Origin of the sequence: Saccharomonospora piscinae (genome assembly GCF_005862235.1) — a bacterium.
GTDB lineage: Bacteria > Actinomycetota > Actinomycetes > Mycobacteriales > Pseudonocardiaceae > Saccharomonospora > Saccharomonospora piscinae.
This window is the reverse complement of the sequence record NZ_VCEK01000001.1, coordinates 225,588-282,314: the sequence shown is the minus strand read 5'-3', so window position 1 is coordinate 282,314 and position 56,727 is coordinate 225,588. Positions and strand designations below refer to the sequence as shown.

The following is a 56,727-nucleotide window of genomic DNA, read 5'->3' as shown; positions in this document are numbered from 1 at the left end:
AGCGGCACGAGGCCACACACGTGCCGCCCTACACGGCCGAGGAGTACGCGGCCGACCTCCGGCGCGTCACCGACGGCCGCAACGATCCGGGCCTGACCGAGGTTCTCGTCACCGAGTCGGCGTCGACGGTGCGCTGGCTCAACCAGCTTGGTGTGCGCTACCGCCTGATGTACGAGCGGCAGGCGTACGAACGCGAGGACGGGACGTGGCACTTCTGGGGTGGACTGCACGTCGGTAACGAGGACGGGGGAGTGGGACTGATCCACGACCACACCCGGATCGCCCGGCGGCTCGGAGTGGACCTGCACTACGCGACGGTCGTCACCGAACTGCTCGTCGAGCGGGGGCGTGTCGTGGGAGTCCGAGGCACCCGTGGCGGAGCGCCGTTCACGATGCGCGCGGATTCCGTCGTGCTCGCCGCGGGTGGGTTCGAGGCCAACGCGGGACTGCGGCGGCAGTACCTCGGCGAGCAGTGGGAACACGCCATCGTGCGCGGCACTCCGAACAACACCGGCGAGTTGCTGGTCGAGGCGCTGCGCATCGGCGCGGCGCGTGGCGGCGACTGGGCCTCGGCACACAGCGTGCAGTGGGACGGACGCTTTCCCGGCAACGAGAGCAACCGGGAGCTGACCAACCGGCTGACCCGCCAGTCCTACCCGCTCGGAATCATCGTCAACGCCGACGGGCGGCGTTTCCTCGACGAGGGCGCGGACTTCCGCAACTACACCTATGCCAAGTACGGCAAGCGGATTCTCGAACAGCCGGGCGGTATCGCGTTCCAGATCTTCGACGCGTCGCTGCGGCCGTTGCTGCGGCCCGAGGAGTACGAGATGCCGGGCATCTCGGTGGAGCGGGCCGACACCGTGGAGGAGCTGGCGGCCAGGCTCGGGGTGGACGTCGACGGGGTGGTGGCGACGGTGAAGACGTTCAACGATTCGATCGACACCTCGCGCCGGTTCCAGCCCACGGTCAAGGACGGCAGGAAGGCCGCCACGACACCCCCGAAGTCGAACTGGGCAGCGGCTATCGACACCCCACCCTTCTACGGCTATCCCGTCCGCTGCGGCATCACGTTCACCTTCGGCGGTCTTCGCTCGGACACCCACGGCAGGGTTCTCGACGAGCAGGGCACGACCATCCCGGGACTGTTCGTGTGCGGGGAAATGCTCGGCGGCCTGTTCAGCGAGAACTACCCGGGCGGCACGGGGCTGGCGGCGGGCATGGTGTTCGGCCGCCGCGCGGGCGCACTGGCGTGACCGAATGCGGTATGCTAATGCATACATTCGTATACGTAGGGGGTGGCCACCGTGACGACGTCGGTGTACGAACAGATCCGCCGCGACATTGTCTCCCGCCGGTTCTCCGACGGTGAGCAACTGGTCGAGATCGTGCTGGCCAACCGGTACGGCACCAGCCGCACACCGGTGCGTGAAGCGCTGTACCGCCTGCATGCCGAGCAGCTCGTCGCACGCCACGGCCGTGGTTACGTGGTGCGCGAGAGCTCCCCCGAGGAGATCCTCGACATCTACGAGGTGCGCACGACCCTGGAGGGGGCGGCGGCGAAGGCCGCGGCGGTCCGCCGCACCGACCTCGACCTGTCCCGGCTGCGGGCGGCGCACGAGGCCATGCTGCAGCTCGGCACCGGCGACGGGGACGCCAGAGCCGAAGCCAACCGGCTGTTCCACGAAGCGCTGTGGCGCGCCAGCCACAACGCGACCGTGGTGGACCTGCTGATCCGCCTCAACACCCACCTCATCCGCTACCCCACCAGCACGCTGACCTTCGACGACCGCTGGGAGGTGGTACTCGCCGAACACGCGCGGCTCGTGGAACTGATCGAGCAGCGGGACGCGGAGGGCGCCCGCCACCTGGCCGAACACCACATGGAGGGTGCTCGCGACGTGCGGCTGCGCATGTACGCCGATCAGCCGACCAGCCCGGCGCGCGACTGACGAGGGCCGTCATCGCGTTGCCCGACCCGCGTGGCGATCCGGTCCACGTCGCCACGCTCACCGGCCGGGAGCGGCGCGCCCACCCGCTCGCGCAGGCGGGCGGCGACCGCGAGCAGTCGACGCGCCCTGCGGCTGTTCCCGTCGAGCGACTCGGCCCCGGCCAGCCCCTCCACGGCGAGGGCGACGGCGCGGGGATCACCGCTGCGACGGGCGGCGGCCAGCCCCTCGTGCTGGGTGCGCAGTGCCGTGGCCGCGTCGCCGCGAAGTTCGGCGACGAACCCGAGTTCCGCCAGCACCAGTGCCTCACCCGACGGCGCGTCGTGCTCGACGTGCCAGTCGAGCAGTGTCCGCAGGTGCCGTTGGGCCTCGTCGAGGCGGCCCTCGCGGCGTAGCCCGAGCGCCAGCCCGGTGCGGGCGTACATCTCCCCGGGCGGAAAACCCTGCTCCACGGCCACCCGCAGCGCCTCGTCGTGCAGCTCACGGGCCCGAACCAGCTCGCCGCGCAGCAACGCGACCCTACCCAGCCAGGACGTCTGGTACGACACCTCCGGCCACAGCCCGAGTTCGGTGGCCATGCCCAGCGCGGCGCGATACCTACGCTCGGCGGTGTCGTAGTCACCGTCGACGGTGGCCAGCGCCCCGACCGCGAACGTGGCCTGAAGCCCGCCCCAGCGGTCCCCGAGATCGGCGAACAGCGCCGCGCTCTCGGCCGCGGCGGCCCGGGCACCGCGCAGATCCCCGGTGGCCATGTCCTGACTGGCGAGATCCCCGAGCGCGGCGGCGACGCCCCAGCGGTCTCCGAGCTCGCGCGACTGCGCCAGTGCCGCGTTGATCGCCGCACCCGCACCGCGCTGGTCACCGACCGTGCCGAGACTGTGTCCCAGCCACCACAGCGCACGCGCGCGCATCGCGGGATCGGCGATGAGCCGGGCCTCGTCCAGCGCGGCCACCGCCGTGCGCGCCGAGCGCCGCCCGGTCAGCACATCCAGGCCCGCCAGCCAGGCGGCGGCAGGCCGGGATTCGTCGTCGTCACCCGCGGCGCTGACCACCGCCCGTAACGCCCGGCGGGCGGTGGTCAGCCTGCCGCGCAGGAACCAGTACCAGGTCAGCGTGATCACCAGCCTGGTCGCGGCGGGGATCGCACGTGAGCCGACCAGACTGCTCAGTGCCGCGTCGAGGTTGGCGGCCTCGCGGTCGAGTTCGTCGAGGTGGCAGCACTGGTCGCCGCCACGCAGCCCGTCCTCGGCGGCCACCGCGAGCCCCGCGTACACCTCCGCGTGCCGGCCGCGGATGCTGTCGACTTCACCGGCACGGTGCAGCTGATCGAGACCGTAGGCGGCGACCGACTCCAGCAGCCGGTAACGCAGGCCCCCGCCCCGGGGCTCGGGCACCACCAGCGAACGGTCCACCAGCCTCGCCAGCAGGTCGGCGACGTCCTCGGCGGCCACCCCACCACCGGCGCACACCGCCTCGGCCTCGGCGAGTCCGGCCCCGCCGGGGTGTGCGGCCAGCCGCCGCAGCACCGCCCGCTCAGGAGCGCTGAGCAGCCACCAGCTCCAGTCCAGGACCGCGCGCAGGGTCTGCTGCCGTGGCGGCGCGTCGCGGAAACCCCGGGTGAGCAAGCGGAACCGGTCGTCCATCCTGGACAGCAGTGCCTTCGGGCCGAGGCCACGCAGCCGGGTGGCCGCCAGTTCCAGCGCCAGCGGGAGTCCGTCGAGTCTGCGGCACAACTCGCTGATCGCGCCCACGTTTTCGGAGGTGAGCGTGAAGCCGGGGGCGACCTCCCGGGCTCGGGCGACGAACAACCGCACCGCCCCGAAGGTCAGTGCCCGCTCCACCGTCAGCGGCTCACGCCGCACACCGGGCGAGCGCGGGGCGTCGGGGATGCCGAGCGCGGGCACGGCCCACAACCGTTCGCCGGACACCCCGAGCGGTTCGCGGCTGGTGGCCAGCACCCGCAGTCCGGAAACGCCGCGCAGCAGGTGCCCGGTGACGGTGGCCACCGCGTCGGTGATCGCCTCGGCGTTGTCGAGCACCAGCAGCGTGCGGCGCCCGCGCAGCGCGGCACCCAGCTGGCCGAGCACGGCGGGCGAAGCCGGGGTGAGGTTCTCCCGCAGTCCCAGCACACCGGCGATGGTCTCCGCGACCCGCTCGGCGGACACCGCCGAGCCGTCGGCGCCCCGGCGAAGCCCGGCCAGCTCCACCAGCCACACCCCCTCGCGGAACTCGCCCCGCATCCGGTCTCCGACCTCAACGGCCAGCCGGGTCTTGCCGACCCCGCCGGTACCGGTGAGCGTGACGAGCCGGGATCGGCGCAACTCCGCCCGCACCTCGGCGACGGCGGCGTCGCGGCCCACGAGTTCGGTCGGCGGGATCGGCAGGTTCGCGGGAACCCCGGCCGCCGGCTCACCACCGTCCGGCTCGGCGGACAGTGCGGCGTCCTGCCGCAGGATCGCCTGGTGCAGCCGCGCCACCGCAGGACCGGGCTCGGCGCCGAGCTCCGCCACGAGCAGGGAACGCAGCCGCGCGAACGAGGCCAGCGCCTCGGCGTGGCGGCCCGCGCGATAGAGCGCGAGCATGTGCAGGCCACGCAGCCGTTCCCGCAGCGGGTGCCGGGCCACGAGCTCGGCCAGTTCCTCCGCCACGGCGTCGCCGTCGGCACCCGCGTCCAGCCGCGCCTGCGCCAGGTCCTCCCGCACGGCGAGCTCCCGCCGTCCCAGCCGCGCGGCCTCGGCGGCGAGCGCGGGCAGATCGAACTCGGTGAACGGTTCACCACGCCACAGCGCGAGCGCCTCACCCAACAGGCACGCACGCCGCGCCGGGTCGGTGGTGGCGGCGGCGCGCGTGGTCAGGCGGTCGAACCGGCGGACGTCGACGGCGTCGGGGTCCACGTCGAGCGTGTAACCACCGCCACCACGCGCCACGAGCGCGCGAGCACCGGGCTCGGCCCGGTCGAGCACACGCCGCAGCTGGGAGATCTTGGTCTGCACGGTGTTCGCCGGATCGGCAGGCGCGGCACCGTCCCACAGCGTGTCGACGAGCCGCCCCAGCGGCACCGGGCCGCCCGCGTGCAGCACCAACACCGCCAGCAGCGCCCGCACCTTGGGCTCCCGCACCAGCACCGGTTCGCCCGCCTCGGTCCGCACGGCCAACGGGCCCAGCACCCCGAATCGCACTCCGCCACCGTAGCCGCGAGCCCCGACACTCCCGGCCCGTGCGCCTTTCGTGCGCCGTTCGTGCGCAGCCACGGGCACCGTGGCAGCCATGAGCGAACAACACCCTCACCCACCGGTCAGCGTGCTCGGCCTCGGCACCATGGGCACCGCGCTGGCCACCGCCCTGCTCGGCGCGGGACACCCGGTCACGGTGTGGAACCGCACGCAGACCAAGGCCGACCCCGTGGTCGCCGGGGGAGCGGCGCGCGCCGCCGACGCCGCCGAAGCCGTGCGCGCAGGCGAGATCGTGCTCACCTGCCTGCTCGACCACACCTCCGTCCACGACGTCCTCGACGCCCACACCGGCGCGCTCGCGGGGCGGGTTCTGGTCAACGTCACCAACACCACGCCCGAGGAATCCGCCGAACTCGCCGCGTGGACGGCCGGGCACGGCATCGACTTCCTCGACGGCGGGATCATGGCCGTACCACCCCAGATCGGCACGCACGAGGCGTTCGTGCTCTACAGCGGCTCACGACGGGCACTGGACACCGCTCGGACCGCCCTGGCCGCCCTCGGCGACGTCCGGTACCTCGGTACCGATCCGGGCATGGCCGCGCTGCAGGACATGGCGCTGCTCAGCGCGATGTACGGCATGTACGGCGGCATCCTGCACGCCTTCGCGCTCGTGCGCACCGGCGGGGTCAGCGCCCGCGAGTTCGCCCCGGTGCTGGCGCGGTGGCTGGGCGGGGCCGGCGGCCTGGCCGTGCCGACGGCGGAACAGATCGACGCCGCCGACTACGCCCGCGACGTGACCTCCAACGTGACCATGCAGGCCGCCGCCTACGACGGCCTCTGTGACCTCGCCCGCGCCCGCGGCGTGGACCCGCTGCTGCTGGAGCCCTTCGGCGGCCTGCTGCGCCGCCGCGTCACCGAGGGCCACGGCCACGAGGACGCCACCGGCGTCATCGACTACCTCACCACCACAACCTCCCCGGGAGAGCACGCATGAGCACCACCCCCGAACCCGTCACCGTGATCGGCCTCGGCCCGATGGGGCAGGCCATGACCCGCGCGCTGCTGGCGGCGGGCCACCCCGTCACCGTCTGGAACCGCACCGCTTCCCGCGCAGACGCCGTCGTGGCCGAGGGAGCCACCCGCGCGGACACCGTCGCCGAGGCCCTCGCCGCCACCCACGTCGCGGTGCTGAGCCTCACCGACTACCAGGCCATGTACGACATCCTCGGCGCCGCGCCAGATGCCCTCGCCGGCCGCCTGGTCGTCAACCTCAGCTCCGACACTCCGCACCGCAGCACCGAGGCGGCCCAGTGGCTGGCCACCCTGGGCGCCCGCCTGCTCGTCGGGGGCATCATGGTTCCCGCCGAACTGGTCGGCACCGAGCAGTCCTACGTCTTCTACAGCGGGTCACGCGACGACTTCCGCACCCACGAGACGACGCTGTCGGTGCTCGGCAGGGCCGACTACCGCGGTGCGGACCACGCCCTGGCGCAGCTGTACTACCAGGCGCAGCTCGACATCTTCCTCACGTCGCTGGCGGCCTACCTGCACGCGACGGCGATGCTGCGCGCGGCGGGTGTGCCCGCGCCGGTGTTCGCGCCGTACGCACGCGAGATGTTCGACATGACGTCGTATTTCCTCGACGGAGTGCCCGAGGAGATCGAACGGGGTGAGTATCCCGGCGATGCCGCCACGGCCACGATGATGGGCGCCACGGCCGAACACATCGTCGGCGCCAGCGAGGACGCGGGCGTGGACACGACCCTGCCGCGCGCGGTCCTGTCGTACTACCGGCGCGCCATCGAGGCGGGCCACGGCGCGCACGGCTGGCCGAGCCTGTACGAGGTGATCTCCCGGCCCGCGTGAAGGGTGTCAGGGGCCTTTCGGCCCTCCCGGGCGCCGCCACACCTTCCGACGCTGGACGGGCAGCCCGCGAGGGAAGGACACGTCATGAGCACGGCCATCGCCTTGTTGAAGTGGACCGACGAGGGTGCGCGCACGTACCGCGACACGGTGCAGCGGTACGAGGCCACCACGACACTCGCCGAACGCCTCGACGTCAAGATCGCCGAGATCTTCTGGACGCCGGGAGGGCCCTACGACATCGTCTGCGTCATCGAGGCGCCGGACGAGGAGAGACTGGCGGCGTTCGCCCTGGAGACCGAGACACGGGGAACGCTACGGGTGCAGTGGACCACCGCCTACGGGCCCGAGCAGATGCGGCACCTGCTCTCCCAGGTGTGAGCGAAACCCGCGCACGCCGTCGCCGGGGGAGGGGAGTAGCGGTCAGCCGCCGTATCGCGCCACCAGCTCACCGCCGATGCGCGCCAGCTCCACGCGCACCGACTCCGGCTCCACCACCGCCACCATCGCGCCCCACCCCGCGAGCTGCTCGGCCACCGATCTCGGCGTGTGCGCCGCCACCCGCACCCGCGCCTCGGCCTCGTCGACCACCGTGCAGTGCCTGCCGAACTGCCTGCGCAACACCCACGCGAACCTCGGCTCCACCACCACCGTCGCCTCGGCCCCCGAACGCCGTCCCTCCACCTCCGTGACGATCTCATCCCACACCCGCGACAGGTCCAGATCCTCCGGCCGCTCGGCCGCCTCGCCCGTCACCTCCATCTCCCGGACCCGATCCAGCCGAAACGTCCGCCGCCCCGCGTCCGTGCCGGCCACCAGATACCAGAAGTCCCCCTTCTCCACCAGCCCCCACGGATGCACCACCCGCGGCTCCCGCTGCCCGCCGTAGGTCAGCCGCAGCACCCGCCGCGACACCACCGCACGCCGCGCCAACTCCAGCACCTCCGGCCGACCGCCCTCCGAACGCCCCCACCCCGCCGGATCGACCACCACAGAACTCGTCGCCGCCCACGCCCGTTCCCGCATCGGCTCCGGCAACGCCCGCACCAACTTCCGCAACGCGGCCCGCAGCTCCGGCGACACCGCCCCCGTCGACGTCGCCCGCGCCACCGACCACACCACCTCCCGTGCCTCACCCTCCGTCAACCCGGTCAGATCCGTCCGCGCCCCACCGACCAGCGACCAACCCCCACCACGGCCAGCCTGCGCATAGACCGGAACGCCCGCCGACGACAACGCCTCCAGATCTCGGCGCGCCGTCGCCACCGAGACCTCCAGCTCCGCAGCCAGCTCCGCCGCCGTCACCCGGCCCCGTGCCTGCAACACCAGCACGGCAGCCACCAACCGATCCGCACGCATTTCGCCATTATCGACCGAAAAGTGCTCACAGGATGAGCACTTCAGCCCCGCACCATGAGCACGTCAAAGACCAGCGGAATTAAGGAGACTCTCATGCTGCGAGGACTGTCCACCGTCGTCTTCCAGGCCGACGACCTCGACACCGCACGCGAGTGGTACACTGACGTGCTCGGCACCAAGCCCTATTTCGCCAAACCCGACGACGGCCCCGCCGCCTACATCGAGTACCGGCTCGGCGACCTCCAGCACGAACTCGGCATCCTCAACCGCGCCTACGCACCCCACCCCGCACCGCCGCACCCGGCAGGCGCCGTCACCTACTGGCACGTCGACGACGTGCAGCACACCTACGACACCCTGCTCGCCAAGGGAGCCACCGAACACGAACCCCCCACCACGCGCAGCGAGGGCTGGATCACCGCTTCCGTCACCGACCCCTTCGGCAACATCCTCGGCCTCATCCACAGCCCCCACTACCTGAGCATGCTGCCCTGACCGCGACGCCCCGCGCGCAGTGGTGGAATACGACGATGACGATCGTGACACTGGCGCAGCGACCCGATCTGGCCGTCGCGACCTTCGCGATTCCCTACCCGCCAGGCTCGCCCCGGTTCATGGAAGGCAACCTGGCCGGCTCGCTGGCCCGAGGCCCACGAGTGGCCCGACGTTGGCCCCACCTTGTCGTGGCGCTACTCGACGGCGACCGCCCCATCGCGCGCGGGGTCATGGTCGCGTACCGCTCCGACAGAGACGACAGAGCGGCCCTGCCCGACCTCGGCTGGGACCAGACAGCAACCTGGGCCGCGGAGGACGCCCTCGACGACATCGCACCCGACACCGCCTGCGCCCTGGAGATCGCCGTCCACCCCGAACGGCACGGCCACGGCGACTCCACCGTGGTGCTCAACGCCATGCGCGAGGCAGTCGGGGCGGCAGGTCTGGAAACGCTGGTGATCCCGGTGCGGCCACCCGACAAAGCAACGAAGCCCATGCAACCCATGCACGAGTACGCGGGACAGACGAGAGCCGACGGACTCCCCGCCGACCGCTGGCTGCGCACCCACGTCCGCGCGGGAGGCCGGATCGAGACCATCGCCTCCTGCTCGATGACCGTTCAGGCACCCCTCGCTCAATGGCGCCACTGGACCGGGCTGCCTTTCGACTCAGACGGCCCCGTCGCCGTGGAAGGCGCGCTCGCGCCCGTCCTCACCTCCACAGCACACAACATCGGGGTCTACGTCGAGGCAAACGTCTGGATCACCCACACCCCGGCCTGACCGGGTCAGCCGCCACTCACCGCACACTGACCCCGGTCCACCCGCTCCGGCCCCTCCGCCGACGGACGCGGATCGAAATCGAAGATCGCAGTCGGGACGTACAGCGTCGCGCACGCGTTCGGAATGTCCACCACACCCGACAACCGGCCCTCCACCGGAGCCGCCCCCAGGATCAGATACGCCTGCTCCCGCGTGTACCCGAACGTCGACAGGTAGTCGATCGCGTGCAGACACGCCCGCCGATACGCCAACGTCGCATCCAGATACCGCTGCTCACCGGCCTCCGTCACCGACAAACCCGCGAACGTCAGATACTCCGAGTACTGCGGCTCCACCCGACCCGGCACGAACACCGGCGCCTCAACGCCGTACGTCTCCATCCCACCCTTGATCACATCCACGTGCAGATCGATGTAGCCGCCCATCTCGATCGCCCCGCAGAACGTGATCTCACCATCACCCTGGCTGAAGTGCAGATCACCCAGCGACAACTTCGCGCCCGGCACGAACACCGGATAGAACACCCGCGACCCCCGCGACAGGTTCTTGATGTCCTGGTTCCCGCCGTTCTCCCTCGGCGGAGCCGTCCGCGACCCCTCCGCCGCCACCCGATCGAACTCCGCACCCGACAACGACCCCAGCAACGCGTTGTGCGGCTCCGGCGGCAACGCCAGCGGCGGCACCGCCGACGGGTTCGTCGCGATCAGATCACCCTCCCGCCCGTTCCACCGCGACAACAACTCCGCCGACGGCGCCGTCCCCATCAATCCGGGATGCGCGATCCCCACGAACGACACCCCCGGCAGGTGCCGCGACGTCGCCGTCTGACCGTGGAAATCCCACACCGCCTTGTAGGCGTCGGGGAAGTGGTCCGTCAGGAACCCGCCACCGTTGTCCCGCGCGAAGATCCCCGTGTAACCCCAGCCCTGACCCGCCACCGGACCGTGCTCCTGCGGCACCGGCCCCAGGTCGAGAATGTCCACCAGCAACAGATCACCCGGCTCCGCCCCCTCCACCGCGATCGGACCGGACAACTGATGCACGATCGACAGATCCGCGTCCCGCACATCGTCGGCCGAGTCATCGTTGTGGATCGTGCCGTCGAACCACTCCCGGCACTCCACCCGGAACTCCTCACCCGGACGCACCGTCACCGCCGCCGGCACGTCCGGATGCCACCGGTTGTGCCCGCGCACCTCCTGCTCCGCGAACCGACGCGACTGATCGACACTGAACTTGACCTCGGGCATACCGACCTCCTGCTGTGCTGGAACGGACGACACGCAAACGGGCACCACACGCCCGGATCAGGGCCGGGGCAGCCGCGCGTGCCGCGGGTCCCGGCTCACCCGGGGCCCCCGCGACCTTGGCGAGGGCCCCGACACGACACCGGGCCGCTCCGCAGTGCCTTCGGCAGCCTCGACCGCCCGCGTCAACGCCGCGGAACCCCGCAGCACCCCGCGCGTGCCGAACCGCCGCGCCGCGGCCGCCCCGCAAACCGGGCACGGCAGCTCCTGCCCAGCCCGCCCCATCGGCAGCCGCACGTCGAACTCACCACAGCCCGCGCACCGATAGGAGTAGATGACCATGCCTGCCGCCCCGAAACCTTGTGCCGTCGTGGTCGAGGCGGACATTCCCAGCCACACGACCACCAAACGGCCACCCGCCCCAGCCACCCACGGCATCACCCCTCCGTGCGAGCCGCACTACGACACCGAGCCATTGAACCCGATCAATCCTTCCGTTCCTGACCGGGTTCGAGAGCGGGCTACGGGGATCAGTCGGTCGTCGTCCCGACCACCACGGTCGCCTCCCGCTCGTCGCAGTGCCGCACCTGAGGCACCAGCCCCGCACACCGCACCGCCTCGGCCGCGCTCGCAGCCTGATCGGCACCGGTCTCGAACAGGACCGACCCACCCGACGCCAGCCACCGCGGCGCGGCACCCACCAACCTGCGCACCATGTCGAGCCCGTCCTCACCGCCGTCGAGCGTCCCGCGCGGCTCGTGCTCGCGCGCCTCCGGCGGCATCGACGCCACGGCACCGGAAGGCACGTACGGCACGTTCGCCACCAGCACATCCACCCGCCTCCGCAACGACCGCGGCAGCGGCGCGTCGAGGTCGCCCTCGGCCACCACCGCACCCGTGCCCGCGAGGTTGCGCCGCGCGCAGGCCACCGCGACCGGATCGATGTCCGCCGCGTACAGCCGCACCCGCGCCGCATCCGCGGCCGCCGCTGCGACCGCCCCGCTCCCGCAGCACAGGTCCACCACGACCGCGCCGTCCCGCACCAGCGCACGCGCCTGATCGGCCAGAAACTCGGTGCGGCGCCGGGGCACGAACACCCCGGGCTCCACCACCAACCGTCGCCCGCCGAACGCGACCCAACCCAGCACGTGCTCCAGCGGCTCCCCGGCCAGCCGCCGCGCCACCAGCACGGCGCGCAGCGCCGAATCCGACGTCGCCTGCCCCAGCAACCGGGCCTCATCTTCGGCGAACACACACCCCGCCGCGCGGAGCCGGGCCACCAGGTCCCCGTCCAGCTCCGGCCGGGCGCGGCTCATCGCCATCGCTCCCGCGCCGCCGACCACCAGCCCTCGGCCACACCTGTGCCCACCCCGGCACAGTAGCTCACCGAGGCGCTCGGTCGTGGTTCGAGCTCCGGCTCCCTCGCGCCGACCGAAAGCGTCGCACCATCACGCTACGGTCACAGCGTTCACGACTCGGCACATCTTGAGCAGGAGGTCAGAAATGGCGAAGTTCATCGCGATCGGATACGGCGACCGGGCCGGTTACGAGCAGACAGACGCCACCATCCGGAACGCGGCTCACGACCACGACGCGCGCCTGCGAGAAGCTGGTGCAGTGATGGGCACAACTGGTCAGCCTGTGCAGGTGCGCAACCACAACGGTGCGGGGACCAGAACGGACCAGGGCCCGTTCATGCACTCCGAGCTGCCGGTTGCCGGATTCACCATGATCGAGGCAGCTGACATCGAGGAGGCCACGCGACTGATCTCCGAAACCCCGTGTGCGGTGGCTCAAGGCGTGGTCGAGATCTGGCCGCTGGCCACGTCGTGACATCCCGCCCCGCCAACACCCGCTGATCATGTCGTGACCGGAGGAACCGGTTGTGTGCTGGCCATGGGGCCCGGCGTCTGCGGGCCGCCGTTCCCGAGCCGTGGCGGAACCCGGGTCACTGCTCGGACAGGGGAGAGGTGGCCACCGCCTCCACGGCCGCGCTCATCGAGTCGTCCATGTACACCGAGGTGGTGGCCAGGCTGGCGTGCCCGGCGATCTGGGCGACCGTGGCGATGTCCACACCCGCCCGAGCCAGAATCGTCAACGCCGTGTGCCGCAGCGAATGCGGCGTCGCGCGACGCCCGAGGAACTCCGCCGTGTAGCGCTGCACCATGCGCTGTACGTCCCTGGCCGCCAGCCGCCAGCCTCGCACCGACACGAACAACGCCCCGGCCGCGTCGGCGATCCGGCGGCGCTCCACGCCGTCACCCACCCGCTGCGGCGCGGGGGGAGCGGGCCGCTCCTCGGCGAGATAGCGCTCGATCAGCTCGGCCGTCGGCTTCGACAGCGGTAGGTCGCGATCTTTGCGTCCCTTGCCCCGAACATGCAGCACCGGTGTCCCGGTCTCCTCGTGCAACCGGAGGTCACTGCGGTTGGCGCCGCACAGCTCCGACACGCGTGGGCCCGACTCGACGAACAGCCGCAGGATCGCCTCGTCACGCAAGCTCAACTGCTGATTGGCCCGGCGTTGCCCGGACGACCGGGCCGCCGGTGCGGCCCGCAGGGCCAGGGCCTCGTCCAGCCGGAGCCCGATCCTGGCACCGGCGGCCCGGGTCGGCGCGCGCGGGGCCGTGACCTTCACCGTGGGGTCCACCTGCACGTAGGTCTTGTCGGCCGCCCACCGGAAGAGCCCGCGCACGGCGGCGAACCAGCGGGACAGCGAGTACGGCCCCCGGCCGGGGGGAGTGGAGCCGTCCTCGGCGATCTTCAACCCGACGCGGTAGCGCCGGTCCGGTGCCTTCGCCAGCCGCGTCAGGGCGACCTCGAGGTCGTCGGCTTCCACGGAGTCCAGGGGAGTGTCACCACCCAGGAGAGTGACGAACTCGTCGAGGTCGCGGCGGTAGGCGGTGAGGGTGGCGGCGCTGAGCTGGGAGCGCAACACCCGCCGTTCCAGGATCTCCAGGTACTCCAGGGTCGCGTCGCGTACCGTGATGTCGCTCGGTTCTGCCGCTTTCGCCACAGCATGATCATACCGGGGCAACGTCGTGGAATGCACAATACACGACATGAATTCACATTCCGTGCCGCCACCACCGGGGAAGGGGTACAACCTCCGCCTCGCCGTCGCTGTGCGGTGGGGCCACCTTGACTGTGTCTGACGCCGCGAAGGCCACCCTCGCTGCGTCTCGTGCGGTGAAGGTGGCCTTCACTGCACACAGAACCCGGGTGCGGGCGAGCGGGCAGTGGACCACTGGAGCCGGAGGGGCGCGCCGGGAGCGGGGCGGACTCGGGCGTCCCCATGCGGCGGGGGCCGGCGTCAGCCGAGTTACTTTACATAATGTGCCTTATCGGCGTTTATGGAAAGGCTGGTCACGGCGCTCAGCGCAGGCGTTCCAGCTCCCGCACCGCGTGCGCGAGCTCGTCGGCCATCACGCGCAGCTCCCGTGCGCCGGCGCCCTCGCGAGCCGCCGTGGCGACGTCCTCGGCCGCGCAGCGCAGCTGGAACAGCCGGTCCTGCAGTGCCGCGATCTCTCCCGTGGACAGCACGACCGCGTCGCCCGGCAGCCCACTGCGCTCGACGGCCGCCCGGCGTTCGTAGGCGCGTTGCCTGCACGCCTGCCCGCAGTACCGGCGCCGTCGCCCCACGGAACCTGCCTGGTCGACGCGGCGTCCGCACCAGCCGCAGTGCACGGCCCTCCCGGCGCGCACCTGCTGTGCCCCGTTTTCGTCACGTGACGATTTTCCGTGCGCGCGTTCGGGCGTACCGCTCGTGTGGTCCTCGTCCATCGAGCGCGACAGTAGCCGTTCATCACGTACCCATGCCGGGGCCACGCCGGGCGGGCAGACTGACCACATGAGAGTCGCTCACCCGTACCTGGCGGACCCGCCACCGCGCGCCTTCGCCCATCGCGGCTGGCACGTCGGTGATCTCGAAGGCATGGAGAACTCGCTGCCCGCGTTCCGGCGCGCCGTGGCCGAGGGCTACCGGTACGTGGAGACCGACATCCACGCGACATCGGACGGTGCGGTGGTGCTCCACCACGATCCGACGCTTGATCGCACCACCGACGGCACGGGCCCGATCGTGGCGCAGCCTTGGAGCGCGGTACGCCGCGCGCGCATCGGCGGGAAGGCGCCGGTCTCGCGGTTGGAGGACGTACTCGAGGAGCTACCCGACGCGTTCTTCAACGTCGACGTGAAATCCGACGACGCGGTGGAGCCGTTCGTGCGGATCGTACGGCGGATGGACGCCTTCGACCGGGTGGCAGCGGCAGCGTTCTCCGAGTCGAGGCTGGCGCGGCTGCGGCGGCTGGGCGGCCCTCGCCTGCTCACGTCCCTCGGGCCACGGTCGGCCGCGTTACTGCGCGCCGATGGCTGGGTTCCGTTGCTCCGGCTGGGGTCGTTCAGCCGGGGCCGGATGGCGCAGGTACCGCTGCGGCGCGGCCGGATGACGGTCGTCGACAAGGCGTTCCTGGCGGCGGCCCATCGGGCCGGTATCGAGGTACACACGTGGACGATCAACGATCCGGAGCGGATGCGGTCGCTGCTGGATCTGGGTGTCCACGGCATCGTGACCGATCGGCCGGACCTGTTGCGGGCCCTGTTGATCGAGCGTGGGAACTGGCCCTCGGGGTGAGGTAGGACCGCCACTCCCCTCCCCCGCGTTCAGCGGGGCGGTGTGCCGTTCCAGGCCGCGCGCCAGGTCCTGGGGCCGAGCAGGCCCGAGTCGCGGATGCCGTTGGCGCGTTGCATGTCGAGCACGGCTTCGCGGGTCTTGTGGTAGTAGCAGCCGGTGCCCTGGAAGTCGTAGCCGAAGTCGTTCATGCGCAGCTGGAAGGTGCGCAGGGGCCGGGCGCAGTCGCCGTAGCGGTAGACGGTTCCGGGCCAGGCGGGGCCTGCCTGGTCGGCCTGGCCGGGCTGGTGGGGTTTGCCGCTGATGTAGGCGGCCGCGGCGCGGGTGGGGGTGACGCCGCTGGCCGCGTCGCTGTCGGCGCGCAGTCCGAGGCTGCGGGCGCAGCTCCAGGGCTGCCAGCCGCGCATGCGGTAGAGGTAGAGGGCGCGGTAGTCCTGTTCGGCGCGGGTGGCCTGGTCGGGGCGTCCGGTGCCGCCGACGCTGCGCCAGGTGGGCAGGTCGAACTGGTAGGCGCCGTAGTAGCCGTTGCCGGTGTTGACCTGGTAGCGGTTGGTGGATTCGCAGTGGCGTAGTGCGGCCCAGTCCTCGGTGGTGGGGTCCGCTGTCGCGGTGGCGGCGGTGAGGGTGTGGGCGGCGAGTGCGGCGGTGGTGGCGAGCAGCAGCCGCCAGGGTTGTCGGCGGTGGGAACGGTGGGTGGCGGGGTGTGCGGGATGTGTGGTCATAGCGGGACGGTAAGCACAGGTGGCCGTGCCGCACAGCGCTGTGTGAGGGCTCGTTGCGTCGTTCGGGGGACGTCAAGCGCGACACGCCATGCGGTTGGGTGACGTCGTGGCGGTGGTGTGGCGTGTGGCGCGCTGGTGGCGTGCGAGTGAGGGGTGGATGACGGCGCTGTTGCGGGTCGCTGGTCGTGCCCGTGGCCGGAGCGTGGTGCGAGTAGTCTCCGCTCACTTGGAACGATCACCGAGCGAGGAGCCCGGATGAGCACCGTTGGCAGCGGACCGACGCCCGCGACCGATCCCCGGCAGCGGAAACGCGAGCAGTGGGGCTGGTACTTCTACGACTGGGCGAACTCGACGTTCTACACGTCGGTGATCACGGTGTTCGGTGCGCTGTACATGAGTTCGGTGGCGGCGCAGGACGCGCGGGAGAACGTGGCGCGCAACGGTCCGACACCGTGCGTGGACGAGCGTGGTGTGTCGAACAATCTGGTGAACTGTGACATCAGTTTGCTGGGGCTGACGTTCCCGGCCGGGTCGCTGTGGGGTTACCTGCTGGCGGCGGCGACGGTGATCCAGGTGGTGATCCTGCCGATCACGGGGGCGATCGCGGATCGCAGTCAGTACAAGAAGCGGATTCTGGCGTCGTTCGCTTTCCTGGGTGCCGCCGCGTCGGCGTTGCTGTTCTTCGTGTCGGAGGACCGTTGGGAGCTCGGGGTCGCGCTGTACATGCTGGGCAACATCGGTTACGGCGCGTCGATCGTGACGTACTACTCGTTCCTGCCGGATATCGCGACGCCGGACGAGCGGGACGAGGTGTCGTCGCGGGGCTGGGCGTTCGGGTATCTGGGTGGTGGTGTGGCGCTGGCGGTGCAGCTCGCGTTCTATCTGAGCCGGGATGCGCTGGGGGTGTCGGAGTCGATGGCGGTGCGGATCTGCTATCTGAGTTCGGGGCTGTGGTGGGCGCTGTTCACGTTGATTCCGTTGCGGCGGTTGCAGGAGCGGCAGCCACCGCACGGTCGCGAGCACGGTGCCTCGGTGGTGAAGGCGGGTTTCGTGGAGTTGCGGGAGACGCTGCGGCAGGCGAGGGCGTTTCCGCTGACGTTGGCGTTTCTGGGTGCGTATCTGGTGTTCACCGACGGGATTTCGACGGTGGTGTCGGTGTCGGCGCAGTACGGCTCGGAGGAGTTGAAGTTCGGCAACGAGGTGCTGATCGCGACGATTCTGGTGATTCAGTTCGTGGCGTACGTGGGTGGGGTGTTGCACGGGCTGGTGGCGCGTCGCTGGGGTGCGAAGAAGACGATTCTGGGCAGTTTGGTGGTGTGGATGGTGGTGGTGTCGTCGGCGTACTTCATCGAGGTGGGTCAGCAGTTCCAGTTCTATGCGGTGGCAGCGGGGATCGGTCTGGTGCTGGGTGGGACGAACGCGTTGTCGCGGTCGTTGTTCAGTCAGATGATTCCGGCGGGTAAGGAGGCGCAGTACTACTCGCTGTATGAGATCGGTGAGCGGGGAACGTCGTGGCTGGGGCCGCTGGTGTTCGCGGCGGTGGGTCAGGCGACGGGGTCGTTCCGGTACGCGATTCTGGCGTTGCTGGTGTTTTTCGTGGTGGGTTTCGTGTTGGTGGCGTTGGTGCCGGTGCGGCGGGCGATCGCGGCGGCGGGTAATCCGGAGCCGTCGGTGCTGTAGTGGGCGGGCCGGGTGTGGCGGATAGGGTGCATCGTCGTGACTGCGCTGCATGACGAGGACACCGATCCGACCGACGCCCTCTCCCCCGTGCCCGCTGCCGTGCGCAGGCGGGAGGTGCCGGTGACGGGCACGGTGAAGTTCTGTTATGGGCCGATGGACTGCGGGAAGTCGACGCTGGCTCTGCAGATCGATCACAATCTGGCCCGGCAGGGCAGGCAGGGGTTGCTGCTGGTGCGGCATGATCGGTCGGGGTCGGCGCAGATCAGTAGCCGGATCGGGATCACGCGGCAGGCTGTGGAGGTGGAGTCGGCCACGGATGTGCGGGCGCTGGTGCGGCGGGCGTGGGAGCACGGCAGGCATGTCGACTATCTGATCGTGGACGAGGCGCAGTTTCTGTCCGCGGAGCAGGTGGAGCAGTTGACGGAGCTGGCGGACGAGGCGTGCGTGGACGTGTACTGCTTCGGGATCGCGACGGATTTCCGCAGTGCGTTGTTTCCGGGGGCGCGGCGGTTGTTCGAGTTGGCGGACGAGTTGCAGCCGGTGCAGGTGGAGGTGTTGTGCTGGTGTGGTCGGCCGGGCCGGTTCAATGCGCGGGTGGCGGAGGGTGTGGTGTTGCGGACCGGTGACACGGTGTACGTGGCGGACACGGCGGCGGGGGGTGCTGCGGGGTCAGCCGGTGAGGTGAACTCCGCCACGACACGCTCGTCGAGGGAGCTGGCTACGGTCCGTTACCAGGTACTTTGTCGTCGGCACTTCCGCTTGGGAGAGGTGGGGCCGGATGCGTCCGGTCCCGGGCAGTTGCAGCTGGCGTGATCGGCGGCGTGCTCTCACCCTGGCGGGGGATTTCGAGGACGGGGATGCCGTTGTCGCGTCACAGTGTGGCGTGCAGCGTCTCCCCTGTGGGAAAGAGTTTTTGACGCGGGTGACGTGGTTCGTCCTGCGTGGTGGCAGGGTTGTTGGGAATTCAACCGACGGCTGTGTCGTTGCACAGGGTGAGCACCGCCCTGGCTCTCCTGCGGGAGCCGACCGAAAGGACCCATCATGGCCGACCGTGTTCTCCGTGGAAGCCGGTTGGGTGCGGTCAGTTACGAGACTGACCGCAATCACGACCTAGCCCCCCGACGCACCGTGCGCTTCAGGTGCCCGAAGAACCACGACTTCGAGGTGCCGTTCTCCGACGACGCGGAAGTTCCGTCCGTGTGGGAGTGCCGGTTGCACGGCAGTGAGTCGGAGATCATCGACGGTGGGGCGCCCGCGCCCAAGGAGGCGAAGCCGCCTCGGACGCACTGGGACATGCTCCTGGAGCGCCGGTCGATTCCGGAGTTGGAGGAGTTGCTGAACGAGCGGCTCGCCGAGTTGAAGAGCCGGCGGGGTCGCACGGTGTAGCGGCTTCCCCCAGTGACACAGTGACACGGTTGAGGGCCACTTCCCTGGTTCGGGGAGGTGGCCCTCAACCGTGTCAGGCCACGGCGCGGGCGGCGTGACGGCCGGCTTGGCGGCCGGAGAACAGGCAGCCGCCGAGGAAGGTCCCTTCGAGTGCGTTGTAGCCGTGGACGCCGCCGCCGCCGAACCCGGCGGCCTCCCCCGCGGCGTAGAGGCCGCTCAGCGGTTCGCCGTCGGTGCCGAGTGCGCGGGAGTCGAGGTCGGTCTGGATGCCGCCGAGCGTTTTGCGGGTCAGGACGTGCAGTTTGACGCCGATGAGGGGTCCCGCGTCGGGGTCGAGGATGCGGTGGGGTGTGGCGGTGCGGCTGAGTTTGTCGCCGAGGAAGCGGCGTGAGTTGCGGATGCCCTGGACCTGGGTGTCCTTGCTGTAGGGGTTGGCGAGCTGGAGGTCGCGGGCCTCGATCTGGCGGCGGAGCAGGGCGGGGTCGAGCAGGGGTTCCTCGGTGAGGGCGTTCATCTTCGTGACGAGTTCGTCGAGGGTGCCGGCGACGACGAAGTCGGCGCCGCGGTTCTTGAATGCCTCCACGGGGCCGGTGGCTCCCCGGGACAGGACGCGTTCGCGCAGGACGGCTCTGCGGTTGCCGCTGGTGAGGTCGGGGTTCTGCTCGGAGCCGGAGAGGGCGAACTCCTTCTCGATGATTTTCTGGGTGAGCACGAACCAGGAGTGGTCGTGTTCGGCGAGGTCGGCGGTGGTGCGCAGGTGGCGGAGGGTGCCGAGGGTGTCGTAGCCGGGTAGGCAGGGCTGGGGCAGGCGGCGGCCGAGCGCGTCGAACCACAGCGAGGAGGGTCCGGGCAGGATGCGGATGGCGTGGTCGGGCCAGACGGGATTCCAGTTCTGGATGCCTTCGGTGTAGTGCCACATCCGGTCGCGGTTGACCAGGCGGGCACCGGCGGCGGCGCTGATGTCGAGCATGCGCCCGTCCACGTAGGCGGGGACTCCGGTGATCATGTGCCGGGGTGCGGTGCCGAGGCGGTCGGGCCAGTGGCGGCGCACCAGGTCGTGGTTGGCGCCGATGCCGCCGCTGGCGATGATGACGGCTTGGGCGGTCAGTTCGAAGGATCCGACGGGTTCGCGGGTGGAGGCGACGCCTCGGGGTGCGGGGTCGTCGGCGAGGACGGTGCCGCGGACTCCGGTCACGGTGCCGTTCCGGACGACGAGGTCGTCGACCTGGTGGCGGTGGTGGAAGGTGAGCAGGCGGGCTTCGGCGGCCCGCTGGGCGCTGCGCACGAACGGTGCGACGACGCCGGTGCCGGTGCCCCACGCGATGTGGAAGCGGGGCACGGAGTTGCCGTGGCCGTCGGCGCGCAGGTCGCCGCGTTCGGCCCAGCCGACCATCGGGGTGAAGGTGATGCCGTGCTGGTGTAGCCAGGACCGCTTCTCCCCCGCGGCGAAGTCCACGTAGGCTCGGGCCCAGCGGGCGGCCCAGGTGTCCTCGTCGTCGAGGCGGTCGAACTGGGCGCTGCCCTGCCAGTCGTTCCAGGCGAGGTCGGCGGAGTCCTTGACGCCGAGGCGGCGCTGTTCGGGTGAGTCGACGAGGAACAGGCCGCCGAACGACCAGTAGGCCTGACCGCCGAGGTTCGCCGGGCTTTCCTGGTCGACAAGTGCCACGGTGCGGCCGCGGCTGGTCAGTTCGTGTGCCGCGACCAGTCCTGACAGGCCGCCTCCGACGATGATCACATCCGCGTCCACCTGGTGTCCTTTCGTCGCGCCTGCCGGGCCGGTGGGCAGGGTTGTCAACGTATTCGATCGGTGCGGGGATGCAAAGCGGGCCGGGGCCGGCTTGTCCGCAGCCAGCGCACGAGGGCGGTGAACAGCAGCGCGGCGGTGGCCGCCCCGCCTGCGAGGCGGGCCCAGTGCCCTGCGACGAACTCCTCCGCGGTGGTGCGCAGGAACTGCGCGGAGTGGGTGCCGACGGGGTCGACGAACATGATCTCGTTGCGGGGCCAGAACCACACGGCCGAGAACACCAGTTCGCAGCACAGGTAGGCGGCTGCGGCTCCGGCGACGTACCAGCGGATGCCGGGGCGCCGCCAGGTGGCGACTACGGCCACCGCGCCCAGCACGATGATCGCCAGGCCGAGTGGGGGGAAGAAGTCTGAGGGGCTGCCCGCGACCAGGAACTCCCTGGCTCGCACCAGGGACTGCGGCGGGTCCAGGAAGATGTTCGGATACAACATGACGGTTTCGCCCAGGATCGCCCCGAAGGAGACGGTCGCGGCCGCGGTCAGTGCGATCAGCAGGGTGGTGACGAGCTTGGTCATGCCGCAGACGGTAGGAACTCCGCGCCCGTGCGCGCGTCCGTGCACGGGCGCGGAGTGCTGTCGCCTTCCGACGTAGCCGGTGGATGGGTCAGGGCCGCCCGCCGCTCACTCCGATGTCGGTGACGAGCGCCGATCCGCCGGTGGTGCCGTCGAACGCGAGCGACACGGTGGTGAGGTCGCGGGGGTCGAAGGCGGGGTCGGTGCGGGCGAGGTCGTCGAGCGGGATGCGGAAGGTCTGCGGGACGGGTTCGGTCAGTGGGCCGGGGTGCATCCAGGAGGCCACGAGGTACTGGCCCGGTAGCGGGGTCCGCAGCGGCCTGACCTCGGTGGCGGGCAGGCTCACGGTGGTGCCGTCGCCGTCGGTGGCGCGTACGGTGACCGCGCCGGTGGTGCCGGTGGTCGCGGCGGCGTCGAACACGATGCTGTCGGCGTCGGGGTTGGCGGGCAGGTCGGCGGTGAGGACTGGTTGCTGCCCCTGGTCCCATTCGAGGCGCAGGACGGTCTCCTCGCCGGGGCCGGTGCGCAGCGGCAACGGGATGGTCGTGCTGTCGGCGCCGTCGGTGCGCAGGGTGTCGGCGGTGTTGGTGACGGTGGTGGTGGAGTCGGTGTAGCGGCTGACGTAGCCGGTGTCGGGCAGCCAGGGCGCTCCGGCGCGGTGGTCGCGCAGCAGCGCGAACTCGCCCGGCTGGTCCGCAAGGGTGCCGGTGAAGTAAGTCGTCGCGTAGGCCGAGGCGATGCGCCGCTGCTGTTCGGGGGTGAGGAGTACACCGTCGTCGAGGAACGCGGCGGGCAGGCCGTAGCCGACGTCGTGGCGGCCCCAGCGGCTGTTGAACTGGCCGTGGTTGGCTCGCCCGATGTGGACGGCGGCGGCGATGTGGTCGGCCTCGCCGCTGTATTCGAGGCGTTCGTACTGGTTGAGCCCGGCGAAGCCCGCGACGTCGGCGTCGTGGGAGCCCTGCAGGACGAGGTAGTTGACGTCGCGCAGGGTGATGGGCTCCCCGCCGGGGCGGTGCTGGCCGTCGGAGGGGGCGAGCGCGAGCAGGGAGCGGATGGTGATGCCGTCGAGGGGGTCGGCGGCGTGCTGGTGGGTGGCGGTGGCGATGGCCTCGCCGCCCCGGGAGTGGCCGAGCAGGCCGACGGCGCCGAGGTCCACCTTGCCGGTGAACGGGTTGCCCTCCTGGTTGTTCCAGGTGCGCCACGCGCGCAGGTGGTCGAGCAGCAGGCTGCCCCGGGCCGCGTCGACACCGCGCAGTCCCCCGCTGCGGTCGAGGACGCCGGTGTTGAGGTAGTTCTGGTCCACCGAGGCCGCGATGATGCCGTGGCTGGCGAGTTGCTCGCCGAGGTAGCGGAAGCCGTCCTCGGAGTGGGTGGCGTTGCTCTTGTTGCCGTGCAGCAGGAGCACCAGCGGGAAGGGGCCCTCGCCCTGTGGGTGCCACACGCGGGCGTTGAGCGGGAGCGCGTCGACGCCGAAGCCCCACAGTGCGCGGCGGTCGGCGTTCCAGCCGCTGATGAGTCCGGAGGCGTCGACCGGGTCGGTGGTCAGGGTGGCGTTGTCGCCGTACTCGGGGCGCTGGCCGGTGCCGCTGCCGTAGGTGAGTTCGGTGATGTCGTACGGGCCGGGTGCTGCCGGGTCGGTGGGCAGGGTGCGGGCTGCCGCGCCGTCGTCGGCGGGGGCGGCGGGGGTCTGGCCTGCGGTGGCGAGCCACAGTCCGGGGCCGCCGGTGAGCACGACCGCGAGGAGGAGGACGCCGAGCCGGGTGTCGCGGCGGTGCAGGGGTGGGCGCCCGCGGTGCGGGAGCAGCCCGCCTGCCGCTGCGCCGAGCAGGGAGGCGCCGGTGACGGTGACGGCGACGGCGGCGTACCAGCCCAGTGGGCTGGCGCCCGCGCCGAGGGTCAGCAGCAGCACGAGGCTGGCGAGCAGCGTGGCGACGTAGGTCCAGGGCAGGGCGAGCAGGCGGCCGACCGTGACGAACAGCAGGCCGGTGAGCAGGCAGGCGACGCCGAGGGCGAGGGCGACGTTGAGCGCCACCTGGCCTGCGAGTGTGCCGCCGACTCCGGGCACGAGCTGGTCGGCGGTGTTCCACGCGACGAGTGCGGCGGTGGTCAGGGCCAGCAGGATGCTCGCGCCGCGCCATCCCGGCCGGGGCCCGGTCGCGATGCGGCCCCAGCGGGCCGCGCGACGGCGACGCGGCGGGGTGTCCTCCCCCACCGCGTCGCCGTTCTGGTGGTTCTGGTGTTCGACTGTTTCACGCTGGGTGGTCCCCCGGTCTGCCCGCATGAAGCCGACCGTACCAACGGAAAGTCCGTTCGGAGTAGCGTCGGCGTAGCGCGCACTACCCTTAGTGGACCAACCCTGAGGCGTTCAGGGTAACCGAGGGCGGAACACCCCGAGTGCGTCGTAGGCGTGCCAGGAGCCCTCGCCCTTGTGCAGGGTGAGAACGTTCTCTCCACTGCGCAGGGTCGCGGCGGGAAGCGGCAGTTCCACGATGGACGGTTTGAGTGGGCTGTCCGGTGCGGTGGCGTCCCCCTGCAGGGAGCCCTTGGTGGCGCCGTTCTCCAGCGCGACCTCGGTGACGGCGGTGTCGTTGCACCGGATCTCCAGAACGCCGGGGATGCTGGCGTGGGTGTCGATGAGCCAGATCGCCAGCGCGAGGTCGCGCGGTGGAGCGTCGGCGAGCGTGAACCGCAGGCGGAAGGTGTGGTCGGTGCTGCCCGCCCACCGGTCGGCGGGGCCGGGGTGCAGGTACGGCCAGGCCGCGCCGGGCGTGTCGGTGCCGTGGGTGTAGTCGGCGCCGCCGGGGAAGATGGTGCGGTAGTCGGCGTAGCCGTCGGGAGACAGCGCGAGTTCGAGGCCCTTGCGGTCGAAGTCGCCGACCACGGCGATCGGGGTGCCGGACACGGTCACCGACTCCCGCGAGGTCGCGCGCAGTGGACCGGCGGGGTCGCTGGCGCGTCCGGCGGCGTCGACGGTCACCACCTGGTAGTACCAGGTCGAGCCCTGCGGCCCGAGGTTGTCGTGGCGCAGGTGGGTGTCGATGGTCTTGCCGACCAGGGTGTCGGCGGTGGGCCGGAAGTGGCGTTGCCGCGCGGCGTGGACGGCGAAGTGGTCCACCAGCGGCCGGTAGGGTCGCCGGGCCTGCCAGGTGAGGTCGATGCGCCCGATGCCGGGTTCGGCGGCGAGGCCGGTGACCGGCGCGAGCCTGCTCGCGGTGTCGAGGTGGCCTGTCATCACGCCTCCCGCTTCAGTCCGGGGTTGCCCGCTTCGGTGACGAACCGTGCGGTGGTGGAGACCGGGGCGCGGTCGTCGGCCTCGATGTAGTCGACGACCTTGTACTCCGCGGTCAGTTCCGTCGGGGTCAGGGTGCCGAGCAGGTAGCCTCGGCGGCCGTCGTAGAAGCGCACGTGCGGGTTCGACAGCCACAGGTCGGTGTAGTCGTCGGTGGGGGCTCCGTCGCCGTCGGAGCCGACGGAGCCGACGATCAGCTCGGTGCCGATCGTGGCCGAGGCGGGGTCGGTGAAGTCGGCTTTGAGGTCTGCGGCGACGTGGCGGTGGATGTCGCCGGTGAGGACCGCGAGGTTGTCGACGCCGTGGCGGCGCACGGCGTCGAACACGCGGTCGCGGTTGGCGGTGAAGCCGTCCCACTGGTCCATGCTGAAGGTGCGGCCGGGGCCGGTGTCGCGGTCGATCTGGGCCATGACGACCTGTTGGGCGAGCAGTGTCCAGGTCGCGTTGGCCTGCCGCAGGCCCTGTGCCAGCCAGCGTTCCTGGGCGCGGCCGAGGATGGAGCGGTCGGGGTCGGTGTGCTCCCCGCCTGCGCTGGTGTCGTCGGGGAAGTCGTCGCGGTACTGGCGGGTGTCGAGCACGTGGATGTCGGCGAGGTCGCCCCACCGCAGTCGCCGGTAGAGCCGCATGTCGGGGCCGTGGGGCAGGCTGGAGCGGCGCAGCGGCATGTTCTCGTAGTAGGCGCGGTAGGCCACCGCGCGCTGCCGTTCGAAGTCGGGTACCGCGATGCCGTACTGGGAGTGGGCGTCGGCGTAGTTGTTCTGCACCTCGTGGTCGTCCCAGGTGGACACCCAGGGCGCGAGGGCGTGGGCGCGCTGGAGGTGGGGGTCGGTCTTGAACAGCGCGTAGCGCAGGCGGTACTGCTCCAGGGTGCGCACGTCGGCGTTGTGGACGGGGTCGAGGGTGACGCCCTGGCGCCAGAGGTTGCTCTCGCCGATGGCGTATTCGTAGATGTAGTCGCCGAGGAAGAACACGAGGTCGGGGTCCTCGGTGGCGAGGTGCCGGTAGGCGGTGAAGTGCCCGTGGTACCAGGCTTGGCAGGACACGCTGGCGAAACGCAGTGCCGCGGTGCGGTCGTGGCGGCCGGGTGCGGTGCGGGTGCGGCCGACGGGGCTGAGGTGCTCGCCCGCGCGGAAGCGGTAGAAGTACTCGCGGCCGGGGCGCAGGCCGTGGATCTCCGGGTGTACGGAGTGCGCCAGGTCCGGGGTGGCCACGGCGCGGCCGCGGTGGACGACGGTGGTGAAGTGTTCGTCCTCGGCGATCTCGTAGTGGACGTCGACGTGCTCGCCGGGCATGCCGCCGTGGCCGTCGGCGGCGAGGGGGTCCGGGGCGAGCCGGGTCCAGAGCACCACGCTGGTGGGTTCGGGGTCGCCGGAGGCGACGCCGAGGGTGAACGGTGCGGCGGGTACCCGGCCCCGGGAGGGTGGTGCGGGCTGCGCGGCGTGGGCGGGTATTCCACTGCCGAGGGCCAGCGCGGTGGCGCTGACTCCGGCGAGGGTGAGGAATTCCCGTCTGCTGGGTGGCCGGTTCTCGGAGTGCGGGGACATCACTTCTCCTCGGTGGTGTCGGTGGTGTCGGTGGTCATTTCACGCCCCCCGAGGTGAGCCCGGCGACGATGCGCCGCTGGAACAGCAGCACGGCGATCACGAGGGGCACGGTGGCGACGACTCCGGCCGCCATGCGGGTGCCGAAGGGGCTGTCGTGGGCGGCGACTCCCACGAACTGGGAGATGCGCACGGTGGCGGTCTGCATGGCCGGGTCGTTGACCATGGTCAGCGCGATGATGAACTCGTTCCACGCCACGACGAACACGATGATCGCGGTGGTGAACACGCCGGGCACCGCGATCGGCAGGATCACCTTGCGAAACGCCTGGCCCGGGGTGCAGCCGTCGACGCGGGCGGCCTCCTCCAGTTCGTGGGGCAGCTGCCGGAAGAACGTGGTGAGGTACCAGATCGCCAGCGGCAGCGCGAAGGAGAGGTTGGGCACGATCATCGACTGGTAAGTGTTGATCCAGCCGATGTCGGTGAACAGCTTCAGCAGCGGTACCAGCAGTGAAATCCCGGGAAACATCGAGGTGGCGATCACGATGGCCAGGACCGCGTTGGTGAACCGGAACCGAAGCCGCGCGAGGGCGTAGGCGGCGAAGGTCGCGATCACGACGGTGGCGGCGGTGGTGATTCCGGCGACGATCACGCTGTTGAGCAGTGCCTGCCCGAACTGGTTGTCGCCGCTGAACACGGCACGGTAGTTCTCCAGCGACCACGGCGAGGGCAGTGCCGAGAGGTCGAAGATGTCGCTGCTGCGGCGGAAGCTGGACACCACCATCCAGTAGAACGGTGCCAGGCAGTACGCCACGATCACGGCGATTCCGGCGTAGGGGGCGGCGCGGCGCACGAAACCGGCGACGGGACTGGGCGTGCTCATGCGGGCACCTCCGGCGTCCTGCGGCTGCGGCGCTCGCCCAGCAGGTCGGCGCCGAGAAGTTTGACGAACACGAACGCCACCACCGCGATGTAGCAGAACAGCAGTACCGCGTACGCCGCGGCGGGCCCGTAGCGCACCTGGTTGGCCTCGTCCCAGGCCAGCATCGACAGCGTCTCGACCGACGCCTTCTGCGCGCCCACGAGCACGAAGGGCAGGTCGAACATGCGCAGCGCGTCGAGCAGGCGGAACAGCACCGCCACCAGCAGCGCCGGTTTCACCAGGGGCAGGGTGACGCTGCGGAACTGCTGCCAGCCGGTGGCGCCGTCCAGGCGGGCGGCCTCGTACACGTCGTTGGGGATGAGCTGGAGCCCGGCGAGCACGAGCAGCCCGACGAACGGTGCCGTCTTCCAGGTGTCGGCGACGATGACCGCGAGTTGTGCGGGCCAGCCGTCGGCCGTCCACAGCAGGTCGGTGCCGAGCACGGCGTTGGCGACGCCGTCGGCCTGGAAGATCCACCGCCACAGCAGCGCGGCCACGGCGGTGGGGATGGCCCAGGGCACGAGGATGGCGGCGCGGATGAAACCGCGGCCGCGCATCGCTCGGTGCATCACCAGTGCCATCGCCACGCCGATGACGACTTCGGCTGTGACGGTGGTGACGGTGAACAGGGTGGTGTTGCCGAAGGCGTTCCAGAACCGCTCGCCGGTGAGCGCGGCGGTGAAGTTGTCCGCGCCGACGAACCGTTCACCGGTGACGACGAACCCGGACTCGTCGATCTCGTCACCGCTGCGGTGCAGGGATTCGCGCAGTGCCGCCAGCAGCGGGTAGCCGATGACGAGCGCGAGCACTGCTGCCGTGGGTGACAGCAGCAGTGCCGCCGTGCGGCCCTGACTCGCCGGTGTCCGCGACTTGGTGCGCATCGACGTCAGGACCCTTGGGTGAGGGCGGTCAGCTCTTGCTGCATCGTGGCCAGCGCCTTGTCGGCGGAGCGCTCCCCCGTGATCGCCGCGTAGACGTTGTTCTGGATCACGGTGCTGGCGTCGCCGTAGCGCACGATCGAGGGCCGGGGCTGCGCGTTCTCGATGCCGTCCTTGAGCACGGTCAGGTACGGGTACTGCTCGCGCAGCCCCGGGTCGGAGTAAACCTCCGTGCGGGTCATCGGGTAGGCGGAGCCCTCGGCGTGCTGGAGCTGGGTGTCGAGGCCGGTCAGCCAGGCGATGAAGTCGCGGGCGGTGGCCTGCGCGGTGGAGAACGACGACACGGCGAGGTTGTTGCCGCCGAGGGAGGACACGCCGGGCCCGTCCTTGCCGGGGATCACGGTGACGCCGGCGTCGCCCGCGATCTCGGAGGAGCCGTCGTCGGCGTTGACCAGTGCGTAGATGTAGGCCCAGTTGCGGTGGAACACCAGCTCGCCCTGCTGGAAGGCGCGGCGGCCCTCCTCTTCCTTGTAGGTCACGGCGTCGCCGGGGATCCGGCCCTCGTCGAGGCCCTCGACGAGGAATCGCAGGCCCTCGGCCGCTTCGGGGGTGTCGAGGTGGGGGCGGCCCTGCTCGTCGAACACCGTGCCGCCCGCGGAGGCCACCGCCTCCAGGAAGTTGACGGTCAGACCCTCGTACTTGTCGTGCTGACCGGCGTAGCAGGACATGCCCTCCGCCTCGGGCAGGGCGAGCACCTCGTCGCAGACCTCGGCCAGCTCCGCCCACGTCGTCGGCGGTTCGGCGGACACCTTCTCCAGCAGGTCCTCGCGGAAGTACAGCATGGCCGAGCCGGTGAAGTGCGGGATCGAGTACAGCCCGTCCCGGTACTGCGAGCCGGCCAGCGCCGCGTCGAAGAACCCGTCCACGCGGAACTGGTCGGGCGGCAGTTCGGTGATCCAGCGGCGGGCGGCGAACTCGGCGTTCCAGGGCAGGTCGATGGTGATGACGTCGTAGGCGTCGGACTGTGTCTGGGCCTGCTGCACGAGTTTCTGGCGCTGCCCATCGGCGCCTTCGGGCAGTTCGACGATGGTGACCTGCTCGTCGGGGTGGTCGTCGTTCCACTGCTCGACGAGCTCGGGCACGGTGCCGGTGCCGTCCTTGATGGTGGCGAACGTGATGGGTCCGCGCCCGTCGGGGTCGCCGGTGGTGGTGTCGCCGGCGTCGGAGCCGCAGGCGGTGACGAGCGTGCCGGTCAGGACGGTGCCGAGTAGTGCGGCCGTGACTTTTCTCATCGTGCTACCTCCGGGTGAGCGGCTGGGGTGGGGTGGTGGCGGGCAGGGTGACGACGGTGCCGGTGCGGCGGGCGTGCTCGGCCGCCCACACGAGCTGGTGGGTGGCGAGGCTTTCGCGGCCGCTGGAGAGGATCTGTTCGCTGTGACCGGTGGCGACGGCGTCGAGGAAGGCGTCGACGAGTGCCTGGTCGCCGCCGCCGTGTCCGTCGTCGGCGGTGGCGCCGCCGTGCAGGCCGGTGTCGATGACTTCGGTGCCGTGGAGGAAGTCGTGGACGGTCAGGGTGCGGCCGTCGCCCTCCACCGAGGCCCGGGTGCCGAACACGCGGGTCTTGCGCTGCTCCAGCGGGGTGAACGCGGTCATGGTGAACGAGGCGGTGACACCACCGGTGTATTCGAGGTTGACGACCTGGTGATCCACGACGTCGTTGTCGCAGGCGTACACGCAGCGCCCGTAGGGCCCGTCCCGCAGGGCGGTGAGCAGACCCTGCTCGGTGCGGTCGTCGGTGACCACCGACAGCGGCCACAACCGGTCGGGCTCGTCGAGCAGCGGCCGGTAGATCCGGGGCGCGGAGTAGGGGCAGTCCGCCTCCACGGCGCAGTCGAGGCAGCGGTCGGCCGCGCCCTCGGGCCTGCGTTCGGGCCGGAACTCGTAGAGCCCGCCGAACGACGACACCCGCACGGCCGGCCTGCCGATGAGGTGGGTCAGCCAGTCGAGGTCGTGGCAGGACTTGGCCATGAGCATGGAGGTGGAGGTGTCCTCGCGCCGCCAGTTGCCGCGAACGTAGGAGTGGGCCTGGTGCCACCACCCCACCGGTTCGAGGTGCTCGACGCTGACGATGTCGCCGAGGCGCCCGCCGGCCACCAGCGAGGTCAGGGCGCGGGAGTAGGGCGTGTAGCGCAGCACGTGGCACACCGCCAGCAGCACGCCCGCGTCCTCGGCGGCGGTCACGATGCGTTCGCAGTCGGCCTCGGTGGTGGCCATCGGTTTCTCGAGCAGCAGGTGGTAGCCGCGGCGCGCCAGCGCGACGGCGGGGTCGGCGTGGTCGGCGTCCTGGGTGGCGATCACGGCCACGTCGGCCACCCGGGGTGTGTCGAGCAGGGCACGCCAGTCGTCGAACACCGCGGCCGCGGGGACGGCGTGCTCGGCGGCGAGCGTGTCCCTGGCGTGCGGGCGGGGGTCGGCGACCGCGGTCACGGTGGCGCGGCCGGTGGCGGCAGCGCGGTCGGCGTAGGTCCGTCCTCGTACACCCGCGCCGATGATGGCGATGGTGACCGGCGCTGACACAGGGCCTCCCAGGGCAAAGTTATTAAGGGAACTTGTTTTAATTAAGGAGGCATGCTCTACGATCACGGTCGTCCGGTCAAGGGAGAGTTCGTGTCCACAGCGCAACCCGAGGGCGGCGGCCAGTCGCTGCTCCGGCTCATCAACTCCGTGGCGGTCCTGTCGGCGCTGCGGGAGAGCGGCCCCGCCACGCTCACCGACCTGGCCCGCGCCACCGGGCTGTCCCGTCCCACCGTGGAGGCCGCCGTCGACGAACTCGTCGAGCAGGGCTGGGCCGCCGAACACGAACCCCGGGGCGGGCGCCGCGTCGGGCGCCCCGCACGCCGGTTCGCCTTCCGCGCCGACAGCGGTCACGTGCTCGGCATCGACGTCGGCGCCCACCGGGTCCTCGGCGTGCTCAGCGAACTCGACGGCACCACCGTGCGCACCGCGGAGGCCAGGGTCGACCCGCACCTGGACCCCGAGGCCCGGCTGGCCGAGGTCCGCGACGTCGCCACCCGCTGCCTGACCGCGGCCGGGGTGGACCGCTCGACCGTGATGGCAGTGGCGGTGGGCTGCCCTGGCATCATCGCGCCCGACGGCACCGTCACCCTGTCCACGGTGATCCCGGGCTGGGTGGACTTCCCGCTGGCCCGCAAGCTCGCGCGCTCCTTCGCCTGCCCCGTCCTGGTCGACAACGACGCGAACCTCGCCGCGCTCGCCGAACGCGACTACGGCATCGCCCGCGACGTCGACGACCTGATCCACCTGCTCATCGGCCGCCGCATCGGCGTGGGCCTCGTACTCGGCGGCCGCGTACACCGCGGCTACGGCGGCGCGGCGGGCGAGATCGGCCTGCTCGACTTCACGACCTGGGAACAATCGAGGCAACTGCTGCTGGGGCCCGCCACCGGCGACACCACGGCGGCCCGCGACCACGAGGTCACCGAACGGCTCCTCCAGCGCGCCAGAGCCGGCGAGCCCGACGCCGTCGGGATCGTCGACGAGTTCTGCGCGGTGCTGGCACGGCAGGCCATCGCCATGACCCTGACGGTCGACCCGCAGCTGATCGTGCTCGGCGGCGGCCTCGCCGACGCCGCCGACCTGCTGCTGCCACGACTACGTGAGCACATCGCCGAACGCTGCGTCCGCCCGCCCGAACTCGCGGCCTCCACCGTCGGCCCCGAAGCCGTGGCACTGGGCGCCGTGCGGCTCGCGCTCGGCGCCGCCGACGAGGCCCTCCGGCAGCAGGCCGGCGCCAGAACCTGACCGGCGCCGCCACCAGCGGCGCTACCGCCGCGATACCCGAAAGTCGCGCGGAATTCCGGTTTCGCCCGTCGCTGTCGATATCCTCGCCCGGGGGAAACGACCAGGCCGAGAGGACGTCCGTGACAGGCTTTTTCACGTCGAACGACGAGCTCGGTGACATCGGCGCGTCGGTCGACCTCGTCGAGTCCGACGTGCGCGCCGTCGCCGACAGCTGGACATCCGACGCCGCCGACGGTGCGGCCGCGTTCGCCACCGCCGAGAGCGCCGACGCCTTCACCCAGCTGCAACGCAGCATCGCGACCATGCTCTCCGAACGCGGCGACGAACTCGGGCGCATCGCCGAACGGATCCGCGACGGCCGCTCCGCCTACCAGCGTGTCGAGGACACCGTCACCGAGACCGTCGACGGCATCATTCCCGACAACCTCGGCGACATCCTCGGAGGCCGCTGGTGACCCAGGTTCCCGAGGCACAACTGCGTTCCCTGGCCGACCGGCTGCGCGGCTGGGCCGGCGAGGTCACCGCCGACAACGTCGCCGCCGTGCTGCCCTCCGCTGTCGCGGCCACCGCCGACATTCCCGGCGACCCCGACGGCATCGAGGACCTCGGGGTGGCCTGCAAGCGGGTCGCCGACGGCCTCGACTCCGCGGGCGACTCGCTGTCGTCGGTGTCGAGCCGCACCGAGGCCGCGTGGGACGGCCAGGCCGCCGAGGCCGCCCTGCAGCGCATCGCCACCGAACGCGACGACACCGGCACCGAGGCCGACACGCTGCGCACCATCGCCACCACCCTCGACACTCTCGCCGAGAACGCCCGCTCCGCACACGAGCAGCACGCCGAGGTCCACGGTGTGCTCGGTGACCTGGCCTCCCGGGCGGGCGCGCTACCGGACGGCGACACCGAAGCCGCCGCCGCGCTCGCCGACCAGGCCGCCGCCGCGCTGAACGGCGCCGCGTCGCTCTACCTCGCGCTGGTGGAGGCGTTCGCCGGTGCCGCGGCCAGTCTCGGCTCGGTGCTCTACGACGAGAGCAGCAGCCAGTTCGTCGTCGACACCCCCGCCGGGCGCAGGCCACTGGAGGAGGTCCTGGAGCGGTACCAGGCGGCCGACTCCCGCAGCGAGATGGTCGACTTCCCGCCTCCCGACCTCGTCGACATCGTCAACCCGATCCTCAACCAGCTCGGGATGGACGTGCCGTCCAGCAAGTGGACCGTCGAGGAGCTGGAGCTGTTCCGGCAGCTACGCCCCGACCAGATGTACTCGTGGTACCGCATGCAGCAGGAGTCCTACGTGGTCAGCGAGGAGCAGTACCCCGGCATCGAGCACACCACCCACAGCCACACCGACGCGTTCCGCCACGCCTACTGGAACGCGCGCATGACCCAGGAGTTCGGCCAGGAATGGGCCGAGGGCTTCGCCACCTCACACGAACGCAGGCCGGGCAACGACATGCAGTCCGAGGCGATGGACCTGCACAACAACGAACTCGGCCGCCGGATCGCGGCGGACAACCCCGACGCTAGCCCGGAACAGCTGGCGCAACTGGTGGGCGACGCCGTCTCCCAGGGTGAGGCCATCGTCATCGACGACCAGAGCCGTATCGCCTACAGCGACCAGGTGGAACACAACGCCACCGTGGTTCCCGACCAGCACGACGAGTCGAACGTGGACCCCGACGGGGCGGTGAACACCGACTTCGAGGGCGTCCGGCCCCGAGGTGGCCTGCCGTGGTGACCGCGCCACCGTGACCCCTTCCCCGGCACGGAAGGCGCCAAGGGGGTACACCACGGCACCGGGGGTGGCCTGCGGGGCGCGGCTGTCGTCCCGCAGGCCACCGAACACACGGGTGGGGCAAGCGGGTTCACCGCAACAACCATTCCCAGCACAGGGCCGCCACCTCCGCGCGGCTGCGCCCGTCGTGCTCCGCGGTGATGTAGTGCGTGCCGATGTGCAGTGAGAACGTGACCATGCAGCGCACCTCGACGTCCTCGGGATCGGGACAGAAGGACGCGTACACGGAGCGCAGGTAGTCCATCCGCTGGTTGTCGACCCGTCGGAGGCGCCGCGCGACCGCGTCGTCGCGTCGGGCCCAGTCGCGGACCGCGAGATCGGTCGTGGCGCTGAGCACCGAGTCGGTCCCGGCCTCGGCGACGAGCGTGAACAGTCGCCGCAGCCTGCTCCTCCCGTCCCCGCCGTCGCTGTCGACCTGGTCGATGATCGCGTCGGTGACCTCCCGTTCCCACAGGTCGAGCATCTCGGTCAGCAACGCTTCCCGGTTGGGAAAGTGGCCGTAGAAGCCACCCTTGCTCACCCCGAGCGCCTGCGCCAGCACCTCGATCCGCACGGCCTCGGGGCCGCCCTGGGCCAGCGCGCGCAGCCCCTCCTCGATCCATTTCCTCGGTGGTGTGCGCAACCCGGCCATGCGTGTCTCTCCTCACTCGCGACCGATTCTTCGTACCGCTCCGGATAGGTTCTCGCTATACGCCACCGTATAGAAGGAGTGCGACGATGAAACGGCACAGCAACACGGCGGATCGCGAGCCTCACCGTGCGCTCACCTTCTTCCGCGTCGGTGCCTGGGCCTGGGTCGCCACAGGCGTGGGCCACCTCGCTCTCGAGGCGATGATGGCGCTCGGGCCCGAAGACCCCGCTGCGGCGCGCGCTTTCGCGGCCATGCGCCAGTACACGATCGAGTTCGGCGGGATACAGCGAGACCTGCGCGACATCGATCTGGGCATGTCGCTCTCGATGGCGTCGGCCATGATCTTCGCAGGGGTGCTGTGCCTGCTCGTGGGGCGCTCGGCTCCCCTGCTGGTGTCCCGGTCGCGAACTTTCAGCGGCATCGCGCTGGCCGCCTCCCTGCTGCTGCTCGGCCTGTCGGGCGCGCTGTTCCCGGCTCCACCGATCGTGCTGTTCTCGGTCGCGGTGCTCACCTTCGCAGCGGCACTCACCACGGCCCGCCCGGCACCCACCGCACCCGCCGCACCCGCCTGAACCCGCCTACGGCCGCTCGGAGCGCGAGGTCGCGGCCCGGTTCTCCAACAGCTCCCGCTCCCGCTCGTTGCGGGTCAGCCGCGCCGCGAGCAGGAACTGGTCCCGTGCCTCGTCGTGGCGGCCGAGTTTGGCCAGCAGGTCGCCCCGCACGCTGGGCAGCAGGTGGTAGGACGCCAGCGCGGGCTCACCGGCCAGGCGTTCCACCAGCTCCAGCCCCGCGGCGGGACCGTCGGCCATGCCCACCGCCACCGCCCGGTTCAGCTCCACCACCGGCGAGGGCCGCACCACGGCCAGCGCCCCGTACAGCGCCGCGATCCGCGCCCAGTCGGTGTCGGCGGCGGTGGTGGCCCTGGCGTGGCAGGCCGCGATCGCCGCCTGCAGCACGTAGGGACCGGGCGCGCTGGTCAGCGCCAGTGCCCGGTCGAGCGCGGCGAGGCCGCGCCGGATGAGCAGCCGGTCCCACCGCGCCCGGTCCTGGTCGAGCAGCAACACCGGCTGCCCGTCCGAGGTGGTGCGCGCCCGGGTGCGGGACGCCTGCAGCTCCAGCAACGCCACCAGCCCGTGTACCTCGGCCTCACCCGGCACCAGCTCGGCGATCATGCGGCCCAGCCGCAACGCCTCCGCACACAGGTCCGGCCGCATCCAGTCGGCCCCGGCGGTGGCGGCGTAGCCCTCGTTGAAGATCAGGTAGACGACCTCCAGCACCGACGACAACCGGGGTTCGAGATCGTGCCCGCCGGGCACCTCCAACGGCACCCGCTTGCGCGCGAGCGTCTTCTTGGCGCGCACGATGCGCTGCGCCACCGTGGCCTCGGACACCAGAAACGCCCGCGCGATCTCGGCCGTGGTGAGCCCGCCCAGCAGCCGCAGCGTCAGCGCCACCCGCGCCTGCGCGGGCAGCACCGGGTGGCAGGCCGTGAACACCAGCCGCAGCAGGTCGTCGGTGATGTCGGCGGCGTCGACGTCCGGAAGGTCGGGCTCCGCGTGGGTCGGCAGCTGCCTGCCCAGCTCGTCGACCTTGCGTTCCAGCCGCTGCCGCCGCCGCAGCTCGTCGACCGCGCGCCGTTTGGCCACCGCCTGGAGCCACGCACCCGGATTGGCCGGAATCCCGGACTCCGGCCACTGCTCCAGCGCCGCGACCAGCGCGTCCTGAGCCAGTTCCTCGGCAAGACCCACGTCGCGGGTCCAGCGCACGAGCGTGGCGACGATGCGCGCCGACTCGATCCGCCATACGGCCTCGACGGCCCGGCGTGCCTGTGTTGCCTGCACAGCGGTTATCCAACCAGGCACACCGGGCCCCGACCACGCCGAGGAGCCGGTGGAGGGTCAGCGGGCGAGTTCGTCGCGGCGCTGCTCCTCGGCCTCCCGCAGCCGCTGCTCGCGCTCGCGGAGCTCGGGCGTGAGCGCGTCGCCGAAGTCGTCCTCGGTCGCCACGCGCCGCACCTCGACCTGCCCGCCGGGCCCGAACGGCACGCGGCGGGCCCACTCGATGGCCTCCTCGCGGGAGGCGACCTCCAGGATCCAGTATCCGGCGATCAGTTCCTTGGTCTCGGTGAACGGGCCGTCCACCACCGTCGTCTCCCCCTTGCCCGCGAAGGTGACCCGGGCGCCTTCGGAACTGGACAGCAACCCGTTGGCGTCCAGCATCACCCCGGCCTTGGCGAGCTGCTCGTTGTAGGTGGTCATCTCGGCGAGCTCCTGCTCGGTGGGCGGGGCCCCGGACTCGGACTCCTCGCTGGCCTTGACGATCATCATGTAGCGCATCGGACGCGTCCTTTCCTGTCCTGGCGCGGGCCCCGTGCCCGCCGCTCACCGTCCCGTCGAACGACATACCCGGGAATCGACACCTCCCCCGCACCTTTTTTCGCGGCCCGGCGTGGGCGGGGCCACAGTCACGGCGTCGCTAGAGTGCGAGCATGATCTCCCGGTTCGTCGCCCTGGGTGACTCGTTCACCGAAGGGGTCGGTGACGACGACCCCGGCAGCCCCAACGCGGTGCGTGGCTGGGCCGACCGCGTCGCCGACCAGCTCGCGCGCCACGGTGAGGTGGCCTACGCCAACCTCGCCATCCGCGGCCGGTTGCTGCCGCAGGTACTCGCCGAGCAGCTCGGGCCCGCGCTGGAGATGAAGCCCGACCTGGTGACCCTCTACGCGGGCGGCAACGACCTGATGCGGCCGAAGGTCGATGTGGACACCCTGTGCGACGACTACGACGCCGCGGTGGCGCAGCTGGCGGCCACGGGCGCGACGGTGGTGCTGTTCACCGGTGTCGACGGTGTGGAGGACCCGCTGTTCCGGCGGATGCGGGGCCGCACCGCCGTCTACAACGAGCACGTGCGGCTGATCGCGGCGCGGCACGGCGCACGGCTGGTGGACATGTGGGCTCTGCGTGCGCTGCGGGACCGGCGGCTGTGGTCGGCCGACCGCATCCACCTCAACACCCACGGGCACACACTCATCGCGGCCACCGTGCTCGACGCGCTCGGTGTGGCGCACTCGGTCACCCCGACCCCGCTGGGCGAGCGGGTCGTGCTGGACCGCAGGCAGCAGCGGGAACAGAACCTGCGCTGGGCGCGCGAACACGCGCTGCCGTGGCTGGGCAGGCGGCTGCGGGGCGAGTCCTCCGGTGACGGGCTGCGACCCAAACGGCCGACGCTGAGTCCCCTGACTCCCCGAGGTCGCGACCAGCGGGGGTGAGGAGGGCCTCACGGTCGGGTCCCCCTCACCCCCGCTGGTCAGCGGATCAGCGGATCAGCGGATCACTGCCTGCCGAACGGCGGGCCCTGCGGCGGGAGCGGCCCTCCGGGCGGGTACTGCTGCTGGCCACCGAAGGGCCCCGCTCCCGGGGGCGGCGCCGCCGGGGGTGGCGGGGGCGCGGTCGGCGGCTGCTGCGGGGGTTGCTGCGGCTGCTGGGGTGGCGCGATCTGCGGCCGCTCGGACGAGGTGTCCTGCTCCGGTGCCGCCGAGGGCGGCTCGGCCGGGCGTGAGCCCCGCAGCCCGGACGCGGCCGGGGGTGTCGTACTGGTACCGGACAGCGGCCCCGGCACCTCCTGGCGGGCGACGGCTTCCGCCTCGCGCACCGCTTCCGCGACCTGCGGGTCGGTTGAGGTGTCGAACCAGTCGTTGACCTCCTCGTCGTCCATCGACGGCGACGGGGTCTGCTCGGCGGGCGGCTCGTAACGGAAGACGCCGTCCTCGCCCTGCGCGCCGAACTGGCGGGCGAACCCTTCCAGCGCCTTGCCGAAGTCACTGGGCACCAGCCACACCTTGTTGGCGTCACCCTGCGCCATCTGCGGCAACGTCTGCAGGTACTGGTAGGCCAGCGCCTCCGGGGTCGGCTTGCTCGCCTTGATCGCCGCGAACACCTTCTCGATGGCCTTGGCCTGCCCCTGGGCCTGCAGGTAGCGGGCGGCGCGCTCACCCTGGGCGCGCAGGATGCGGGACTGCCGTTCGGCCTCCGCCGCGAGAATCGCGCCCTGCTTGGAACCCTCGGCCGCGAGGATCTGGCTCTGCTTCTGCCCCTCCGCGGTCTTGATGGCCGACTCGCGCTCACCCTCGGCGGTGAGGATCATCGCCCGCTTCTCGCGGTCGGCTCGCATCTGCTTCTCCATCGAGTCCTGGATGGAGGGCGGCGGGTCGATCGCCTTCAGCTCGACCCTGGCCACACGGATGCCCCAGCGGCCGGTGGCGTCGTCGAGCACGCCCCGCAGCTGGCTGTTGATCTGGTCACGCGAAGTCAGCGCGTCCTCCAGCGACATCCCGCCGACCAGGTTGCGCAGTGTCGTGGTGGTGAGCTGCTCGACACCCACGATGTAGTTCGAGATCTCGTAGACCGCCGCCCGTGAGTCGGTGACCTGGAAATACACCACGGTGTCGATCGACACCGTGAGGTTGTCCTGGGTGATCACCGGCTGGGGCGGGAAGGACACGACCTGCTCACGCAGGTCCACTCTGGCCCGCACCTTGTCCAGGAACGGCACCAGGAAGTTCAGTCCCGGGCTCGCCACCGTGCGGAACCGGCCGAGTCGCTCGATCACCGCCGACTGCGCCTGCGGCACCACCATCAGCGCCTTCGCGACCGTGATGATCACTAAGAGCGCGAGGACCGCGATGACGATCCACCCTGTGCCTTCCAAGGCATGCTCCTCACTACGATTCGGTTGTGGCCACCGTCCCGGACGGTGTCACGGTGTCACGTGTGTCACGGTGCCGCGGACACGACCGCCGTCGCTCCCGCGATCTCCACGACCGTCACCGGCGTGTCCGCGTCGATGACCTCACCCTCGTCGAGGGTGCGTGCCGACCAGACCTCGCCTCCGAGCTTGACCTGCCCGCCGGCGCTGTCGACGGTGGAAAGGGTCACCGCGCGTGTCCCCAGCAGCGCGTCGGTGTTGGTGCGTACCCCGGCCCCGGACAGGAACCGGCGCTTCAACACGGGCCTGGCCAGGACGATCAGCCCGACCGAGGCGACCCCGAACACGAGCACGTCGATGATCGGGTTGCCGCTGATCGCCGCGGACCCGGCGGCGGCGAGCGCGCCGATGCCGAGCATGACGAGCACGAAGTCCCCCGAAAGGACTTCGGCCGCGACAAGGGCGACCCCCACGATGAGCCAGATGATGGCCGCTGTCATGGCCTCATGCTCCCAGATTCTCGATTGTCACACCGCGTAGCCCTCACGCCGTGACACAGCCGTGACCTCGCGGGCGGGTCAGGGCCCGTCCGCGGTCACGAAATCGATGAGCGCTTCCACCGCCGCCAGCAGCGGGGGTTCGAGGTCCCGGAAGCCGGTGACGGCGGAACGCACCCGCCGCCACCCTTCGGCGGGCTCGCCCCACCCGAGCTGCGCGCACACACCGTGTTTCCAGTCCACGCCGCGCGGCACCCTCGGCCACGCGCCGATCCCGAGCCGCTGCGGTTTCACGGCCTCCCACACGTCGACGTAGGGATGGCCGGTGACGAGCACGTGCTCATGGTCGAGGTCGGCCGCCAGCCGCGACTCCTTGCTGCCGGACACCAGGTGGTCCACGAGCACCCCGAGGCGGCGCCCCGGACCGGGCTCGAACGCGGCGACGCGGTCGGCGAGGCCGTCGACACCGTCGAGTGGCTCGACGACCACGCCCTCGACCCGCAGGTCGTGGCCCCACACGTGCTCGACGAGCTCGGCGTCGTGCAGGCCCTCCACCCAGATGCGGGAACCGCGCGCGGTGCGGGCCCGCGTGCCCGCCACGCGCACGGAGCCCGACGCCGAGCGGGTGGGCGCGGCGGGAGCTCGCCGGGACGGCGGCACGAGTGTGGTGGGAGCACCGTCCAGCAGGAACCCCGCGGCCGCCAGCGGAAACACGCGCCTGCGGCCGTGCCGGTCCTCCAGGGTCACCCCGCCCCGCTCGCAGCCGACCACCGCGCCGCAGAACCCGCTCGCCGCGTCCTCCACCACCAGCCCGGGCTCGGCGCTGACCTCGGGCACGGGACGCCGCCGCCGTCGTCGTGGAGCGGCGAGCACGTCGTCATAGTCATGGGCACGCACGGGCACCGACCGTAGTCCCGCGAGGGGACGCCGCGCCTCGCGCCACGCCGTATCCGTACGATCAGCACCGGTGTGCCGGGAAGCCTGGTCGGCGGAGGGATCGACCGCGACCACCGGACGGATGTGCGACCCGTGACGAACACCGGTACCGCCCGGCCCCAGGATCGGAGTATCTACCGCAGCGAATCCGGCAGGCTGGCCGTGACCGGCTGGTGCCGCGAACAGTTGACCACGTGGCCGCTACCGCACGAACGGCACCGCCTGACCGCGCTCGGCGCGGACACCCACGTGGTCGAGGCCGGGCCCGGTGACCGGCAGAGCGGCGGTGCGGGCACGGTGGTGTACGTGCCCGGCACGAACGTCAGCGTCGCCGCGCAGTTCCCGCTGGTGAGCGCGCTGGCCGCCCGAGGCAGGGTGGTGGCGGTCGACGTGCCGGGGCAGCCGGGGCTCAGCGACGGTGCGCGGATCCCGTCCTCGGGCAGGCTCGCCTGGTACGGGCGCTGGCTGGCCGAGGTGATCGACGCCGTGGCGGACCACGGCCCGGTCACGGTGCTGGGGCACTCCCTCGGATCGGCGATCACGATGGCGTGCCCGTCACCGCGGGTGCGGCACCAGGTGCTGGTGTCCCCGGCGGGACTGGTGTCGCTGCGGGTGACGCCCTCGGTGGCGCTGGTGTCGACGGCGTGGGTGCTGCGGCGCCGCGAGGCCGACAGCGAGCGGCTGCTGCGCTTGATGCACGCACACGGCCACCCTCCCCGCGCGGAACTGGTGGAGTGGATGACGCTGGTGGGGCGGCACGTGCGGTCCAGCGCCGACCCCGGGAGGGCGCCGGTGGGACGCCCCGACGTGTCGCGCACGGTGCTTTCCGGTGGGGCCGACGTGTTCCTGCCCCCGGCGCGGGTGGCGCCCGCGGTGAGCCGGGCGCTGGGCTCACCGCTGCGGGTGCTGGACGGCGCGGGACACTTCGTCGTCGACGAACGCCCCGAGGAACTGGCCGCGCTCGCCACCGCGCCCCCTGCCGGGTAGCGGCGGCGTTGTCGCGGCGTCCTAGAACAGCGGCCAGGGCAGGGGGCGCCAGTCGTCGCCGGGCGCGGGCAGCGTGCCCGCGGCGAGGAGGGCGTCGGTGCGCTCCGCCACGGCGGTGATCTCGGCCGGGGTGAGGTGGAGCGCGAGCGTGTCACCGAGGTCGTGGTCGAGCGCGAACCGCAGTTTGCGCAGCTTGTCGAGCACCTCACCGGGCAGCGCCTGCCCCGCCCACCCCCACAGCACGGTGCGCAGTTTCGGCTCGGTGTGCAGGCAGATGCCGTGGTCGACGCCGTAGACCAGGCCGTCGCGCCCGGGCAGCACGTGCCCGCCCTTGCGGTCGGTGTTGTTGACCACGATGTCCAGCGCCGCCAGCTCCCGCACCCCGGGGTGATCGGCGTGGGCGAGCACGACCGGTTCGCCGTCCTCCGTGGCCGCGCGCAGCACCACCTTCCACCCGGCGGGGACCTCGGCGGGAGGGAGCACGTCGACCAGCGGTTCGTCGGTGGTGTCGATCCACAGTTGCACCATGCCCTCGCCGAGCGGCCCGTCCCGCAGCACGGTCGGCGGCACGTGCCCCAGCCCGGCCTCGCGGGAGATGAGGTAGGTGGCGGTCTCCCGCCCGGCGAGGGTGCCGTCGGGAAAGTCCCACAGGGGCCGCTCCCCCGCCACCGGCTTGTACACCGCCCTGGCGGCGGCGCCGTCGAGTTCGACGGAGCACAGCAGCGTGAGGTTGGAGGCGTCGACGAGCCTGCCCTCCACGTCGAGAGCGCCGCGTGTGACCACCTCGAGGGCAGCGGGGTCGGTCGCCTCCACGTGCTCGGTCAACGCGCGGTCAGTCCTCGTCGGCGATCTCGGCGTCGCGCCGGTACCCGTTCTGGCGTGGGCAGATGTGCCCGGCCGGGTCCAGCGGCTCCCCGCACAGCGGGCAGGGTTTGCGGCCCGCGTTGACGACCCGGTCGGCGCGGGAGGCGAACGCGCGGGCGGCGGCGGGGCTCAGGAACACCCGCACCGCGTCGGGCCCCTCCTCGGTGTCGTCGAGCACGACGGCCTCGTCGACCTCGGTGTCGGTGATCGCGAGCAGTTCGATCACCACAGCCTTGCTCTCGGCGTCCCAGCCCAGACCCATGGTGCCGACCCGGAACTCCTCCTCGACGGGCACGTCGAGTGGTTCGGTGTCCACGAGGTCGTCCGGCACCTCCTCGGGCACGTCGGCGCCGAATCGGCTGGCGACTTCCTCCAGCAGCGACGCGAGCCGCTCGGCGAGCACCTCGACCTGCTGCTTCTCGACGGTCACACTGATGGTGCGGACGTTTTCCCGGGCCTGCAGATAGAACGTGCGGTCGCCGGGTTGCCCGACCGTGCCCGCGACGAAGCGGTCGGGTTGACGGAAGACGTGGATGACACGAGCCATGGCACCTACGACCCTATGCCAACCGCCCCCGTGAGGCTCGTTCGGGGGCACCGGCGCAGCGCAAGATCTTCTAGGCTGACGCCCATGCCCACGATCACCCCCTACGGCAGCTGGACCTCCCCGATCAGCGCCCGCGACGTCGCGGGCGCGGGCACCACGCCGCACTGGGTGGACGTCGTGGACGGCGCCGTGTGGTGGGCCGAATCACGCCCCCACGAGAACGGGCGGGTGGCGCTGGTGCGCTGGGTGGACGGCGCGGTGCAGGAGATGCTGCCCGCCCCGTGGAGCGCGCGGAACCGGGTCCACGAGTACGGCGGCCGCCCGTGGCTGCTGCGGGGCGACACGCTGGTCTTCACGCACTGGGACGACCAGCGCCTGTACGCGCTGGACCTGCGCGCCGGGCCCGGCGCGGTGACGCCGCTGACGGCGGAACCGGACACCCCGCAGGGGGTGCGGTTCGCCGATCTGTGCCCCGGCCCGCCCGGTGAGGTGTGGGCGGTGCGGGAGACCGCGCTCGGCCCCGGGCGCGCCGACGTCGCCCGCGACCTGGTGGCGGTCCCGCTGTCGGGTGGGAGCCCGCGTCCGCTGGCGGCGTCCCACCACTTCCTCACCGCGCCCCGCCTCGCGCCCGACGGGCGGCACGCCGCGTGGCTGGGCTGGGACCATCCCGCCATGCCGTGGGACACGACGTCGCTGTGTGTGGCGGAGGTCCTCGGCGACGGCACGCTGGGCCCGCACCGGGTGCTCGCGGGCGACGCGGCGACGTCGGTGTGCCAGCTCGACTGGGACGGCCCTGACGCGCTCATCGCGATCACCGACCCCGGTGGCTGGTGGGTTCCCCACCGCATCACCCTCGACGGCGCCGCCGAGGCGCTCACCGGGGTGGAGGCGGAGCTGGGCGGGCCGCTGTGGAAACTCGGATCGCGCTGGACGACGCCGCTGGGCGGCGGCAGGCACGCCGTGCTCACCAGCCACGGGCTCGCGGTGCTCGACGAGTCCACCGGTGCCGTGTCCCCCGTCGCCGAGGGCGAACTCACCGCGTGGACCCCGACGCTGGCCCGCCACGGCGACGCGGTCGTCGGGGTCGCGGCAGGCCCGGCGCGGCGCGCGGCGGTGGTGCGCGTGCACCCCGGCGACGGCACGATCACCGACCTCACCGACCCCGCCCCCGGCCCGGCGAGCACCTACCTGCCCGAGCCGCGGATACGGTCGTTCCCCGCCGGGGACGGCAGCACCGTACCGGCCTACGTGTACCCGCCGGCCAATCCCGACCACACCGGGCCCGAAGGGCAGCGGCCCCCGTACCTGGTCCACGCACACGGCGGTCCCACCGGGCGCCACCATCCGGCGCTGGAGCTGGACTTCGCGTTTTTCACCAGCCGCGGCATCGGGGTGGTGGCGGTGGACTACGGCGGCTCCACCGGCCGGGGCAGGGCCTACCGGGAACGGTTGCGCGGCGGGTGGGGCGTGGTCGACGTCGACGACTGCGCCGCCGTCGCGCAGGCGCTGGTGGCCGAGGGCCTCGCCGATCCGGACCGGCTCGCGATCCGGGGAGGCAGCGCGGGCGGTTTCACCGCCGCCGCGTCGGCCACCACCCGCGGCCTCTACCGCGCGGCCACGGCCAAGTACCCGATCCTCGACCTGCGGCCGTGGACCGGCGACGGCGGCGAGACCCACGACTTCGAGTCCCGCTACGTCGAAGGGCTGGTGGGCCCGCTGCCCGACACCGAGGGCCGCTACACCGCACGCTCACCGCTGCACAACCTCGGCGGGCTGGCGGGCCCGGTGCTGCTGTTGCAGGGCGAGCAGGACGAGATCTGCCCGCCGGAGCAGGCCGAACGGTTCGTCGCGGCCCTGCGCGGCAGCGGCGTCCCGCACGCCCTGGTGAGATTCCCCGGCGAACAGCACGGTTTCCGCCGCGCGGAGACCATGGTCACGGCCCTGGAGACCGAACTCGCCTTCTACGGGCACGTTTTCGGCTTCGACACCCCGGGCGTGCCGCCGGTGCGCCTGCGCCGGTGACCACCGAGCGGCGGTGCCCACCCGCGCTGCGGGCCGGGGACACCGTCGCGCTGGTGGCGTGTTCCGGGCCCGCCGACCCCGACGCGGTGCGCACCGGCGTGGCCGTCCTGGAGTCGTGGGGGCTGCGGGTGCGGGTGGGCGGCACCGTGCGCGACGACCGGCCGCACCCCCGGCTGGACTACCTGGCCGCCGAGGACGCCGACCGTGCCCGCGACTTCACCGAGGCCTGGCTGGACCCGCACGTGCGGGCGGTGCTGGCCGCCCGAGGGGGCTACGGCAGTCACCGCATGCTCGATCTGGTGGACTGGGCCGCCCTGCGCCACGCCGAACCCACCCTGTTCGCGGGATCGAGCGACGCCACCGCCGTTCACGAGGCCGTCGCCACCCACCTGGGTGTGCCGACGGTGCTGGCGGCGATGCCCGCCACCGCGTACTTCGACCCGGTGGCCGCCGAACACCTGCGCACGACCCTGTTCGCGCCCTGCGCCAGGCGCACCCTGCCCAGCCCGGCCGCCGAACCACTGCGCGCCGGGCTGGCCAGGGGACGCATCGTCGGCGGTAACCTCAGCGTCCTCGCCGCCGGGGTCGGTACCCGCGAGTCGCGGCCCGCCCACGGCGGTATCGCCGTGCTGGAGGACGTGGGCGAGGAGCCCTACCGCATCGACCGCCTGCTCACCCACCTGCTGCGCACCGGCTGGTTCGACGACGTGGCCGGGCTCGCACTCGGCTCGTGGAGCGACTGCGGTTCCGACCCGGGCGCCGTGCGCGCGGTGCTGTGCGACCGGCTGGGCCCGCTCGGTGTGCCGACCGCGTGGCGGCTGGACGTCGGCCACCACCCCGGAGCGCTGGCGGTGCCGCTCGGGTTGCCGGCCGAACTCGACGCCGCCACGGGCACGCTGACCGTCGCCCCAGGTCAGTGAACCCGTCGCCCCGGAAACCGGTGCCTGAGGCCGCCGTCAGTTCGGACACGACACAATCGGCGCATGGTGTTCTTCCCTCCGACGACTCCGACGACGACGCCCCGGGCGTCCCGCGCCGTGTCCGTGTTCGTCTCCGCCGCCGTGCGCAGCCCACGCCTGCTCGGTGCCGTCGCGCCAAGCTCCGCCGCGCTGGGCACCGTGCTGGCCTCGGTCGTGCCCACCCAGGGCGCCCCCACCGTGGCCGAGCTGGGCGCGGGCACAGGCGCGGTCACCGCACAGGTCATGCGGCGGCTGCCCACGGGCGGCCGCCACCTCGCCGTGGAGATCGACCCCGTCCTCGCCGAACACGTCCGCAGCCAGCACCCGGCCGTCACTGTCGTCGACGGTGACGCCGCCGACCTCACCGAGCTGCTCGCGGAACAGGGAGTCGACCAGGTCGACGCGGTCGTCAGCGGCCTGCCCTGGTCCCTGTTCCCCGTGGCCACCCAGCAGCGCATCCTGCGTGAGGTGACCCGCTCGCTCGCACCCGACGGCGCGTTCAGCACGTTCGCCTACCGGCACGCCGCGCCCCTGTCGGGCGCGGTGCGGTTCCGTGGCCTGCTGGAACACCTGTTCGACGAGGTGGTGGTGACCCGCACCGTGTGGCGCAACCTGCCCCCAGCCCACGCCTACGTCTGCCGCCGCCCCCGCGCGGTCACGGAGCCCTAGGCTGATCCCATGCGCGTGGACGAGGTGGCGGCGCGTCGGCTGTTCGCGGCGGCGCGGGTGGCGCGACTCGCCACCACCGGCGCCGACGGTGCGCCGCACCTGGTGCCGGTGACGTTCGCGATGGACCACGGCGACGTGGTGTCGGCCGTGGACGCCAAACCGAAGTCCACCCGCGCCCTGCGTCGGCTGCGCAACATCCGCGCCCACCCGCGGGTGTCGCTGCTGGTCGACCACTACGACGACGACTGGTCACGACTGTGGTGGGTCCGCGCCGACGGCCACGCCACCGTCACCGACAGCGACCCGGACGCCGTGACCGCGCTGGCCGCCAAGTATCAGCAGTACGCCCGCACGGCACCGGCCGGGCCGGTCATCCGGGTACGAGTCATGACCTGGCGCGGGTGGTCGGCGTCGGCGGACCCTCCGGCGCCACCTGCTCCCCCGGCTCGTCCGGAGTGTCATCCCGGGCCCGGGTGACCGGCTCCCGCCGCCACACCGCGATCAACCCCAGCGGGTCGGGCTTCAACAACGACGCCGCGGCGTAGACGCTGGCGGCGATCACCCCGACGATGAACCACCAGTCGTACAGGCTCTGCTCACCGGTGGGGTAGTACACCAGCACCAAGAACACCGACACCGCCACCACGACCGCCAGATGCACCCGCCGCCACGCGAACGCCGACGCGATCACGAAACCCCACGTGAGATACCACGGCAACGTCGGAGGCGCGAACAACGCCACCGCCAGCAACGTGACAGCCATGCGCAGGATGGCCTCCCGGCCACCGTGCCGGGCCTTCCACCACTGCCACACCATCACCGCGATCAGCGCCACCCACGCCAGCGCCCGCGCCACCGTCACGAACGGCGACACCGGCACCCCCACCACCAGGTTCACCAGCGTGTGCGCCACCTCCCCGAGCCCGGTCGGGAAGTTCAGCCAGTTCGCGATGATCTGCGGCGCCTGCAACCCGGTCACCCAGCCCAGGTTGACCGACCCCAGCGACACCCACGTACCCGCGACGAACACCACCCCGAAGATGCCCAGCGACGGTGTCACCGCCTTCACGAAGCGGCGCCACAAGCTCTCGTCACCCGGCAGGTGGTTGGCCCACACCCACACCAGGAACGGCAACGCCACCGCCGCCGTCGGTTTGATCAGCATCCCCACGGTGACCAGCGCGACGGCCACCGCGTGCTTGCGTTCCAGCGCCGCCCACACCCCGATCGTGAGGAACGCCAGCATCAACAAATCGTTGTGCGGACCACCGACCAGGTGGATCACCGTCATCGGGCTCGCCACGGCCAGCCACATCGTCACCGGCAACCGGCCACCCAGATGCCGCACCAGCTTCGGCAGCGCCCACAGCATCCCCGCCAGCCCCAGCAACAACACCACCCGGGTCCCGATGACCCCGGCGATCATGTTGTTCCCGGTGACGCCCACGATGTTCTCCGCCACCAACAGGAACAACGGCCCGTACGGCGCGGGAGTGGTCTGCCACAACGGATGCACGTTCTGCACCACGTCCGGCAACACGTTCAGCGCGGCGGGCCCGTAGTCGTACGGGTCCAGCCCGTGCAGCAACTGCGCGCCCTGCCCGAGATACGAGAACACATCCCGCGTGAACAGCGGCGGCGCCACCAGCAGCGGCGCCATCCACGCGAACGCGGCCACCAGGATCGGTCTCGTCCCGATGCGGCCGGCCAGGGCGTAACGGCCCAACCGCACCCACGCCCACACGACGAGCGCGAACCCGACGTAGAGCACAGCGGTGGTCAGCGCGTGACCGTGACCGAACCGCATCCACGACAGCGGGCCCGCCCCGATCACCGGATCGCGGACCAGGACCCCGCCCGCCCCCAGCGACGCCAGCATCAGCACGGTGCTGCCGACAACGCCCATCACGATGGTGCGGTACGGGAAACGCGACGACGCGCCCGCGCGGGCAGCCGCGCGCGCGGACTCGGATTCGTCCGTGGGCGCCTCGGCGCTCGGCACGGAATCGGTGGTGGTGGCCATACTGGTTTCTGAGGTTACACACCGCGACGAAATGCGCTCGCCGAAGGTGTCGGCAGCGCCGCGAGCAACGACCTCGTGTACTCCTCACGCGGCGTGCGCAGCACTTTCTCCACCGCACCCGACTCCACGATCCGGCCCCGGCGCATCACCGCGACCCGGTCGGCGATCGCCCACGCCAACCCGAGGTCGTGTGTGATGACCAACGCCGCCAGCCCGAAATCACGCCGCAACCGCAACAGCAACGCCAGGATCTCGTTGCGCACCGTCGCGTCCAGCGACGCCACCGGCTCGTCGGCGACCAGCACACTCGGCTCGCACGCCAGCGCCCCCGCGATCACCACCCGCTGCCGCTGCCCACCCGAGAGCTCGTGCGGCAACCGCGACAGGAACTCCTCCGCAGGCCGCAGCTCCGCCGCCTCCAGCGCCGCCACCACCCGCGCTCGCTCGTCGCCCGGCAACCGGTGGATCCGCGGCCCCTCGGCCACCGCCTCGTACACCGTGTGCCGAGGGTTCAGCGCACCGGCCGGGTCCTGCGACACCAGCTGAACGCTGCGCCGGTACGCCCGCAACCCCGCCGTCGACGACGGCAGCAGCGCACCGTCGAACAGCACCGATCCCGAGGCCACGCGCTGCAATCCCAGCAACGCCCTCGCCAGCGTGGTCTTGCCCGACCCCGACTGCCCCACCAGCGCCACGATCTCCCCGCGCCGCACCCCCAGATCCACCCCGTCCACCGCCCCGACCCGACCCCCCGCGCGATCACGAAACGTCACCACGAGATCCCGGGCCGCCAGCAACTCCTGACCCACCTCCCCGTGTTCACCGTCCGCGACCATCCGCGTGTCCGCGTCCCCGACCCGGTGCACCGAGGCGGCCAGCGCGCGCGTGTGCTGATGCGCGCCCCGCTCGAACACCTCCCCCGACGGGCCCTGCTCCACGACCTCACCCCGGTACATCACCGCGACCCGCTCACAGGTCTGGGCCAGCACCGCGAGATCATGGCTGATCAGCACCAACCCGATACCCCGCTCCGCCACCAGCTCACCCAGCAACCGCAACACCTGGTGCTGCACCACCACGTCCAGCGCCGTCGTCGGCTCGTCGGCCACGATCAACTCCGGCTCGCACGCCAGCGCCATCGCGATCATCACCCGCTGCTTCTGCCCACCCGAGAGCTCGTGCGGATACGCCCCCGCCCGCCTCGGCGGCAGATCCACCCGCCGCAGCAGCTCCGCCACCCGCTCCCGCACCGCACCACCACCCACGGCATGCAACCGCACCGGTTCGGCGATCTGCTCGCCCACCGTGCGCACCGGGTTCAACGCGTGCATCGCCCCCTGGAACACGATCGACGCCGACGACCACCGCACCGCCCGCAACCGCCCCCACCGCATCGCGTTGACGTCCTCGCCGCGCAGCAACACCTCACCGGTCACCGACGCCGACTTCGGCAACAGCCGCAGCACACTCATCGCCACAGTCGACTTGCCCGACCCCGACTCCCCCGCGATCCCCAGCGTCTCGCCCGCCCGCAACGTCAGATCCACGCCCCGCACCGCGGGCACCTCGCCCACCGCGCTGCGATACGTCACCCCCAGCGACCGCAGCCGAAGCAACGGCACCTCCGGCGTTTCCTGCGCGCCGGCGGTCACGACCGGCCCCGCAGTCCCGGATTCAGCACCGTCTCCAACGCCCGCCCCACCAGCGTGAACGACAGCACCACCACCACGATCGCCAGCCCCGGCGGCACCAGGTACCACCACGCGCCCGCGCTCACCGACCCCGACGACAACGCCGTCTGCAACATCGACCCCCACGACACCGCACTCGGATCCCCCAACCCCAGAAACGCCAACGTCGACTCCGCGATGATCGAGTTACCCACCACCAGCGTCGTGTTCGCCAGCACCAGCGGCAACACCGCAGGCAGCACGTGCCGCCCCACCACGTGCGCGTGACCCCCGCCCAGCGCCCGCGCCCGCTCCACGAACGGCCTGCTCTCCACCGTCAGCGTCTGCGCCCGCACCAACCGCGCCGTCGCAGGCCACGACGTCACCCCCACCGCCAGCACGATCGTCGCGATCCCCTGCGGCAACACCGTCGACAACGCGATCGCCAGCACCAGCGACGGCAGCACCAGGAAGAAATCGGTGAACCGCAACAACACCGACGCCACCCACCCCCGGAAGTGCCCCGCGGCCAACCCCACCAGGGTGCCGATCACCACCGACAGCACCGTCGCCGCGAACCCGACCAACAGCGACACCCGCGCGCCCCACAACGTCAACAACAACACCGAACGCCCGTCGACATCCGTGCCCAGCGGAAACTCCCAGCTCGGCGGCTCAAGAGCCGACCCAGGCGCCGTCGTCACATCCAACTCCGCCTCCGCCGTCACCAGCGGAGCCGCCACCGCCAGCGACACCACCAGCAGCAACACCCCCAGCCCCACCAGGCCCCCGCGCTCACCACGGAAAGCACGCCACACCGCCGCCGCCGCGGCTCGCCGCCGCCACCACACCGGAGACGTCACGACTCACGCACCCTCGGATCCAGCACCCGGTACAGCAACTCCGCCACCAGGTTCATCACCAGCACCGACGACGCCAGCACCACGAACACCCCCTGCAACAACGGCAGATCCGGCCCCCGCAACGCCTCATAAGTCAACAACCCCAGCCCCGGCCACGAGAACACCGTCTCCACCGTCACCGTGCCCGACACCACCATGCCGAACTGCAGAAACACCAGCGTCACCGTCGGCAACAACGCGTTCGGCACCGCGTGCCTGCGCCGCACCAGATCCTCCCGCAAGCCCTTCGCCCGCGCCGTCGTCAGATAGTCCGACCCCATCTCCTCCAGCAACGACGACCGCATCACCAGCATGTACTGCGCGTACACGACCGCCAGCAACGTCACGCACGGCAACACCAGGTGGTGCGCCACATCCAGCACCTGCGCCACTGGATCATCCGGAACCACCGGCGAGCGCATCCCCCGGCTCGGGAACAACCCCTGCGTCGCGATCAGCAACAACAACCCCAGCCAGAACTGCGGCACCGACCACAACGTCAACGCCACCCCGGTGCTGACCCGGTCGAACACACCACCACGACGCCACGCCGCCCGCGCCCCCAGCCACAACCCCAGCACCACCGCCAGCACCGTCGCCGTGCCCACCAGCAGCACCGTCGGCCACAACCGCTCCCCGATCATCGCCGCGACCGGCCGGTTGTACACGTACGACACACCCAGATCGCCGGTCAGCAACCCCAGCACGTAGTCGGCGAACTGCCGCGCCACCGGCTCGTCCACACCCAGCCGCTCCCGCAACGCCGCCAACTGCTCCGGGCTCGTCGGCCGGTTCCGCGTCATCGTCGCCACCGGATCACCCGGGATCATCCGGAACAACAGAAACCCCAGCACCACCACCAGCGCGAAACTCGCCAGCGCCCCACCGAGCTTGCCTGCCACGAACCGCACCAGCCCGGACCCACCGCGCGAGCCCGGCGCGGTCTCCTCCCCCCACGACGACGTCACCACAGCGACGTCACTCCCGGTCGTAGACCGACGCACGCCGCCGCACCAGCACCACGCCACCCCCCACCAGCAACACCAGCGCACCCGCCCCCACCACGACCCACACCCCGGCCGAGACCCCCGAACCCGCACCGGCCGCCGCACCCGTCACCGGCTCCGCACCGTAAAATCCCCAGTACCCGGTCTGCTCCATGATCTGCCCCTCACCCACCGGCTGCCGCACGAACCCCGTGAACCGGTCGGAGCGATACACCTCCAGCACGTTGTCGTAGCCCAGCACCAGACTCGGCACCCGCTCGTAGTACCGCGCCTGCGCCCGCCGCACCAGCTCCGCACGCCGCTGCCCGGACAACTCGGCGGCCTGCCGGTAGTACAGCTCGTCGTAGACCTCGTCACAGAAGAACGCGTTGCTACTGCTACTGCCCGACGCCGCGGGCAACGCCGCACACGTCTGCTTACTCAGGATGTAGTCCGGGTCCGGGTTCGTACCCCACCCGGAAAACGCCAGGTCGTAGTGCCCCGACGACGTGGTCTCGTCCACCTCGTTGTCCGAGACCAGATCCTTCGTCACCGCGATCCCCACGTCCCGCAACCACGACACCACATAGTCCCCCGCGCGCTGCGCGTAGTCGTCACTCGCCCGGCCCGTCAACCGGAACTCCAGCGGCCGACCGTCCGGGCCCGCCCGGACCCCGTCGGGCCCCCGCTCGTAGCCCGCCTCGTCCAGCAACGCCTCCGCCGCCCCGGGATCGAACTCGTAGCGCACGTCCTCACCCGGCTCGTAGTGGAACTCCGAGTACACCGGCGGCACCAGCCCACCGGGCAGCTCCCCGTAACCCCCGAGCACCTTCTCCACCAGCACCCTCGGATCCACCGCCATCGCGACCGCCCGCCGCACCCGCACGTCCCGCAACGCCGGATGACCGTCCCCGATCTCGTCACCCACCGCGTTGCGCGCCCCCGGATTCATCAACAACTCCCGGTAACGCCGCCCCGACGCCTGATTCGTCTCCACCCCCGGCTCACCCCGCAGACTGTCGAACTGCGCCCGAGTCAACCGGTTGACGAAATCGATCTCCCCGTTCCGCAACGCGTTCACCGCGGCGTCGGCGTTCTCGAACTTGATGAAACGCAACTCGTCGTACGCGGGCGCACCACGCCAGTACCGCTCGTTCGCCGTCATCCGCACGACCTCGTTGCGCCGGTACTCCGCGATCAGAAACGGCCCACTGCCGACACCCACCACCTCGACACTGTCGGCCATCGGATCGTGCATGTCCGGCACCCGCGACCACACGTGCTCGGGCACGATCGGCACATCCAGCGCCGTCATACTCGCCTGCGGCTCCGCCGTCTCGATGACCAGCGTCCTCGGATCCGGCGCCGACACGGCCACGAAGTTCTCGACGTAGCCGCCGTTGGCCTCCGCCGCCTTCGGATCCGACATGATCTTGTCGAACGTGAACACCGCGTCCTCCGCCGTCACCGCCTCACCGTCCGACCAGGTCATCCCCTCCCGGATCGTGAACGTCCACGTCAGCTTGTCCTCCGACACCTCCCACGACTCGGCGACACCCCCCGTCGGTGTCGCGTCCTCCGCCGACGGCAACGTCAGAAACTCCCACGAGAACCGGCCCACCATCGTGCTCGACGCGAAACTCGCCGTGAACGGATTCAGGTGATCGATCTCCTGAACCAGCGCCACCCGCAGCACCCGGGGCGAGTCCTGCCGCGCCTGCGCGACCGGGACCAGCGACACCAGCATCAACCACGCCACGACCACCGCGGCCGACGCCGCACCACCACGCCGGAAGCGAGACCCACCCACTGTGTCCACCTCACTGCGGTCCGAGAAAGCCGGAGCGGAAAAATAACCACTCCGAACGAAGCCATGTCAACGATTTGCGGTCACGGATGCGCAACCTGTGACACCACCGCTAGGTTGACAGAGGTGAGGATCATGATTTCCGCCGACATGGAAGGCGCCACCGGAGTCACCTGGACCGACGACGTCGTCCCCGGCACCGAACCCTGGCAACGATTCCGCCGCCTGTTCACCGGCGACGTCAACGCCACCATCGCCGGACTCGCCGACGGCGGCGCCACCGACATACTCGTCAACGAAGCCCACTCCACCCAGCGCAACCTCCTGCTCGAAGACCTCGACCCCCGCGCCCGCATGCTCACCGGCAAACACAAACCCCTGTCCATGATGGAAGGCATCGACACCGGCCTCGACGGCGTCGTCTTCCTCGGCTACCACACCGGAGCCGGCTGCGACGGCGTGCTCTCCCACACCTACCTGCCCAACCAGATCACCGACGTCCGCCTCGACGGCGTCCCCGCCAGCGAAGGCCGCCTCAACACCGCGCTGGCCACCGAACACGGCGTCCCCGTCCTCCTCGTCAGCGGCGACGACAAGACCTGCGACGACGCCCGCGACTACGCCCCCACCGCCACCACCGTCGCCGTCAAACACTGCGTCAGCCGCTACGCCGCCGTCTGCCTGCCACCCTCCCGCACCAGCGCCGACCTCACCGCCGCCGCCACCGACGGCATGCGCCACGCCGGACGCACCACCCCCAGCGCCGGCCCCCACCACATCGACGTCGAGTTCGACGCCAGCCACCTCGCCCAGGCCACCGCCGTCATCCCCACCGTCGAACAGACCGGCGTCCGCACCGTCGGCTTCGACGCCCCCACCATGACCGCAGCCATGAAAGCCTTCAAGATCGTCACCGCCATCGCCGATGGCGCCGCCCAGGGCAAGTACGGCTGACCAGCCCACCCGAGACCCCGCAAGGCGGTGACACACCATGACCGCAGACACAGCCCGCACAGCCAGCACACCCGACGTCGTCGACCTCTGCTCCCAGCTGATCCGCTTCGACACCACCAACCACGGTGGAGGCGACGCCCACGGCGAACGCGAGGCCGCCGAGTTCTGCGCCGCCACCCTCACCGACGCCGGACTCCACCCCACCATCCTCGAATCCGCGCCCCGCCGCGCCAACGTCATCGCCCGCCTGCCCGGCGAAGACCCCACCCTCCCCGCACTGCTCGTCCACGGACACCTCGACGTCGTGCCCGCCGACGACACCGAATGGTCCGTTCCCCCGTTCTCCGGCACCATCACCGACGGCTACGTCTGGGGCCGCGGCGCCGTCGACATGAAGGACTTCTGCGCCACCACCCTCACCGCCGTCTCCACCATCACCGCCTCCGGCCACCGCCCCCGCCGCGACATCGTCCTCGCCTTCGTCGCCGACGAGGAGGACCTCGGCACCCACGGCGCCCACTGGCTCACCACCCACCACCCCGACCTGCTCAGCGGCTGCGCCGCCGCCATCGGCGAATCCGGCGCCTACACCCACCACGTCCGCGCACCCGACGGCCGCGCCGTCCGCCTCTACCCCGTCGGCACCGCCGAACGCGGCACCACCCACCTGCGCCTCACCGCACGCGGCCGCGCGGGCCACGGCTCCCGCCGCAACGACTCCAACGCCGTCGTCCACCTCATCACCGCACTCCACGCCCTCACCGCGCACCGCTGGCCCATCGTGCTCACCCCCACCGTCGAGACCTTCCTGCACCGCACCGCCACCGCACTCGGCGTCCACATCGACCTCCACGACATCGACGCCACCCTCACCCGGCTCGGCGACGCCGCACCCCTCGTCGAGAACACCGTCCGCAACAGCGCCACCCCCACCGTCCTCGACGCGGGATACAAGGTGAACGTCATCCCCGGCCTCGCCCAGGCCCAACTCGACGGCCGAACCCTGCCCGGCGCGGAGGACGCATTCCTGTCCGAGGTGGACGCCCTCATCGGAGGACACGTCGACCGCGAGATCATCGCGCACACCGGCCCCGTCCAGGCACCCGTCGACTCCCCCTGGTTCGACGCCATGGCCACCGCGCTGCGCGCACACGACCCCGACGCCGTCGTCGTGCCCTACTGCCTCGGCGGCGGCACCGACGCCAAGGCGTTCAGCGCACTCGGCATCGACTGCTACGGCTTCGCGCCACTGTGGCTGCCGGAGGGCTTCGACTACCGCGCCCTCGCCCACGGCGTCGACGAACGCGTTCCCGTGGCCGGGCTCCGCTTCGGAGCCCGCGTGCTCGAACACCTGCTGCGGCACGTCTGAGGTGATCATGCCAACACCGCTCAATCGGTTCAGGTGAGGTGACGCACCGATCCCGCCTCGACCACGCCCGATAGCATCCGAAGTACAAGCACTGAAACCCGTCAGCAGGAGAAACGTCATGACGCAGGCCCCTGTCAACGTCACCGTCACCGGCGCGGCCGGCCAGATCGGATACGCGCTGCTGTTCCGCATCGCGTCCGGTCAGCTCCTCGGCCAGGATCAGCCCGTGCGGCTGCGGCTGCTGGAGATCCCGCAGGCGGTGAAGGCGGCAGAAGGGACCGCCCTGGAACTCGAGGACGGCGCCTTCCCCCTGTTGGCGGGCATCGACATCGTCGACGACGCCAAGCAGGCGTTCGA

At 71.5% G+C, this 56,727-nt stretch carries 55 protein-coding genes (2 of these 55 running past the window's edge); 25 read left to right on the top strand and 30 right to left on the bottom strand.

Annotation, left to right across the window (positions count from 1 at the left end; genetic code table 11):
- Together tcuA and FFT09_RS01400 are read left to right on the top strand one after the other, a co-directional pair.
- Positions 1-1,256: the 3' portion of an FAD-dependent tricarballylate dehydrogenase TcuA gene (gene tcuA, locus FFT09_RS01405; protein ID WP_138381566.1), read on the top strand. Its footprint begins 229 nt before the window's first position; the window shows 1,256 of its 1,485 coding nt (coding positions 230-1,485); its start codon lies off the left edge, out of view; it ends in the stop codon at positions 1,254-1,256.
- A 51-nt stretch (positions 1,257-1,307) separates the two neighbouring features.
- Positions 1,308-1,952: a GntR family transcriptional regulator gene (locus FFT09_RS01400; protein WP_197022394.1), complete on the top strand. Its 645-nt coding sequence runs from the start codon at positions 1,308-1,310 to the stop codon at positions 1,950-1,952.
- Here FFT09_RS01400 and FFT09_RS01395 read toward each other — a convergent pair.
- Positions 1,925-5,128 carry an AfsR/SARP family transcriptional regulator gene (locus FFT09_RS01395; protein ID WP_167305313.1) on the bottom strand — a complete coding sequence of 1,068 codons (3,204 nt, stop codon included), beginning with the start codon at positions 5,126-5,128 and terminating at the stop codon, positions 1,925-1,927. The genes FFT09_RS01400 and FFT09_RS01395 overlap by 28 nt on opposite strands.
- A gap of 88 nt (positions 5,129-5,216) precedes the next feature.
- On the opposite strand from FFT09_RS01395, the gene FFT09_RS01390 reads away from it, so the two are divergent.
- From FFT09_RS01390 to FFT09_RS01380, 3 genes are all read left to right on the top strand, one after another.
- Positions 5,217-6,119: an NAD(P)-dependent oxidoreductase gene (locus tag FFT09_RS01390; protein WP_138381564.1), complete on the top strand. Its 903-nt coding sequence runs from the start codon at positions 5,217-5,219 to the stop codon at positions 6,117-6,119.
- Positions 6,116-6,991, top strand: coding sequence for an NAD(P)-dependent oxidoreductase (locus FFT09_RS01385; RefSeq protein WP_138381563.1), 876 nt, complete (start codon positions 6,116-6,118; stop codon positions 6,989-6,991). Before FFT09_RS01390 ends, FFT09_RS01385 begins: the two co-directional genes overlap by 4 nt.
- Before the next feature lie 84 nt (positions 6,992-7,075).
- Complete coding sequence (locus FFT09_RS01380) at positions 7,076-7,369, top strand: GYD domain-containing protein (protein ID WP_081190168.1); 294 nt, start codon at positions 7,076-7,078, stop codon at positions 7,367-7,369.
- 42 nt (positions 7,370-7,411) lie between these two features.
- Here FFT09_RS01380 and FFT09_RS01375 read toward each other — a convergent pair whose 3' ends face one another.
- The gene (locus FFT09_RS01375; protein WP_138381562.1) at positions 7,412-8,347 is read right to left on the bottom strand and encodes a helix-turn-helix transcriptional regulator; all 936 of its coding nucleotides are present in this window, start codon (positions 8,345-8,347) and stop codon (positions 7,412-7,414) included.
- Between the two features lie 93 nt (positions 8,348-8,440).
- On the opposite strand from FFT09_RS01375, the gene FFT09_RS01370 reads away from it, so the two are divergent.
- Both FFT09_RS01370 and FFT09_RS01365 read left to right on the top strand, forming a co-directional pair.
- Entirely contained in the window at positions 8,441-8,842 is a 402-nt protein-coding gene (locus FFT09_RS01370) for a VOC family protein (protein WP_138381561.1), read from the top strand.
- A gap of 35 nt (positions 8,843-8,877) precedes the next feature.
- Positions 8,878-9,624 (top strand): hypothetical protein, encoded by a 747-nt coding sequence (locus FFT09_RS01365; RefSeq protein ID WP_138381560.1) that lies wholly within the window; start codon positions 8,878-8,880, stop codon positions 9,622-9,624.
- A 5-nt stretch (positions 9,625-9,629) separates the two neighbouring features.
- Here FFT09_RS01365 and fmdA read toward each other — a convergent pair whose 3' ends face one another.
- The 3 genes from fmdA to FFT09_RS01350 all read right to left on the bottom strand — a co-directional run bounded on the left by fmdA (position 9,630) and on the right by FFT09_RS01350 (position 12,187).
- A complete protein-coding gene (fmdA, locus tag FFT09_RS01360) occupies positions 9,630-10,874 on the bottom strand; it encodes a formamidase (protein WP_081190171.1) in 1,245 nt (414 codons plus the stop codon).
- A 57-nt stretch (positions 10,875-10,931) separates the two neighbouring features.
- Positions 10,932-11,309 (bottom strand): FmdB family zinc ribbon protein, encoded by a 378-nt coding sequence (locus FFT09_RS01355; RefSeq protein WP_244231139.1) that lies wholly within the window; start codon positions 11,307-11,309, stop codon positions 10,932-10,934.
- Positions 11,310-11,401: 92 nt separating this feature from the next.
- Complete coding sequence (locus FFT09_RS01350; protein WP_208544323.1) at positions 11,402-12,187, bottom strand: putative protein N(5)-glutamine methyltransferase; 786 nt, start codon at positions 12,185-12,187, stop codon at positions 11,402-11,404.
- A gap of 187 nt (positions 12,188-12,374) precedes the next feature.
- Between FFT09_RS01350 and FFT09_RS01345 the strand changes: the two genes are divergently transcribed.
- The gene (locus FFT09_RS01345; protein ID WP_081190172.1) at positions 12,375-12,704 is read left to right on the top strand and encodes a YciI family protein; all 330 of its coding nucleotides are present in this window, start codon (positions 12,375-12,377) and stop codon (positions 12,702-12,704) included.
- Positions 12,705-12,819: 115 nt separating this feature from the next.
- On the opposite strand, the gene FFT09_RS01340 is transcribed toward FFT09_RS01345, so the two are convergent.
- A complete protein-coding gene (locus FFT09_RS01340; protein WP_244231137.1) occupies positions 12,820-13,884 on the bottom strand; it encodes a tyrosine-type recombinase/integrase in 1,065 nt (354 codons plus the stop codon).
- Positions 13,885-14,243: 359 nt separating this feature from the next.
- Positions 14,244-14,651 carry a hypothetical protein gene (locus FFT09_RS01335; protein ID WP_024873888.1) on the bottom strand — a complete coding sequence of 136 codons (408 nt, stop codon included), beginning with the start codon at positions 14,649-14,651 and terminating at the stop codon, positions 14,244-14,246.
- A gap of 67 nt (positions 14,652-14,718) precedes the next feature.
- On the opposite strand from FFT09_RS01335, the gene FFT09_RS01330 reads away from it, so the two are divergent.
- Complete coding sequence (locus tag FFT09_RS01330; RefSeq protein WP_138381557.1) at positions 14,719-15,501, top strand: glycerophosphodiester phosphodiesterase family protein; 783 nt, start codon at positions 14,719-14,721, stop codon at positions 15,499-15,501.
- 29 nt (positions 15,502-15,530) lie between these two features.
- Here the strand turns inward: FFT09_RS01330 and FFT09_RS01325 are convergent, their stop codons facing one another.
- Positions 15,531-16,220: a transglycosylase family protein gene (locus tag FFT09_RS01325; RefSeq protein ID WP_138381556.1), complete on the bottom strand. Its 690-nt coding sequence runs from the start codon at positions 16,218-16,220 to the stop codon at positions 15,531-15,533.
- Positions 16,221-16,475: 255 nt separating this feature from the next.
- Between FFT09_RS01325 and FFT09_RS01320 the strand changes: the two genes are divergently transcribed.
- The 3 genes from FFT09_RS01320 to FFT09_RS01310 all read left to right on the top strand — a co-directional run bounded on the left by FFT09_RS01320 (position 16,476) and on the right by FFT09_RS01310 (position 19,286).
- Positions 16,476-17,900: an MFS transporter gene (locus tag FFT09_RS01320; RefSeq protein ID WP_081190175.1), complete on the top strand. Its 1,425-nt coding sequence runs from the start codon at positions 16,476-16,478 to the stop codon at positions 17,898-17,900.
- A 36-nt stretch (positions 17,901-17,936) separates the two neighbouring features.
- Entirely contained in the window at positions 17,937-18,713 is a 777-nt protein-coding gene (locus FFT09_RS01315) for a thymidine kinase (protein ID WP_138381555.1), read from the top strand.
- A gap of 228 nt (positions 18,714-18,941) precedes the next feature.
- Complete coding sequence (locus tag FFT09_RS01310; RefSeq protein WP_024873882.1) at positions 18,942-19,286, top strand: RNA polymerase-binding protein RbpA; 345 nt, start codon at positions 18,942-18,944, stop codon at positions 19,284-19,286.
- A 73-nt stretch (positions 19,287-19,359) separates the two neighbouring features.
- Here FFT09_RS01310 and FFT09_RS01305 read toward each other — a convergent pair whose 3' ends face one another.
- From FFT09_RS01305 to FFT09_RS01265, 9 genes are all read right to left on the bottom strand, one after another.
- Positions 19,360-21,033, bottom strand: a complete 1,674-nt coding sequence (locus FFT09_RS01305) for an FAD-binding dehydrogenase (RefSeq protein ID WP_138381554.1) — start codon at positions 21,031-21,033, stop codon at positions 19,360-19,362.
- Positions 21,034-21,077: 44 nt separating this feature from the next.
- The gene (locus tag FFT09_RS01300) at positions 21,078-21,605 is read right to left on the bottom strand and encodes a DUF1772 domain-containing protein (protein ID WP_138381553.1); all 528 of its coding nucleotides are present in this window, start codon (positions 21,603-21,605) and stop codon (positions 21,078-21,080) included.
- An 88-nt stretch (positions 21,606-21,693) separates the two neighbouring features.
- The gene (locus FFT09_RS01295; protein WP_167305312.1) at positions 21,694-23,883 is read right to left on the bottom strand and encodes an alpha/beta hydrolase; all 2,190 of its coding nucleotides are present in this window, start codon (positions 23,881-23,883) and stop codon (positions 21,694-21,696) included.
- An 84-nt stretch (positions 23,884-23,967) separates the two neighbouring features.
- Complete coding sequence (locus tag FFT09_RS01290; protein WP_138381552.1) at positions 23,968-24,834, bottom strand: polysaccharide lyase family protein; 867 nt, start codon at positions 24,832-24,834, stop codon at positions 23,968-23,970.
- The gene (locus tag FFT09_RS01285) at positions 24,834-26,435 is read right to left on the bottom strand and encodes an alkaline phosphatase D family protein (protein WP_138381551.1); all 1,602 of its coding nucleotides are present in this window, start codon (positions 26,433-26,435) and stop codon (positions 24,834-24,836) included. The genes FFT09_RS01290 and FFT09_RS01285 overlap by 1 nt, the downstream gene beginning before the upstream one ends.
- A gap of 34 nt (positions 26,436-26,469) precedes the next feature.
- A complete protein-coding gene (locus FFT09_RS01280; protein WP_024873876.1) occupies positions 26,470-27,315 on the bottom strand; it encodes a carbohydrate ABC transporter permease in 846 nt (281 codons plus the stop codon).
- Positions 27,312-28,235 carry a carbohydrate ABC transporter permease gene (locus FFT09_RS01275; protein ID WP_024873875.1) on the bottom strand — a complete coding sequence of 308 codons (924 nt, stop codon included), beginning with the start codon at positions 28,233-28,235 and terminating at the stop codon, positions 27,312-27,314. The genes FFT09_RS01280 and FFT09_RS01275 overlap by 4 nt, the downstream gene beginning before the upstream one ends.
- 5 nt (positions 28,236-28,240) lie before the next feature.
- On the bottom strand, positions 28,241-29,524 hold the full coding sequence (locus tag FFT09_RS01270; protein WP_138381550.1) for an ABC transporter substrate-binding protein: 1,284 nt from the start codon (positions 29,522-29,524) through the stop codon (positions 28,241-28,243).
- Positions 29,525-29,528: 4 nt separating this feature from the next.
- A complete protein-coding gene (locus tag FFT09_RS01265) occupies positions 29,529-30,809 on the bottom strand; it encodes a Gfo/Idh/MocA family protein (protein ID WP_138381549.1) in 1,281 nt (426 codons plus the stop codon).
- Positions 30,810-30,899: 90 nt separating this feature from the next.
- Between FFT09_RS01265 and FFT09_RS01260 the strand changes: the two genes are divergently transcribed.
- From FFT09_RS01260 to FFT09_RS01250, 3 genes are all read left to right on the top strand, one after another.
- Positions 30,900-32,054 carry an ROK family transcriptional regulator gene (locus FFT09_RS01260; protein ID WP_244231135.1) on the top strand — a complete coding sequence of 385 codons (1,155 nt, stop codon included), beginning with the start codon at positions 30,900-30,902 and terminating at the stop codon, positions 32,052-32,054.
- A gap of 119 nt (positions 32,055-32,173) precedes the next feature.
- Positions 32,174-32,509: a hypothetical protein gene (locus FFT09_RS01255; RefSeq protein WP_024873871.1), complete on the top strand. Its 336-nt coding sequence runs from the start codon at positions 32,174-32,176 to the stop codon at positions 32,507-32,509.
- Positions 32,506-33,786, top strand: coding sequence for a WXG100 family type VII secretion target (locus tag FFT09_RS01250; protein WP_081190183.1), 1,281 nt, complete (start codon positions 32,506-32,508; stop codon positions 33,784-33,786). Before FFT09_RS01255 ends, FFT09_RS01250 begins: the two co-directional genes overlap by 4 nt.
- Before the next feature lie 127 nt (positions 33,787-33,913).
- Here the strand turns inward: FFT09_RS01250 and FFT09_RS01245 are convergent, their stop codons facing one another.
- Positions 33,914-34,474 carry a TetR/AcrR family transcriptional regulator gene (locus tag FFT09_RS01245; RefSeq protein ID WP_138381548.1) on the bottom strand — a complete coding sequence of 187 codons (561 nt, stop codon included), beginning with the start codon at positions 34,472-34,474 and terminating at the stop codon, positions 33,914-33,916.
- Positions 34,475-34,560: 86 nt separating this feature from the next.
- Here FFT09_RS01245 and FFT09_RS01240 point away from each other — a divergent pair, with 86 nt between their 5' ends.
- Positions 34,561-35,046: an LIC_13387 family protein gene (locus FFT09_RS01240; protein WP_138381547.1), complete on the top strand. Its 486-nt coding sequence runs from the start codon at positions 34,561-34,563 to the stop codon at positions 35,044-35,046.
- A 6-nt stretch (positions 35,047-35,052) separates the two neighbouring features.
- On the opposite strand, the gene FFT09_RS01235 is transcribed toward FFT09_RS01240, so the two are convergent.
- Together FFT09_RS01235 and FFT09_RS01230 are read right to left on the bottom strand one after the other, a co-directional pair.
- On the bottom strand, positions 35,053-36,315 hold the full coding sequence (locus FFT09_RS01235) for an RNA polymerase sigma factor (protein ID WP_138381546.1): 1,263 nt from the start codon (positions 36,313-36,315) through the stop codon (positions 35,053-35,055).
- A 57-nt stretch (positions 36,316-36,372) separates the two neighbouring features.
- Positions 36,373-36,810 carry a YciI family protein gene (locus FFT09_RS01230; protein WP_138381545.1) on the bottom strand — a complete coding sequence of 146 codons (438 nt, stop codon included), beginning with the start codon at positions 36,808-36,810 and terminating at the stop codon, positions 36,373-36,375.
- Positions 36,811-36,962: 152 nt separating this feature from the next.
- Between FFT09_RS01230 and FFT09_RS01225 the strand changes: the two genes are divergently transcribed.
- The gene (locus FFT09_RS01225) at positions 36,963-37,742 is read left to right on the top strand and encodes an SGNH/GDSL hydrolase family protein (protein ID WP_138381544.1); all 780 of its coding nucleotides are present in this window, start codon (positions 36,963-36,965) and stop codon (positions 37,740-37,742) included.
- Positions 37,743-37,804: 62 nt separating this feature from the next.
- On the opposite strand, the gene FFT09_RS01220 is transcribed toward FFT09_RS01225, so the two are convergent.
- The 3 genes from FFT09_RS01220 to FFT09_RS01210 form a co-directional block, all read right to left on the bottom strand.
- Positions 37,805-39,181 (bottom strand): SPFH domain-containing protein, encoded by a 1,377-nt coding sequence (locus FFT09_RS01220; protein ID WP_420852658.1) that lies wholly within the window; start codon positions 39,179-39,181, stop codon positions 37,805-37,807.
- Positions 39,182-39,246: 65 nt separating this feature from the next.
- On the bottom strand, positions 39,247-39,678 hold the full coding sequence (locus FFT09_RS01215; RefSeq protein ID WP_024873863.1) for an NfeD family protein: 432 nt from the start codon (positions 39,676-39,678) through the stop codon (positions 39,247-39,249).
- A 78-nt stretch (positions 39,679-39,756) separates the two neighbouring features.
- On the bottom strand, positions 39,757-40,572 hold the full coding sequence (locus FFT09_RS01210; RefSeq protein ID WP_138381543.1) for a DUF3097 domain-containing protein: 816 nt from the start codon (positions 40,570-40,572) through the stop codon (positions 39,757-39,759).
- Between the two features lie 132 nt (positions 40,573-40,704).
- Between FFT09_RS01210 and FFT09_RS01205 the strand changes: the two genes are divergently transcribed.
- Positions 40,705-41,598 (top strand): alpha/beta fold hydrolase, encoded by an 894-nt coding sequence (locus FFT09_RS01205; protein ID WP_167305311.1) that lies wholly within the window; start codon positions 40,705-40,707, stop codon positions 41,596-41,598.
- Between the two features lie 21 nt (positions 41,599-41,619).
- Here FFT09_RS01205 and FFT09_RS01200 read toward each other — a convergent pair whose 3' ends face one another.
- Both FFT09_RS01200 and FFT09_RS01195 read right to left on the bottom strand, forming a co-directional pair.
- Entirely contained in the window at positions 41,620-42,423 is an 804-nt protein-coding gene (locus tag FFT09_RS01200) for an SCO1664 family protein (RefSeq protein ID WP_138381542.1), read from the bottom strand.
- 7 nt (positions 42,424-42,430) lie between these two features.
- Complete coding sequence (locus FFT09_RS01195) at positions 42,431-43,009, bottom strand: DUF3090 domain-containing protein (protein WP_024873859.1); 579 nt, start codon at positions 43,007-43,009, stop codon at positions 42,431-42,433.
- Positions 43,010-43,093: 84 nt separating this feature from the next.
- Between FFT09_RS01195 and FFT09_RS01190 the strand changes: the two genes are divergently transcribed.
- From FFT09_RS01190 to FFT09_RS01175, 4 genes are all read left to right on the top strand, one after another.
- The gene (locus FFT09_RS01190; RefSeq protein WP_138381541.1) at positions 43,094-45,031 is read left to right on the top strand and encodes a S9 family peptidase; all 1,938 of its coding nucleotides are present in this window, start codon (positions 43,094-43,096) and stop codon (positions 45,029-45,031) included.
- A complete protein-coding gene (locus tag FFT09_RS01185) occupies positions 45,028-45,951 on the top strand; it encodes a S66 peptidase family protein (RefSeq protein ID WP_081190190.1) in 924 nt (307 codons plus the stop codon). Before FFT09_RS01190 ends, FFT09_RS01185 begins: the two co-directional genes overlap by 4 nt.
- Positions 45,952-46,014: 63 nt before the next feature.
- Positions 46,015-46,659 (top strand): class I SAM-dependent methyltransferase, encoded by a 645-nt coding sequence (locus tag FFT09_RS01180; protein WP_081190191.1) that lies wholly within the window; start codon positions 46,015-46,017, stop codon positions 46,657-46,659.
- Positions 46,660-46,668: 9 nt separating this feature from the next.
- Entirely contained in the window at positions 46,669-47,136 is a 468-nt protein-coding gene (locus FFT09_RS01175; protein ID WP_138381540.1) for a TIGR03668 family PPOX class F420-dependent oxidoreductase, read from the top strand.
- On the opposite strand, the gene mptB is transcribed toward FFT09_RS01175, so the two are convergent.
- From mptB to FFT09_RS01150, 5 genes are read right to left on the bottom strand one after another with little or no spacing between them, the layout of a single operon-like run.
- Positions 47,045-48,682: a polyprenol phosphomannose-dependent alpha 1,6 mannosyltransferase MptB gene (gene mptB / locus FFT09_RS01170; RefSeq protein WP_138381539.1), complete on the bottom strand. Its 1,638-nt coding sequence runs from the start codon at positions 48,680-48,682 to the stop codon at positions 47,045-47,047. The two genes, FFT09_RS01175 and mptB, sit on opposite strands and share 92 nt — an antisense overlap.
- 14 nt (positions 48,683-48,696) lie before the next feature.
- Positions 48,697-50,334, bottom strand: a complete 1,638-nt coding sequence (gene nikE, locus FFT09_RS01165; RefSeq protein ID WP_138381538.1) for a nickel ABC transporter ATP-binding protein NikE — start codon at positions 50,332-50,334, stop codon at positions 48,697-48,699.
- Positions 50,331-51,215, bottom strand: a complete 885-nt coding sequence (locus FFT09_RS01160) for an ABC transporter permease (RefSeq protein WP_138381537.1) — start codon at positions 51,213-51,215, stop codon at positions 50,331-50,333. Before FFT09_RS01160 ends, nikE begins: the two co-directional genes overlap by 4 nt.
- The gene (locus FFT09_RS01155; RefSeq protein ID WP_244231132.1) at positions 51,212-52,222 is read right to left on the bottom strand and encodes an ABC transporter permease; all 1,011 of its coding nucleotides are present in this window, start codon (positions 52,220-52,222) and stop codon (positions 51,212-51,214) included. Before FFT09_RS01155 ends, FFT09_RS01160 begins: the two co-directional genes overlap by 4 nt.
- A 10-nt stretch (positions 52,223-52,232) precedes the next feature.
- Positions 52,233-53,987, bottom strand: a complete 1,755-nt coding sequence (locus FFT09_RS01150; RefSeq protein ID WP_138381998.1) for an ABC transporter substrate-binding protein — start codon at positions 53,985-53,987, stop codon at positions 52,233-52,235.
- Positions 53,988-54,182: 195 nt separating this feature from the next.
- On the opposite strand from FFT09_RS01150, the gene FFT09_RS01145 reads away from it, so the two are divergent.
- The 3 genes from FFT09_RS01145 to FFT09_RS01135 form a co-directional block, all read left to right on the top strand.
- Positions 54,183-55,001, top strand: a complete 819-nt coding sequence (locus FFT09_RS01145; RefSeq protein ID WP_081190197.1) for a M55 family metallopeptidase — start codon at positions 54,183-54,185, stop codon at positions 54,999-55,001.
- A gap of 37 nt (positions 55,002-55,038) precedes the next feature.
- Complete coding sequence (locus tag FFT09_RS01140; RefSeq protein WP_138381535.1) at positions 55,039-56,370, top strand: M20/M25/M40 family metallo-hydrolase; 1,332 nt, start codon at positions 55,039-55,041, stop codon at positions 56,368-56,370.
- Between the two features lie 118 nt (positions 56,371-56,488).
- On the top strand, positions 56,489-56,727 hold the 5' portion of the coding sequence (locus FFT09_RS01135; RefSeq protein ID WP_138381534.1) for a malate dehydrogenase. Its footprint extends 751 nt past the window's final position; the window shows 239 of its 990 coding nt (coding positions 1-239); the start codon lies at positions 56,489-56,491; its stop codon lies off the right edge, out of view.

Coding starts and splice junctions, on each gene's coding strand:
- FFT09_RS01390 (WP_138381564.1), top strand. CDS start 5,217: ATGAGCGAACAACACCCTCACCCACCGGTCAGCGTGCTCGGCCTCGGC.
- FFT09_RS01385 (WP_138381563.1), top strand. CDS start 6,116: ATGAGCACCACCCCCGAACCCGTCACCGTGATCGGCCTCGGCCCGATG.
- FFT09_RS01380 (WP_081190168.1), top strand. CDS start 7,076: ATGAGCACGGCCATCGCCTTGTTGAAGTGGACCGACGAGGGTGCGCGC.
- FFT09_RS01375 (WP_138381562.1), bottom strand. CDS start 8,347: ATGCGTGCGGATCGGTTGGTGGCTGCCGTGCTGGTGTTGCAGGCACGG.
- FFT09_RS01370 (WP_138381561.1), top strand. CDS start 8,441: ATGCTGCGAGGACTGTCCACCGTCGTCTTCCAGGCCGACGACCTCGAC.
- FFT09_RS01365 (WP_138381560.1), top strand. CDS start 8,878: ATGACGATCGTGACACTGGCGCAGCGACCCGATCTGGCCGTCGCGACC.
- fmdA (WP_081190171.1), bottom strand. CDS start 10,874: ATGCCCGAGGTCAAGTTCAGTGTCGATCAGTCGCGTCGGTTCGCGGAG.
- FFT09_RS01355 (WP_244231139.1), bottom strand. CDS start 11,309: ATGCCGTGGGTGGCTGGGGCGGGTGGCCGTTTGGTGGTCGTGTGGCTG.
- FFT09_RS01350 (WP_208544323.1), bottom strand. CDS start 12,187: ATGAGCCGCGCCCGGCCGGAGCTGGACGGGGACCTGGTGGCCCGGCTC.
- FFT09_RS01345 (WP_081190172.1), top strand. CDS start 12,375: ATGGCGAAGTTCATCGCGATCGGATACGGCGACCGGGCCGGTTACGAG.
- FFT09_RS01335 (WP_024873888.1), bottom strand. CDS start 14,651: ATGGACGAGGACCACACGAGCGGTACGCCCGAACGCGCGCACGGAAAA.
- FFT09_RS01330 (WP_138381557.1), top strand. CDS start 14,719: ATGAGAGTCGCTCACCCGTACCTGGCGGACCCGCCACCGCGCGCCTTC.
- FFT09_RS01325 (WP_138381556.1), bottom strand. CDS start 16,220: ATGACCACACATCCCGCACACCCCGCCACCCACCGTTCCCACCGCCGA.
- FFT09_RS01320 (WP_081190175.1), top strand. CDS start 16,476: ATGAGCACCGTTGGCAGCGGACCGACGCCCGCGACCGATCCCCGGCAG.
- FFT09_RS01310 (WP_024873882.1), top strand. CDS start 18,942: ATGGCCGACCGTGTTCTCCGTGGAAGCCGGTTGGGTGCGGTCAGTTAC.
- FFT09_RS01300 (WP_138381553.1), bottom strand. CDS start 21,605: ATGACCAAGCTCGTCACCACCCTGCTGATCGCACTGACCGCGGCCGCG.
- FFT09_RS01295 (WP_167305312.1), bottom strand. CDS start 23,883: ATGCGGGCAGACCGGGGGACCACCCAGCGTGAAACAGTCGAACACCAG.
- FFT09_RS01290 (WP_138381552.1), bottom strand. CDS start 24,834: ATGACAGGCCACCTCGACACCGCGAGCAGGCTCGCGCCGGTCACCGGC.
- FFT09_RS01285 (WP_138381551.1), bottom strand. CDS start 26,435: ATGTCCCCGCACTCCGAGAACCGGCCACCCAGCAGACGGGAATTCCTC.
- FFT09_RS01280 (WP_024873876.1), bottom strand. CDS start 27,315: ATGAGCACGCCCAGTCCCGTCGCCGGTTTCGTGCGCCGCGCCGCCCCC.
- FFT09_RS01275 (WP_024873875.1), bottom strand. CDS start 28,235: ATGCGCACCAAGTCGCGGACACCGGCGAGTCAGGGCCGCACGGCGGCA.
- FFT09_RS01270 (WP_138381550.1), bottom strand. CDS start 29,524: ATGAGAAAAGTCACGGCCGCACTACTCGGCACCGTCCTGACCGGCACG.
- FFT09_RS01245 (WP_138381548.1), bottom strand. CDS start 34,474: ATGGCCGGGTTGCGCACACCACCGAGGAAATGGATCGAGGAGGGGCTG.
- FFT09_RS01240 (WP_138381547.1), top strand. CDS start 34,561: ATGAAACGGCACAGCAACACGGCGGATCGCGAGCCTCACCGTGCGCTC.
- FFT09_RS01230 (WP_138381545.1), bottom strand. CDS start 36,810: ATGCGCTACATGATGATCGTCAAGGCCAGCGAGGAGTCCGAGTCCGGG.
- FFT09_RS01225 (WP_138381544.1), top strand. CDS start 36,963: ATGATCTCCCGGTTCGTCGCCCTGGGTGACTCGTTCACCGAAGGGGTC.
- FFT09_RS01215 (WP_024873863.1), bottom strand. CDS start 39,678: ATGACAGCGGCCATCATCTGGCTCATCGTGGGGGTCGCCCTTGTCGCG.
- FFT09_RS01195 (WP_024873859.1), bottom strand. CDS start 43,009: ATGGCTCGTGTCATCCACGTCTTCCGTCAACCCGACCGCTTCGTCGCG.
- FFT09_RS01190 (WP_138381541.1), top strand. CDS start 43,094: ATGCCCACGATCACCCCCTACGGCAGCTGGACCTCCCCGATCAGCGCC.
- FFT09_RS01180 (WP_081190191.1), top strand. CDS start 46,015: ATGGTGTTCTTCCCTCCGACGACTCCGACGACGACGCCCCGGGCGTCC.
- FFT09_RS01175 (WP_138381540.1), top strand. CDS start 46,669: ATGCGCGTGGACGAGGTGGCGGCGCGTCGGCTGTTCGCGGCGGCGCGG.
- mptB (WP_138381539.1), bottom strand. CDS start 48,682: ATGGCCACCACCACCGATTCCGTGCCGAGCGCCGAGGCGCCCACGGAC.
- FFT09_RS01150 (WP_138381998.1), bottom strand. CDS start 53,987: ATGCTGGTGTCGCTGGTCCCGGTCGCGCAGGCGCGGCAGGACTCGCCC.
- FFT09_RS01145 (WP_081190197.1), top strand. CDS start 54,183: ATGATTTCCGCCGACATGGAAGGCGCCACCGGAGTCACCTGGACCGAC.
- FFT09_RS01140 (WP_138381535.1), top strand. CDS start 55,039: ATGACCGCAGACACAGCCCGCACAGCCAGCACACCCGACGTCGTCGAC.